Here is a 56,746-nt window from a genome sequence, read left to right as displayed (position 1 = left end):
CCATTTTATGGAGACGCTTTACGGGATCAGTACACTAAAGGTGCTGGGATTAACAGAAATACGTTCCAGATTCTGGCTTAACCTGAATATTGATACGACTAACGCCGGTATCCGGATGACGCGTCTTGATATGTTATTTGGCGGCGTTAACGCGCTGATCTCCACCCTTGATCAGGTGATCATCCTGTGGCTGGGTGCATCAATGGTCATTGACGGGCAGATGACGCTGGGGATGTTTGTGGCCTTTAATGCCTACCGCGGGCAGTTTTCTGAGCGCGCTTCGGCACTGATAGATATGGTGTTGCAGTTAAGAATGCTGGCATTACATAACGACAGGATTGCCGATATTGTCCTGCAGGAAACCGAGGTATACCAGCCTGCAAGAAGACTTTGCCCGCCAGACGAAGCGGCCAGCCTGCAGGTGCGGGACTTGGGGTATCAGTATGACAAACTGAGCCGGCCTGTTTTTTCAGGTGTCAGCTTCCTGGTCGCCGCCGGAGAAAGTGTCGCGATCACGGGGCCTTCGGGGTCGGGTAAAACCACACTCATGAAAGTGATGAGCGGATTACTGTCATCTGATACCGGGAATGTACTTTTTAACGGTATTGATATCAGCGGCGCCGGACTGAATAATTATCGTGACTGTATTGCCTGTGTGTTGCAGGAGGATAAGTTATTCGCCGGATCTATTGCCGAAAATATTTCCAGCTTTAGTGAGCAGAGAGACCCGGACCGGATAATTTCTTGTGCGCAAAGCAGTCATATCCATGATGAAATAATGCAAATGCCGATGGGATACGAAACCCTGGTCAGTGAACTGGGGGGTAGCCTGTCCGGAGGCCAGAAACAGCGTTTACTGATTGCCAGGGCTCTCTACCGCCGCCCGGCCATACTGTTCCTCGATGAAGCGACCAGCCATCTCGATCTCGACAATGAAGCCAGGGTCAACGCCTCTATTCGTGAATTAAAAATCACCCGTATCTTTATTGCTCATCGCCCTTCAACCATTGCCAGTGCAGACCGGGTGATTGAGTTGTCCCGTGTCGTCTCCTGAACCCACCGGTGGGGTCTCCCCGCCGGTTTTTCCTGTATCCCCCCGGGGCCTGTAAACGGCCTTATCTCTCATAATTGATCCTGAATTAGGAGTTTTGTGGTTTTTTCAGGCAAGATAGCGCCAGCAGTTACCGGCCCATTGCTGCCTTGAAACGTGAAGCGGACATCACGGGATCCGGTATTTTCAGCAGGGGGGAGTATGGAAATAACCACAATATTCTGGTTCTGGATAGCCATTGCTGCGCTTTTTGCGCTGGCAGAACTGATGACAGTCACATTTTTTGGCCTCTGGATGGCCATTGCTGCCATGGTACCGGCGCTGGTCGTGCTGATCGTTCCGGCATTATCCCTGGCGGGGCAGTTACTTATCTGGGTGGTGGCGTCATTGCTTTGTGCCTGGGTCTGGGTTCGCTGGATCCGTAGTCCGCCCGAAAAATATCTCGCGGAACCGCTGGTGGGGCAGCAAGGGATTCTGGCTTCGGCATTAGTGCCGGGGGAGACCGGAAAATTGTTACTGAGTAAACCGGTTCAGGGACGTCAGGAGTGGCCCTGTATCAGTGATGAGTCTTTACCCCGTCAGGCGCGTGTAACGGTAGTCGCGATGATTGGCGAAGGACAGGTAAAGGTTACAGCTATCTAATTTACTACATGAGAGAGGGAGTACTATGTCATCGGGGCTGTTTGCATCAGGTTTAATCATTATTTTACTGGCGATTACGTTCTTTAAATGCGTACGCATTGTGCCGCAGGCAGATCAGTGGATTGTGGAGCGTCTGGGAAAATATCACAGTACTCTTAATCCGGGGCTGAACATCCTGATCCCGTTTCTGGATGTCGTCGCCTATAAAATGTCGGCGAAAGATCAGATGTTTGAAGTGAAAGGTATCGAAGGGATCACCAAAGATAATGCGACGGTCGGGGTCAACGCCATCTGCTTTATCCGTATTGCAGACCCGAATAAAGCCGCCTACGGCATCGACAGTTATAGTGCTGCGGTGCAGAACCTGGTGATGACCACCATTCGTAATGCCGTCGGGGGAATGAATCTGGATGATACGTTATCCAATCGCGATCAACTGGCGATTAATTTGCGGGCGAATATGGAAGAACAGATGAATGACTGGGGGCTGATCCTGAGGACCGTTGATATTCAGGATATTACGCCATCAGATTCTATGCGCAAATCGATGGAACAACAGGCCGCCGCAGAGCGGGAGCGTAAAGCGACGGAAACCCGTGCCGAAGGGAACAAGAATGCAGCCATACGTGAAGCCGAGGGGAAAAAGCAGGCCATGATCCTGGATGCTGAAGCAAAGCTTGAAGCATCACGACGGGAAGCTGAGGCGATTGAAACACTGGCCGCCGGACAGAAAAAAGCGACGGAACAGCTGGCATACGCTCTGAACAGCGCCGGAGGGCATGAGGCGATGTCATTCCAGTTGGCGAACAATTATGTGGCGACGCTCGGGGATCTTTCCAAAAGTAATAATACGAAGGTTATCGCCATGCCGGCGGATCTGGCACAGGCAGTGGGGGGATTACTGAATGCCGGAGCCCTGATGTCCGTGGGTGCTGAAGCGGCGACAGATTCTCCGTCCGGAAACAAACGGTCTTCCTGAAAATATACCGGCCCTGAAGGGCCGGTATCCGGTTTATTTACCAATACAGAAGCTGGAGAAAATCCGTCCCAGCAGGTCATCCGCAGTGAACTCTCCGGTAATTTCACTCAGCGCCAGTTGTGCCAGGCGCAATTCTTCGGCCAGCAGCTCTCCGGCCCGGGCATCCAGTAACTGTCCTCTGCCCTGCAGAAGGTGTGTTCCTGCCAGCTCCAGAGCCTCGAGGTGACGGCGTCTGGCAATAAAGCCGCCTTCGATATTCCCGGAAAAGCCCATACTCTGTTTCAGATGCTCACGCAGCGTATCGATGCCCCCCCCGGTACGGGCCGATAAACGGATTAAGGTATGGCCGGCCTCTGATTCTGCTCCGGGAGACTCACCGGTGATATCGGCTTTGTTGCGGATGACGGTCACCGGCAATGCTTCCGGCAGACGAGAGATAAAGTCCGGCCAGATATGCCGGGGATCGGTATCGGTGGTGGTGGTGCCGTCAACCATAAACAGGACGTGATCGGCCTGTTCAATCTCCTGCCATGCGCGCTCAATACCGATGCGTTCGACCTCGTCGCTGGCTTCACGCAACCCGGCCGTATCAATGATATGCAGCGGCATACCATCAATATGAATATGTTCACGCAACACATCGCGGGTGGTGCCGGCAATATCGGTCACAATCGCCGCTTCGCGCCCCGCCAGTGCGTTGAGCAGGCTGGATTTACCGGCATTCGGACGTCCGGCGATCACCACCTTCATACCTTCGCGCAGCAGGCTTCCCTGGCGTGCTTCACTCCGCACCGCCTCCAGATCATTAATCACCTGTGCTAACTGTGCTTCAATTTTGCCGTCAGAGAGGAAGTCGATTTCTTCATCCGGGAAGTCGATAGCGGCTTCCACGTAAATACGCAGATGGGTCAGGGCTTCCACCAGCAGGTTCACCCGGGTAGAAAATACGCCCTGTAAGGAGTTCACCGCCGAACGGGCTGCCTGTTCCGAACTGGCATCGATTAAATCGGCGATAGCTTCTGCCTGGGCAAGGTCCAGTTTATCGTTCAGAAACGCACGTTCAGAGAACTCACCCGGTCTTGCAATACGTACACCCGGCAGTCCGGCAATGCGTTTCAGTAACAGATCCAGGATGACCGGTCCGCCGTGTCCCTGCAGTTCCAGCACATCTTCGCCTGTGAAGGAGTTTGGCCCGGGAAACCACAACGCAATGCCCTGATCCAGAACCGAGCCCTCTGCATCCAGGAAGGGGAGGTAATCTGCATAACGGGGTTTCGGGAGTTTCCCCAGGATCTGTTGTGCGATGCCGGCGGCATGCGGGCCGGAAATTCTTAATATACCGACTCCTCCGCGACCCGGGGGCGTTGCCTGGGCGACGATAGTATCGCTGTGGCTCATAACTGTTCTCTCTTTACCAATAAAAAAAGGCGGTCAGATGACCGCCTTATCATATCCTGAGTTATCGGGATTATCACGCAGCTAGGCTACGTGATAGCCGTCAGGCTTTTTTCTTACGGCTGTGCAGACCGCGTTTTTCCAGACCACGGTAAATCAGCTGCTGCTGAAGTATCGTCACCAGGTTACTCACGATGTAATACAGCACCAGACCTGATGGGAACCACAGGAAGAAGACCGTAAAGATGACCGGCATAAAGGTCATGATCTTCTGCTGCATCGGGTCAGTGACCGTCGTCGGCGACATCTTCTGAATGAAGAACATGGTCAGACCCATTAATACCGGCAGGATATAGTACGGGTCCTGAGCGGACAGGTCGTGGATCCACAGAATGAACGGCGCGTGACGCAGCTCAATTGAGCCCATCAGCATATAGTACAGCGCCAGGAAGATAGGCATCTGGATAACCAGAGGCAGACACCCTCCCAGAGGGTTCACTTTCTCTTCTTTGTACAGTGCCATCATTTCCTGACTGATACGCTGCTTATCATCACCCAGGCGCTCACGCATTGCCTGAATTTTGGGTTGCAGCATGCGCATTTTCGCCATTGAGGTGTATTGCGCACGCGTCAGCGGGTACATGATACCACGGACAATAAAGGTGATAACGATAATGGAGAAGCCCCAGTTACCGATAAAGCTGTGGATAAATTTCAGCAGTTTGAACAGCGGCTGAGAAATAAACCATAACCACCCGTAATCTACGGTTAAGTCCAGGTGAGGAGAGATGGCTGCCATCTGATCCTGCAGTTCCGGTCCGACCCACAGGGTCGCGTTCAGATCCTGCTGTGCACCTGCAGCGATAGTCACTGGCGCAGATTTGTACCCTACCGCAGCCAGGCCGGTGCCCGGAGCGCTGGTATACAGGGTGTTACTGCCGGCAGTACGCGGAACCCATGCTGTCGCGAAGTACTGTTGTAACATGGCTACCCAGCCGTTATCAGTACTGACGTTCAGGTTCTCGTTATCAGCAATGGTATCGAACTTATATTTCTCATACTTTTCATTGCTGGTGGAGTACGCTGCGCCACGGAAGGTATGCAACGCGAAGTTGTTGCTCCCGGTCTGGCGATCTTTTGGCAGCGCGATAGTTTGTTTCAGCTGGCCAAACATGGAAACTTCCAGAGGCTGTGCTGAAGCATTATCGATGTGGTAATCAACATCGACCGAGTAACCACCACGCTTGAAGACGAAGGTTTTGGTATAAACCACGCCATTTTCACCGGTCCAGGTCAGCGGAACGCGCAGTTCGGTCTGGCCATCGGCTAGCTGGTAGCTTTGCTGAGTCGCGGTGTATAAAGGACGGGCACCATTGGCAGGATTATCCGGACCATTACGGCCGGTTAAACCACTTTGTGCCTGATACAGGAAGTCAGGAGACGTTTCCAGCAACTGGAAAGGCTTGGAAGAGCCCAGTTTGTCAGAGTAGGCCAGTAATTGTGCCTGCTCTACATCACCGCCACGGGTATTAATCTCAACAGACAAGACGTCTGTCTTAACTGTAATCGTTTTGCCTTCACCACTGGCGGGGACGCCCTGGTTTGCAGCATCACCTGCGGTGCTGTTCGTATTCTGAGTGGTCTGAGTTTGCTGTGGCTGTGGATTGTGGTCCGTCTGCCAGGCTTGCCAGATCATAAAAGACACAAACAGAAAAGCGATGAAAAAAAGATTGCGTTGCGAATCCATCGTTAGTTTTCTCTGGTATCAGTGTTTTTTGGCGGCACAGGATCGTCACCACCCGCATGTAAAGGATGGCATTTTAATACGCGTTTCACCGTCAACCAACTGCCTTTTACCACCCCGAAACGACGTAAGGCTTCTATCCCGTAATGGGAACAGGTTGGATTGAAACGGCAATGAGGCCCCAGAAGAGGACTTATTGCCCGTTGGTAAACGCGGATAAGAACAATCAGGAGCCGCGCGCCAGGCGACAATGACGACGCCATAGTTTCTCCAACACTTCCGTCAGTGTGTGGTTATCCAGTTCAGCTATCCCTTTTTTGGCAACGATGACAAAATCCATAGCCGGAAGCTCGTGCTGGCGCAAACGAAAACTTTCCCGGGTTAAACGTTTAATCCGGTTACGTTCGTGTGCCCGTTTCACGTGTTTCTTGGCGACGGTGAGACCGATGCGGGGATGCCCCAGCGAATTCTGGCGGCCGAGAATAGTCAATTGCGGCGTGCCAGCTCGTTGTGGCTGCTGGAAGACGAAAGTGAAATGATTGGGAGTTAACAAACGTAACTCCCTGGGAAATGCGAGCTTACCCACCAGGGTTAGCTTTATTACTTAGAAACGGTCAGACGAGCACGGCCTTTAGCACGACGACGTGCCAGAACCTGACGACCATTTTTAGTAGCCATACGAGCACGGAAGCCGTGAGAACGGTTGCGCTTCAGTACAGACGGTTGAAAAGTGCGTTTCATGGCGATTTCTACCTAAACTTGAGAATGTTCACTTGGTGACGCGTAGCAGAGTCAGTAAACCGACCGACGCCTCAGTGTATTTTATTTAAAGAGGCGGGATTGTAATAACTGTACAGTCCTGAGTCAATTTACTTCCGCTAATAATGACACCTTTATGCCCCGATAAAAGTCTGTCTGCAACCATTTCAGTGACGCCGGGCGCTACTTCGGGATGCAAACAGGATGAGAATTATACGGGCTTCCTTATAAAGAGCAAGGATCCTTCAGGATCATCTGTCGATCACAGGCTCTGAAATGACCGTTATCTGACGGGGAAGCGGGAGAAATCTGCAATATGACCGGTTTTTTCTTTTATCGCAGAGCGTGACTTGCCCGGTGTCATTCTGAAATCCTGTGGATAAAATGGGAGAAATCGGTGTAGAAAAGGAAGATCTCTTGCCCGCTTTGCGTTATGATCCGTCGTTCCGTTGGCGATCCTTTCGGGACGCACGGCGGGAATGAATTGCAGATCGTTGCAGCAGGCGATTTCTCCGTCTGCATCAATAACCCGTTTTTTCAAAAGATTAGCACCATTTCTTGTCTTATTTTTGTACCAGTGGAGTCCGCCGTGTCACTAACGCTTTGGCAACAGTGCCTTACCCGTTTGCAGGATGAATTACCTGCCACTGAATTCAGTATGTGGATCCGTCCTTTACAGGCTGAATTGAACGACAACACTCTGGCTCTGTATGCACCAAACCGCTTTGTACTCGACTGGGTGCGGGATAAATACATTAATAGTATTAATGGCCTGCTGAATGAGTTTTGCGGCTCGGATATTCCGGTATTGCGTTTTGAAGTGGGTGCACGGCCCGCCGCGGCAGCGCCGGTGGCCCCTGCAGCGAATACGGTTGCCGTTCAGAATATTTCGCAACCGATCCCTCCGGTACGTCAGCCATCGGCACCCAGCCATGATGGCCGCCCCAGCTGGGATAACGTCCCTGCTCCTGTGCAAGCGGCTTATCGCTCAAATGTGAATAGCCGGCATAACTTTGATAACTTTGTCGAAGGTAAGTCGAACCAGTTGGCCCGTGCGGCCGCACGGCAGGTCGCTGAGAACCCGGGTGGCGCTTATAATCCGTTATTTCTGTATGGCGGTACAGGCCTGGGGAAAACTCACCTGTTACATGCCGTCGGTAACGGTATTATTGCCAGAAAACCGAATGCTAAAATTGTTTATATGCACTCGGAACGCTTTGTACAGGATATGGTAAAAGCGTTGCAGAACAATGCTATTGAAGAATTTAAACGCTATTACCGTTCTGTGGATGCGCTGCTTATCGATGATATTCAGTTTTTTGCGAATAAAGAGCGTTCGCAGGAAGAGTTTTTTCATACCTTCAATGCGTTGCTGGAAGGTAATCAGCAAATTATCCTGACCTCGGATCGGTATCCGAAAGAGATCAATGGGGTAGAAGATCGCCTGAAGTCACGCTTTGGCTGGGGTCTGACGGTGGCCATTGAACCGCCAGAGCTTGAGACCCGCGTCGCTATTCTTATGAAAAAAGCGGACGAAAATAAAATTCGTTTGCCTGGCGAAGTCGCCTTCTTTATTGCTAAACGTCTGCGCTCTAATGTCCGTGAGCTGGAAGGGGCACTGAACCGTGTCATTGCCAATGCAAACTTTACCGGCAGGGCGATAACGATCGACTTTGTTCGTGAAGCGCTGCGGGATTTGCTGGCATTGCAGGAAAAACTGGTCACTATCGATAATATTCAGAAAACCGTTGCAGAATACTATAAAATTAAGGTGGCGGACCTGTTATCAAAACGACGTTCGCGCTCGGTGGCCAGACCGCGTCAGATGGCGATGGCGATGGCAAAAGAACTGACGAACCATAGTCTGCCGGAAATCGGTGATGCTTTTGGCGGACGGGACCATACCACAGTCCTCCACGCCTGCCGGAAAATAGAGCAGTTACGTGAAGAAAGTCACGACATCAAAGAAGATTTCTCCAATTTAATCAGAACATTATCTTCCTGACGCTATGAAATTTATTGTTGAAAGAGAGCAATTGCTCAAACCCTTACAGCAAGTGAGCGGCCCCCTGGGGGGACGTCCGACACTTCCGATCCTCGGCAACCTGTTATTGCAGGTGAGCGAAGGTGCCTTATCGCTTACCGGGACTGATCTCGAAATGGAGATGGTCGCCCGGGTATCGCTCAGTCAGCCCCATGAACCCGGGGCGACGACCGTGCCTGCGCGTAAATTCCTGGATATCTGCCGGGGATTACCTGACGGTGCTGAAATTCATGTCATCCTGGAAGGTGACAGAATACTGGTGCGTTCAGGACGCAGTCGTTTCTCGTTATCTACTTTGCCGGCCAGTGACTTTCCGAATCTTGATGACTGGCAGAGTGAAGTTGAATTCACTCTGCCTCAGGCAACGCTGAAACGTCTGATTGAGGCCACGCAGTTTTCCATGGCCCATCAGGATGTCCGCTATTACCTGAACGGAATGTTGTTTGAAACCGAAGGGGAGGAACTCCGTACGGTCTCCACCGACGGACACCGCCTTGCGGTATGTTCGATGCCGGTTGGCCAGTCTTTACCTGACCATTCAGTCATCGTTCCGCGTAAAGGTGTGGTTGAACTGGTGCGGTTGCTGGACGGCGGAGATACGCCTCTGCGGGTGCAGATCGGCAGCAGTAATATTCGTGCACATGTGGGAGACTTTATCTTTACCTCCAAACTGGTGGACGGACGTTTCCCTGACTACCGCCGTGTTCTCCCTAAAAATCCGGATAAGACGCTGGAAGCCGGTTGTGACCTCCTGCGGCAGGCTTTTGCCCGTGCGGCGATCCTCTCTAATGAAAAATTCAGGGGAGTACGGCTGTTTATCACCGAAAATCAGTTACGTATCACCGCGAATAACCCGGAGCAGGAAGAAGCTGAAGAGATCCTGGACGTGGACTATCAGGGCAGTGATCTCGAAATCGGTTTCAACGTCAGCTATGTACTGGATGTTCTGAATGCTCTGAAATGTGAAAACGTTCGCTTACTGCTGACTGATTCCGTTTCCAGTGTGCAGATTGAAGACGTTGCCAGTCAGCATGCTGCCTATGTCGTGATGCCGATGCGTCTGTAGTTCTGTACCCGGCCCCCATTCCCTGCAGGATGTCTGCAGGGGATCGTTTCTATGTCATGCGTTTTTCTCGCCTCCGGACTGCTCTATGGCCCTGACCCGTCTTATCATTAAAGACTTTCGTAATATTCCCCAGGCAGACTTATCGCTGTCTGAAGGTGTGAATTTTCTTATTGGTCCAAACGGTAGTGGTAAAACGAGTGTACTGGAGGCGATTTATACCCTGGGACACGGGCGGGCATTCCGCAGTCTGCAAACCGGGCGGGTGATCAGACATGATCAACCCGCGTTTGTTCTGCATGGCAGGCTTACGGATACCAGTCAGCAACACAGTATCGGGCTGAGTAAAGATCGTGCCGGCGAAAGCAAAGTCCGTATTGACGGGAGCGACGGACATAAGATTGCCGCTCTGGCACAACTTCTGCCGATGCAACTGATCACCCCGGAAGGTTTTACTCTGCTGACCGGCGGGCCGAAATTCCGCAGAGCCTATATTGACTGGGGGTGTTTCCATAACTTTCCCGGGTTTTTTAGTGCCTGGAATGATCTTCGCCGCCTGATGAAACAGCGTAATGCGGCGTTGCGTCAGGTCAGCAGTTATCGACAGATACGACCCTGGGATCAGGAACTGGCACCGCTGGCTCATAAAATCAGTGAATGGCGGCAGGCTTACAGCGATGATATTACGCTGGAAATTAAGGCAACCTGCCAGCAATTCCTGCCGGAATATGACCTGACGTTTTCCTGTCAGCGCGGGTGGGATAAAGAAAGTGATTACGCGGAGTTACTGGAGCGTAATTTTGAACGAGATCGCGCCCTGACTTATACCGCCAGCGGACCGCACAAAGCCGATTTTCGTATTCGTGCTGACGGTACCCCGGTCGAGGATTTGTTATCGCGCGGACAACTGAAATTATTAATGTGTGCCCTGCGCCTGGCGCAGGGGGAATACCTGACACGTCAAAGCGGCAGACGTTGTATTTACCTGATCGATGATTTTGCCTCTGAACTGGATGACACGCGCCGGCAGATCCTGGCCAACCGCCTGAAAGCGACAAAAGCGCAGGTTTTTGTGAGTGCCATCAGTGTTGATCATGTTCTCGACATGAATGACGAAAAGGGCAAGATGTTCAGCGTAGAAAAAGGTAAAATAGCAGTTCAACCCGAAGATTAAATGAGCGAGAAACGTTGATGTCGAATTCTTATGACTCCTCCAGTATCAAAGTCCTGAAAGGACTTGATGCGGTACGCAAACGCCCCGGTATGTACATCGGTGACACGGATGACGGTACCGGTCTGCATCACATGGTATTCGAGGTAGTGGACAACGCCATCGACGAAGCACTCGCAGGCCACTGTAAAGAAATCACCGTCACTATCCACTCCGATAACTCCGTCTCAGTTCAGGATGATGGTCGTGGTATTCCGACCGGAATTCACCCGGAAGAGGGCGTATCGGCGGCAGAAGTGATTATGACTGTGCTGCATGCCGGGGGTAAGTTTGACGATAACTCTTATAAAGTGTCCGGTGGTTTACATGGCGTGGGTGTCTCTGTCGTCAACGCATTGTCTGAAAAGCTGGAACTGACTATCCGTCGTGACGGTAAAGTTCATCAGCAAATTTATCAGCACGGTGTACCGACAGCACCGCTGGCGGTGATCGGCGAAACAGATGTGAGCGGGACTGCGGTACGTTTCTGGGCCAGTCATCAGACATTTACGAATGTGACCGATTTCGAATACGACATTCTGGCAAAACGCCTGCGCGAACTCTCTTTCCTGAATTCCGGCGTGTCTATCCGCCTGATCGACAAGCGTACAGATAAGAGTGATCACTACCACTACGAAGGTGGTATCCGCGCGTTTGTGGAGTATCTGAATAAAAATAAAACGCCTATCCATCCGAACGTCTTCTATTTCAGTACGGAAAAAGACGGTATCGGCGTGGAAGTTGCGTTGCAGTGGAACGATAGCTTCCAGGAAAATATCTACTGCTTTACCAACAACATTCCGCAGAGGGATGGCGGGACGCACCTTGCCGGTTTCCGTGCCTCAATGACCCGTACACTGAATGCGTATATGGATAAAGAAGGCTACAGTAAAAAGGCGAAGGTCAGTGCCACCGGTGATGATGCCCGTGAAGGTCTGATCGCGGTTGTGTCGGTGAAAGTGCCGGACCCGAAATTCTCTTCCCAGACCAAGGATAAGCTGGTCTCTTCGGAAGTGAAATCGGCAGTGGAATCGCAGATGAATGAACTGCTCTCTGAATATCTGCTGGAAAATCCGTCCGATGCCAAGATTGTCGTCGGTAAAATTATCGATGCTGCCCGTGCGCGTGAAGCGGCGCGCCGTGCCCGTGAAATGACCCGTCGTAAAGGCGCGCTGGACCTGGCCGGATTACCGGGCAAACTGGCGGATTGCCAGGAACGCGACCCTGCGCTTTCAGAAGTTTATCTGGTGGAAGGGGACTCTGCGGGCGGCTCTGCGAAGCAGGGGCGTAACCGCAAGAATCAGGCCATTTTACCTCTGAAAGGTAAGATCCTGAACGTCGAAAAAGCCCGTTTTGACAAGATGCTCTCTTCCCAGGAAGTGGCAACACTGATCACCGCGCTGGGTTGTGGTATCGGCCGCGATGAGTACAATCCGGACAAATTGCGTTATCACAGTATCATTATTATGACGGATGCGGACGTCGATGGTTCGCATATCCGTACGCTGCTGCTGACTTTCTTCTATCGTCAGATGCCTGAAATCATTGAACGCGGCCATGTGTTTATCGCACAGCCACCGCTGTACAAAGTGAAAAAAGGTAAGCAGGAACAGTACATCAAAGATGATGATGCGATGGACCAGTACCAGATAGCGATTGCGCTGGACGGAGCTACCCTGCATACCAATGCCAGCGCACCTGCGCTGAGCGGAGCCTCGCTGGAAAATCTGGTATCAATGTACAACAGTACAGAGAAGATGATTAAGCGCATGACCCGTCGCTATCCGGCGGCATTACTGAGAGGGCTGGTGTATCACCCGACGCTGAGTGATTTATCTGACCAGGCGGCCGTACAGGCGTGGATGGATGCTCTGGTGGCCCAACTGGAAGAACGCGAACAGCACGGTAGCAGCTATACCGGTATTGTCCGTGAAGACCGTGAACATCAGCGTTTTGAGCCGGTACTTCGTATTCGTACACATGGTGTGGATACGGATTATCCTCTGGATTCAGAATTTATTTACGGACCGGAATACCAGAGAATTAATACACTGGGTGAGCAACTTCGTGGTCTTATCGAAGAAGATGCCTTCATTGAACGCGGGGAGCGTCGTCAGCCGGTGGCCAGCTTTGAGCAGGCCGTGGAGTGGCTGGTGAAAGAATCCAGACGTGGCCTGTCAGTACAGCGCTATAAAGGTCTGGGTGAGATGAACCCGGAACAGCTCTGGGAAACGACAATGGATCCGGAAAGCCGCCGCATGATGCGTGTGACTATAAAAGATGCCATTGCCGCCGATCAGCTGTTTACCACGCTGATGGGGGATGCGGTTGAACCTCGTCGCGCCTTTATCGAAGAAAATGCCCTGAAAGCCGCGAATATCGATATCTGATCGTTCGCTGCTGAGCTAAAAAATGGGTAATGAACTGTAGCCACAAAGCCGGACAGTTCATGTTAAGTGGTTATAAAGGCCCGGGTTCGGTATTCTGCCGACCCGGGCCTTTTAATCTCTGATCTGCACGTGATTTTCGTCATCCTGCCCGGTGATTATTCTATGCTGGCACCCTCGGGCATATTACTGATACTGTCTGTCCGCCAGTGTCGCCTTTAACAGACGTACACCCCCCCTGGTTTTTCACTGCGACCCGTTAACATAGATCTGTTCTCCGGGGAGGAGAGCCCTGCATATCTCAGTAAATTTTGGGGTCAAAAATCACCGTAATGGCACCCCGGTAGGTATCCGGGCGGGTTTCCAGCATGGTGTCCACGTCTTTCCGGCTGACCAGAAAATCAATACTTCCGGCCTGGTTCTCCCCGAATGACTTCGTCACAAAAACGTTTTTCGTTAAATCCCTGCCTGCGGCCAGCCGTCTTTTTGAAACCCCTGAGCCGGTTGATGAGTCCACGATCCCACGCGGCAATGTTAAAAGGCTCTGTACGGGCACCGTCTGTGAAGGGGTGTTATCGCTTTTCAGGGCACAGTCTGAACCGCTCTGCTGCTCACATTGCAGATATACCGTGAACGTACCCGAGCTGGAGAGGCTGAAATTACTTCTGCCGGTCAGCTCCGGGGTGGCGCGGGTGATCATCCAACGCTCCCAGTTAGCGGCACCTTCCTCCGCCGTGCACACTTTTCCGGAGGCGCAGGGCTGCAGGGCAACCTGCTGGTTGTCCGCTGTGGTGGAGAGTTTGAGTTCGTGGTTCACGGTTAGAGTGAAATTGATGGTAAGCGTAGTATCACTCACCTGAATGTTGTCGCCAAAATCAAAATCACCGCCCGGACCCACGCTATAAGTTATCGAGCCTTCGTATATCCCGGCTCCCATTTTCAGCGGGTCCGGCGCTGTCAGGATATAACCCATATTGTAATTGGTGAATTTGATGCCAGCAGCTCTCTCAAGTATACTTATCCGGTAGCAGCCGGCTGTAGCCGCTGTGGTAAAATTCCAGATAAATCTTGTCGCTGTTCCGCTTGTTCCAAACTGTCCACCCGCACCAGACGAGCATCCGTTAGAGCCACTATACTCCGGGTATCCCAGAGTACCCTGACCTTCGGCTCCCCAGCCATTGTTATCTCCGGCCGGTGTAAATTGAACACCAAACGCACTGGCTCTGAAGCTAACAGTATGTGACTCGCCATTTTCTCTGTTTGTCACAACCACGTTGTGTGGGGTAACCGGTATTTTAAAAAATAGTCCATCTCTTTTATCCGCATTCTGTCTGGCGGGAATAGCCCTGGAGCTTACTCCCATGATCCCCGGGAGCTCAACACTGACGCCGGAACAGTATTGGGGCCACGTAGAGCAGTATCCTCCCGTTGGTGTGGTGTTTGTAAAGGTATTATTTTCCGGATTACTTACCGACGGGGTGAAGGATGCGGTGATATTCATGGTCGCCGCCTTTGCCGACAGGCTCCCGGCCGCCAGCATGCTGCCTGCCAGCAGGCATATCAGTATCTTTTTCATTTATGTTCTCCTGTGCCGGCTGCCCGGCACGCGACGGTGCTGATAAACTGCACCTTCTTCGTTTTGTCCATTCCCGCCGGAAGTTCGCACTGCAGGGCCGGCTGGCCTTTTTCCGCTCTGATGCTCAGCATCCGGTTGGTCACCCCGGAGTCCAGTGTCAGTACCCCTTCGGCATTGATAATGCCGCCGGAGACATCACTGCTCACATAGCGGTTTTTCAGGACTTCTCCCTGCGTGTCCAGTAACATCCCGACCACGGTGAACGTTTTCACTGCTTTCACACTGATATATTTCACACTACCGCGTCTCATTTGCATGCTTTCCTGCGACGGGAAGACCTGCACGCTTTCCCCGCCGCTGGCCGAAAACTGCACCGTATCCTTTTTCCACAGCTCTGCCGGCACGATGTTACGACCCGGCTTCAGCCGCGTTTCGGCCGAGGTCCCGGAGGCGATGATACCGGTGGTGTCATCCTCGGTATCCACATCCACAATCAGTGCGGATTCCATGCTGCGGCTGGCATTACCGTTCGCGGAGGCCACTTTGCCTCCCCCCATCACCAGTACCTGGCTCAGGTTGCCGCCGGCGGTATTGGAACTTCCCTGCGTGTTATGCTGCACGTAGGCATCCCCGCTGACGAACGGGGTATCGACAGTGGCGTTACCGCTGAAGACGGTATTCTGCGGACTGTATGACACCCCGCCGCCCAGTGAGCGGAGGCTGCTGTTGTCCCCCGGCTGCCACTGATAGTTCAGGCTGGAATAGCCCTGGTTCCCGCTCATGCCGGTTTCCGCCGACACGGTATGACGGGCCGCAGGGGCCAGCGAGAGGCTGACACCGAATGACACACCGTGGTCGCGGCGCTGGCTGTTAAAGCCCGGCGTGTCGTAGGCGCTTACCCTGAAATTCATATCATGCCCGGCCACAGTGGCCAGGGTGGTCACAGAGACATCGGTCCCCACCCCGCGGCGCCAGGCGGTATTCATATACTGCCCGTTCACGATAAGGGAGGTTGACCAGGGCATCCGCAGCGACAGGCTGCTGCCCCAGGTATCGCCCTGCTGGCGTGACGCGGTTCTGTGACCATAAACATCTGTCGTGGTTGAACGCCAGAACAGGCTGGCCGAGCCGCCGCCGGGAATATTGCGGTAATAGCGGATATCGGTATTCCGGTTCGCCTGATATTCCAGATTACCCAGGGTGTACTGGGCGAACAGGGTGTCATCCGGCGAAAGGGTGATATTCGCCCGGGTTCTGACCTGCTGTTCTTTCTCTGTGACCGCCGTGCTGACGCCGAGGATCGCGCGGGGGTGTGCCAGTACGTCGATACCGCCGCCGGCGGCAAAGGGGGTCTCCCGGCCTGTGCCGGTATCGCCGGTCGCCAGCGTTCTGCGCTGGCCGCCCCACAACGTCATGCGCCAGCGGCGGTTCGGGTCACTCCATCCCTGGGGTTTGTAGATCTGGGCCTGCTGTGTGTCGGTCGTCTGACCGTTTTCGATAATTTTGATGGTGATATCATAGATACCGCCCGGCAGCTGGCGGGTGTCGAGCGCCTGCACGCCGGCCTGTAACTGCTGGGTGTGGATCAGCCGGCCGTCGCGCCAGACTTCCGCGACTGACTGGTTGCGTCCGGTGACATAGACCGGCCAGGCACTGACGCTGTCCGTACTGACCAGCAGGGTGTCAGAGGTTCCCCACATCGCTCCCGCCACGGTGTCATAGCCGAAACCGGAGGTCTGCACATTGCCGTTATCACTGTCCGGGGAAAACAGGCCCAGCCGGACAAAGCTGCCCTGAAGTTCTTTCTGGGTAAACAGCTCATACAGACCGGAACTGCTGTACCGGTAACTGCCGTCGGTGCCCGAAGACTGAAAAGAGGCTCTCTGGCTCCAGCCGGCAAAAGACGCGGTCAGGGAGGAGTTTATTCCCCAGCTGCGCAGCGATCCGGAACTGCTTAATGACATGTCGTTGTACATAATCATGCCGCCGGGGGTATCTTCCGGCATGCCGATATAGGCACTTCCTGCCCGGGAGGTTTCATAGTCTGCGGTGTAAAGTTTCAGGACCGAGTTATCCAGCCGGTACTGGACTTCCATCAGACCGGACGGGCAGTCTTTCCGGCATTTTCCCGTCGGGACGCCCTGTTTCAGTACGCCGGTCCAGAGTGCCCGGGTCTCCGGGTCAGTATCTTCGGCATCGTCAAACGTACGAAGCAGGCGGATGTCTCCGTTTTTTCTCAGCGAGACTGCAGCATCAAATAAGCGGGTATCGTTCAGGTAAACCTGCACAACCAGCTCGGCATCATAAAAATACTGCCTGAAGTCTTCGGGCAGGCCGCGCATATTGACGGCCAGCATCATATCTTCAGCCGGTGCCGTCAGGGGATACATCAGGGGCAACAGAGTCAGGACGAGAAAATGTTTTTTCATAAAAAAAGCTGCCACAATATGATGGCAGCCTCCGTCAGGTTAGGGCAGAGAGACAGCCTTATTCGGCAACAACCGGCTCAAAAATCATGGCAACACTGCCGGTGAAAGAACCGTTCACTGTCAGGGCTTTATCATCGTCCTGCGAGATATTCAGTGCTGTACGTCCGCCCGCTTTGGCCGCACTTTCGCTGACCACGGTGGTGGCCGTCTGGCTGAGCGCGACATTATTAAACTTCACCGCCAGAGGAATGACGTCAGTACCGTTAGACAGCTGCGGTTTACCGTCGGTATTCAGGTTACCGGTCAGTGAGGCCTGGATAGCGCCCGCGGTGTTTTTGTACTGGAACTGTTTTTCGAAAGACTGAAGTTTGCTGGTTGCAATGTCGTAGCCCATGGTCTGGGTCTGGTCAATCCAGCCTGAGTCGACCGGGATCACCTGGAAGCTGTCGGCCGGCACAGTGGCAGACAGGTTGATGGTGTAGCTCTGTGAGTCAGCGGCATGAGCCGCAGCGCCGCCCAGGATTGCGCAGGAAACCAGTGCGGTGGCCAGGGACTTATTCAGGGCAGAAAAGTTGAATTTCATAGTAATGATTCCTTAAGGTTAAAGTTAATACACGTAATATCTGAGATGTTAAGTAAAGGGAGACTTAACTTTTGCCGGGGGTTAATAACTTAACGCCCGTTTGTTATTTCCCTCGATAAGAGTGAAATTAGTTTTATAGCCGGTTTTCTTTTTCAGCGTCTTCGTCTTTCCGGGGAGAACAAATTCCCGGGTGACGGCACCGCAGTCTGTATTTGCGGATTTACACTGACGGATATTATCCAGCGATACGGTGGCATTCCCTTTATTGCTGACAATAATGTCACCGGAAGGTAAATTATTTATTTCGGAGTTAAACACCGGTTTGTCAGGCTGAACAATCACAATGGTCCCGTAACCGGTCAGGACATTCAGTCCGGCATGCAGTGTATTTTTACGGTACTCACTGGCTGCTTCCTTATTCAGTCCGAAACTGTCATCGGCTTCCGGCATTACCGGGGTAAACCTGACCCGGAAATAGCGTTCGGTATCACGGCTGCCGGGCCAGAGGATCCGTACTGCCTGGAATCCCCCGGGCGGGATAATCAGGCGCTGTGGCGTGACAATCAGCCGGTCCTGCTCAAGCGTTTTGCCGGACACTTCTTTCTGGGGTTTCTCATCCGGGTCCGTATTATTACCCGGGTGGATTTCCAGTATTCCGACACGGACAAAGGCTGTTGAGTCCCCGGTGTTATAAATGCGTTTGGTCATGCTTTGTGTGCCGGGCATCAGGACATCGTACATGCTGCCGATACCGATAACCGGTGTGGCGGAGGCAGAAGACACCATGCCGAGAGAAAGAAAACAAATGCCGGTAAAAGCTGAAAGGTAATTAAAAAGTTTCATAAAAAGTCACCCGCGTTTCCCGGGATATAAACCCGGCTAATGAGTCAGTTACTGATGATGAAAAATAATGAAACATTCATTCCCTCATCATCAGAGTATTTAAAGAAATAAAAAAGAAACCAGAGTCATAAACAGATGCCGCTGACAGAATTAAATATTTCTCAGGATCGGCATTCGTTTTTTTTAAATACAAAAAGTCAGATGTTTTACTTCTGAATATCCATATCCTGTACGGACCCCGGCCACTGTTAAAAATCCTTATAACTGACGTTATTAAGTGACTTTCTGACTTATTATGCGTTTAAAAATTACTAATAATTGGAAAGCGGTTTCTTTCCTGAAAACTGATGGGTGCTGATTATCGCTATATTCCTGCGTTCGTCAATACCGATCAATTGTGGCTATTTGATAGTCTATGACTATAGGATAATTACGTATTGATCGGTGCATTCGATTGTAAAGGTTGAGTAAGGCCAAAAAAAACATTACGAATCATGTGGAAACAATTGGTCACAAAATGAAGGGGCAGATAAAAGCAGGCTCGGAACACATTAGGAAAGATAATTTATCACGAAAAAAAACATTTCATTTGCTGTGGCTGTTTATTAAGCGTTTAAGTTAAATTCAGAAATTTAACCATGAATTAACGATACTTTAATATCTGGTGCGTCAGAAATGGGGGTATTCCCCGCGGAGTCATTCCCGTTAACACCGGGCACTGCACCGGTAGGCACTCCCTGCATACGGATCACCAGAGTGCTTCGGGTGGATCTTTATTAACGGTTACAGGGAGTACGCCAGCATCAGGAAACCCCTCATTGTAAAGGGGGATGGCTGTCTGTTGCCGTTTATCCGCCAGATAGGTAAGCAGAGAGCGACGAGCGATAACGGGTATCACCTGCAGCCATCGCCAATGACCAAAGATCACACCACGGACTCAATAAGCGTCGTCACTTACTCAGTGTGTTGGCTGTTTGCGGTAGCTCCTGACGAAGCAGGGCAGCCCGGTGTTTTTCATATCATGCGACGCTGCTTGTTTACGGCTGACAGTAAGAACACCTGATTCAGAAGGTCTCCTGCGCGTTTGGGGTGGTCAGAATTTATATCTGGCCTGTTATTTAGGTGGGCACAGTACGGTTAGCACAGAATACTTCAATAAACCCCGCACTTAAGGATAAGCAGGCAACACAAGCATCTCAGGCTACGGGGCCGTGTTCCCTTGTCCACTGAGAGAAATAAAAGACGAACCTTCCGCTCTGCACCGATACTGAATAAACGGCACAGATCACAGTTGATATAGAAACAGTAGTCAGTATTCAGTAAAAAAGGGTAGCATCAGCGGACTATTCATTATTTCCGGAGACGTTATGGCAATCAGACTGATAGCAATTGATATGGATGGCACTCTGCTGACTCCGGACCATCAGATAAGCCCCGCCGTAAAATCGGCTATCCACAAGGCTCAGGCCCGGGGGATCACTGTCGTACTGGCTTCGGGCAGGCCCTATATTGGTATTCAGCGGTATATTGCAGAGCTGGGACTGGATAAACCCGGGCAGTTTTGTATCAGTTACAACGGGGCACTGGTACAGCGCGCCGAAGATGGCAGCTGTGTTGCCGAGGTGACTCTGGAACATGACGATTATCTCCGGTTTGCGCAGCTTTCCGGAGAACTGGGAGTCCACTTCCAGGCGCTGGATAAAACACATCTTTATACTCCCGACAAAGATATCAGCAAATATACGGTACATGAGGTTTCTCTGACGGGAATACCGTTACGCTACCGTGCTGTGGAAGAGATGGATCCTGAATTACGTTTTCCGAAACTGATGATGGTGGATGAACCTGAAATCCTCGATGAAGCGATTGCCCGGTTACCGGCAGAGATCGTAGAAAACTATACCGTCCTGAAAAGCTCCCCGTTCTACCTCGAAATTCTCAACAAACAGGTCAATAAGGGAGAGGGGGTTCGTAAGCTGGCTGAGTTACTCGGGATTTCAGCGGATGAAGTGATGGCGATTGGTGATCACGAAAATGATCTGGCGATGGTGACTTACGCCGGCAGCGGGGTAGCCATGGGGAATGCGATTGATATCGTCAAAAAACATGCCCGTTACCAGACACTGTCTAATGCTGAAGACGGTGTTGCCCTGGCCATTGAAAAATGGGCCCTTTCTGAATAAATCCTGAGATCAGGCAGGCACCCTACGGGGTGCTTTTTTTTGCCCGCGATCGGCTGTTTTTCTCCGCTCTCCGTTTGCTTTATCCGGTACTCATCGGATATGTCGTTTTTTTTCGTTATTGTGACTTTCAGGAACCCTAATGTAATTAATACGTTGCAATTAATTAAAATAAAATCGCGACACAAAAGGTTTTTGCGTGATCAAGATCGCATTTTCTGTTAACCACCTAATAATAACTATAGGTATTATTACATCAACGCATTACATATCAGGTTTTACTTATTCAGGAGTTAACAATGAAAACGATCGCTACCTTATTCACCGTCGCTGCTTTATCCGCCTTATCTTTTGGGGCTTCAGCAGAAATGATTTCTGCCACCGGCAGTACCCTCGATAGTGCGCAGTCTCAGATTGCTGCTCAGGCGAAAGCTGATGGTGCATCGTCATACACCATCACCAGTGCACATACGCATAACGGTGTTTATATGACAGCAGAAATTAACAACAAGTAATGACCCCGGGACGGCTCTGTCTGTGAACAGAGGCTGTATGAACGGTATCAGGTGCACCGGCAGGAACGGGCATCATACATAACAGATAACCAGAGAAGGAATTTGATAATGAAAATATTAACCACTATAGCCACCGCCGCTGTTTTTTCCGCACTCTCTTTTGGCGCTTCAGCTGAGATGATCTCTGCTACCGGCAGCACCCTGGATAGTGCACAGGCTCACATTGCTGCTCAGGCGAAAGCTGATGGTGCATCGTCATACACCATCACCAGTGCCCGTACTGATAACGGCGTTTATATGACTGCGGAATTAAACAAATAAGTACTGTCGCAAAGCTCATGCAATCGTCGGAAAACTGCCATAGGCAGTTTTTCCGTTTTTAACGGCAGAAAGCGGGCATTATCACTGGTACAGGCTGGCAGAATATTGCATATTCCCTCCACTTACTGAATGCAGTGGACCCGGGTGAATGCAGGAAATACAACTTACCTTCGACAAACGTCATCATCAGTTAACTAATGCTCAGGTATGGACGCCGGACAGCCAGTGGCTGGTCTTTGACTTACGTCCCCCGGAAGCCACTTTCAATAGCCAGACAGTTGAACGGGTGAATATTCACACGGGTATCACCGAGATTATTTACCGGGCAACTGAAGGCGCTTGTGTGGGTGTCATCACCTGCAGTCCTCAGCTCCCGGAACGATACGTCTGCATTCATGGCCCTGAAAACCCCGATGAGAAGTGGCAGTACGACCTCCATCACCGACGAGGCGTTATTATTCAACAAGGCCAGGCGGTGACTCTGGATGCCTGCGATATTACGCCGCCCTTTACCCCGGGGGCATTACGTGGCGGCAGTCATGTCCATATGTATGATGCAGATGGGGATTACCTGAGCTTTACCTATAACGATCATGTGATGCATGAACGCTCCCTGGCCGAAGATTTGCGAAATGTTGGCGTGGCAGTGCCTCTCCATCCGGTAACTATTGCTAAGCAACATCCGCGGGAATATAACGGAAGCCATTTTTGCGTTCTCATCAGCACCACGACTTCCGAACCTGTGCCCGGCAGCGATGAAATCAGCCGCGCCTATGAAGAGAGTTGGGTAGGTCTACGGGGCTACCGTAAACAAAATGGTGAGTGGCAGCGCCGGGCGCTGGTGTTTATTGGTGATACCGTCCCGGCAGAAGGTGAAAAGGTTCCGGAAATCTTCATTGCGGATTTGCCGGAAACCGCCGCAGACTATGCGCTGCCCGGAGCTTATCCGCTGCAGGGAACCGCTGAGCGGATGCCCTCACCGCCGGCAGGCATTGTTCAGCGCAGACTGACGTTTTCCCGCGGCATTGCCCTGCAACCGAGGCACTGGTTACGTACATCCCCGGATGGCAGCAGGATCAGTTTTCTGATGGCAGATGATGAAGGGATCATTCAGTTATGGACTGTGTCACCGCAGGGTGGGGAACCGGTTCAAATAACGGCGCTTAAACACAGTATCACCTCCGTGGTTAACTGGCATCCGGCTGGCGATTACCTTGCGTTTATTTGTGACAATAGCGTTATGACCTGTGATGTACAGACCGGTAATTGCCGCCGGGTGACACCCCGTACCGATCGCTCTCCTGACGGAGAGGCTGTCGTCTGGTCACCTGATGGCTTGAATATCGCCTATTCACGTATCGTCGGTGGCTGGCGACAATTGTTTATTGTGACGGGGGAGTTGTTGCCAGTGTCGCCGTTTGCGGGGTAGTTGTTTTTGCCAGGTCGTCGTTCTGTTCGACTCTGGCACGTAATGAAAGCCCGCCACCATGATCACGGCGATAATAATCCCAGGGGAGCAACAGTGTATCCATGACGGCTGAAAAAGGATAATCCAGAGCCGCCAGGGTCTTCACCGGCCATCGGGTATGACTGTCGCTCAGGATCTCCGTATTGGCACGGGTCCCCGGATAATAGCCTTGTTCCGGACCGGTATGAGACATCACACTGGAACATCCTGTGGAAGAGAAAGCACACCAGACAATAACGCCGGCAGTCGGGATCCTGTTTTTCATTTTCATCATTATCGTTCCTTCCTTACCTTCTGTTTCATCTTTTTTCAGGTCGTCAGCGATTGGTAACCGAAAATATGACAGTCTGTTACTACAGTCATATGATAATCCCTCTTCCTGAGTGTATGTCAATTCGTCTGAATTCGCGCAAAAAATCTATTTTCTGCTTGAAAAAAGTGCAGTTCCCCGATCCTGTTTCATCGTACGACGGATATCGCCGGTACAGGGGACTGACCTGTCTGGCGTGCCCGGACGGGTTATCCCGGAAGAGACGTCAGGGCATGCCCTGGTGAAATTTGCGATCCTGCGGGATGATGTTTCGTTGCGGGTCGATGAATACAAAAATGCCGCGGGTGCGCGGCGTTTTTACATGAGGTAATCCGGTCAGCGACGCTGACGAAGTTTTTGTAACCTGCCTGCGAAGGTGGTGATCAGTAATCCTGCAATAATCACACTAATCCCGAGCATCTGGCAGGAACTGATGGTTTCATGCAGGAAAAAAGAGGCGCTGAGGATCCCGGCCACCGGTACCAGCAAAGCCATCGGTGCCACCCGTGACGTTTCATAACGGCCCAGTAACGCTCCCCAGAGTCCATAACCGACGATGGTCGAGAGCAGTGACAGGTAAACGACGGAGAATACGCCGGTAACTGAAAAATGCGTCAGGCTGTGATGAACGTTCCCGGCACCATCAAAGACGAGGCTGCACAGTATAAATGGCACAACAGGAATAAATGCACTCCAGACCACCAGTGACATTGCCGGTACCGGATGATCGCGCATGATGATTTTACTGGTGATGTTACCGAGCCCCCAGCAGAGCGCGGCTGCCAGCGTTAATAACAGGCTGGTCAGTGACATCGCATCGCTGACACCCGGTGTCAGACTCTGTTCTGCCAGGAAGACCATCCCGATAATGGCCACCAGTAAGCCGGTAACATTATACCAGCGCAGTTTTTCACGCAGAAAAAAGGCACCGAACAGTAAGGTAAAGAAGACTTGTGCCTGCAGTATGAGTGAAGCCAGCCCGGCAGGCATACCCAGCTTGATGGCCAGAAATAATAAGGCAAATTGCCCGAAACTGATGGTCATGCCATACGCCAGTAGCCACTTAAAGGGCACTGCGGGCCGCCTGATAAACAAACAAGCGGGAAAAGCGACCAGCAGGAAGCGCAGTGCTGCCAGTAAAAAAGGGGGAATACCTTCCAGCCCCACTTTGATGACGACGAAGTTTACACCCCAGATGATCACAACACACAATGCCAGAAGCAGGTCTTTAAGGCGCATAGTTGACTCTTAAATAGTCAGTTAGTCGATAAGAATCAACGACAGATCTGTTCCAGTTCATCGGCCAGAATAATCATTGCACGTTCAATTTCTTTATTTTCAGGAACATAGTTCATCCGCATGCACTGATTTCCATGAGGCCACTCTTCCTGTAACCCCGGGAAGAAGAAATGCCCGGGCACCATCAATACACCACGCGCTTTCAGACGGTGGTAAAGTTCTTCCGTGGTTACCGGAAGGTCACGGAACCATAGCCAAAGGAAAATCGCCCCTTCCGGTTTATGGATCAGGCAGCGGTCTTCCGGAAGATAGCGGCGAATAATCGCAATCGTTTCTGTCACTTTATGATGATAATAAGGCCTGATCACCTGTTCGGACAGGCGCAGGAGATCCTTACGACAGAGCATTTCGTTGGCGATAGCCGGCCCGATACTTCCGGGGGCCAGACTGATAATACCGTTCATATTTCCCAGCGCATTGATGGTGTCTTCGCCGGCAATAATAATACCGCAGCGTGCACCGGGCAGACCGAGCTTGGACAGACTCATACACAGAATAATGTTCGGATTCCACAGGGCGCTGGCTTCGGTGAATATGATCCCGGGGAAAGGTAAACCGTAGGCGTTATCGATCAGCAGCGGAATATCGTGCTGTCTGGCCAGCGTATCCAGGCTGGCTAATTCTTCGTCGGTAATCACATTCCCGGTCGGGTTCGTCGGCCGGGAAACACAAATCAGACCAATATCTTCCCCGATAGCCAGATTTTCCATATCAATATGGTATTTAAACTGTCCTTCGGGCAGCAGGGTCAGCGTAGGCCTGGCAGAAACAAACAGGTCTTCTTCAAGACCGGCATCCGCATATCCCAGGTATTCCGGTGTCAGAGGAAAGAGAACCTTACGTCTCTGACCGTCTTCTCGTTTGCCGGCAAACAGATTAAACAGGTAGAAAAAAGCGCTCTGGCTGCCATTTGTCAGGGCGATGTTTTTTGCTGTGATATCCCAGCCATGATGTTCTTTCAGTTCTGCTGCCAGGCTTTCCAGCAATACACTCTTACCCCTCGGACCATCGTAGTTGCATAAAGCTTCCGTCAGCTGGCCGCTTTGCTGCATATCAGCCAGCAAATCTTCAATATAGTGTTCCATTTCCGGGATTTTGGCAGGATTCCCGCCCCCCAGCATGACTGTACCGGGCGTACGTAACCCTGTCCCCATATCTTCCATTAAACGGGTGATGCCATTCTGACGGGTAAATTTGTGACCGAACTGAGAAAAATTCATCGCTGAAGTATAAAGTTAACCGAAGGTCTCTCCACCATAACGCCCGCTATCCGCAGGCGCAATGGTAATGTGTTGTACTCTTCCCGGCTTAACCCCTCACTTTTTAAGTGCGGAGGCATTAACGCAATTTTTATCCGTATGACCGGACAGGGCGGCAAGCAGGTTTTCCACGCCATCCTTTTTCATGGCATAACGTGTTTCATGGGTGGCTGAGCCCACATGCGGCAGCGTCACCACATTAGGCAGAGTCAGCAGCTCCGACCGGGCCGGGATAGGTTCCTGTTCAAATACATCCAGACCGGCACCGTAAATAGTTTTCTCTTTGAGTGCGCGCGTGAGGGCTTGTTCATCCACTACCGGGCCACGGCCAGCGTTGATCAGGATCGCGCTGGATTTCATTAACGCCAGTTGTCCGGCGCCAATCATATGCCGTGTCTGATCGGTGAGTGGCAGAATAATGCAGACAAAGTCACTCTTTTTCAGTAACTCATCAAGCTCGCAGCGGGTGGCCGCGAAGCGCTCTTCCGCATCCTTATGCGCCGAACGAGCGGTATAGAGTATTTCCATATCAAAGCCGAAACGGGCACGTTGTGCGACAGCTTTACCAATGCGGCCCATACCGACGATGCCGAGGGTTTTATGGTGTACATCGATACTGAACTCTTCCGGACCAATATTTTTGGTCCATTTTCCGGCTTTTACCCAACGGTCGAGTTCAGTAACGCGGCGCGCGCTGGCCAGTACCAGAGCCATAATCGTGTCTGCTACGGTGTCTGTCAGCACTGTCGGGGTGTGCATCAGCGCGATATTGCGTGCACTTAATGCATCAACATCAAACAGATCATAACCTACTGAAATAGTCGAACAGGCTTTCAGTGCGGGCATGCTGTCGAGCAGGGTTTGATCAACTTTTCCGCCGGAACCGAGCAGTCCGACCGCCTGACGAAATGCATCTGCGTGTTCTGCCACAGTCTCAGCATTCAGGCCGCTGATTTCAGTAACATCATACTGTTCGCTCAGGCGGGAGAGCAGGTCTGCGGGTAATGACTCATAAAGTATGACAGAGGGTTTCATTCCGGTTTATCTCCATGGTGAAGTTGTAGGGTATGACTGCATACTCCGGTTCCGGCATTCAGCCATGCCGGGCCGGTATCACACAACAGGTGATCTGTCTGACGGGACGAAATTCCAGTCAGACAAATAACCTTGAACAGGGTCAGACCTGACGAAACAGATCCACATACTGCCGGGTGACAGCTACCAGGTCTTCTCCGGTCAGCGGGAATTCAATACCCCGCGGGACGTTCCCGGGGAGTGCGGCCAGCAGCGTTTGCCAGTGTTCATCGTCCGGGGCCGGGGGGACAGCGCGGAAACCGTCTTTATCCTTCCTGACAGCTTTGAGATGGATATAGCTGACATAGGCTGAAAGTTCCCGGCAGGCCCGGAGTGGTGACTCTCCGGTCCAGTACCAGTTTCCGGTATCAAATGTCATTCCGGCTATCGCCGGAATCTGTCCGAAACGGGAAAAAAATTCAGCCATTACGGCAATTTTCCCGCCGTCTGTCTGATCATTCTCGACCGTGACGGGGACAGGGCTTGCCGCCAGTTGTTCAGCCAGCTTCTCCGCCGCGACATTGCTGACCGGGTAGCCGGACGAAAATTTCAGCAAGCGTGCATTCAGGGTGCCGGCCTCCGCAAAAAATGTCTGCAGATCCGGGTTAATTGTGCCGGAGGCAGTGAACAGAGGCTCAGGAACCGAGTAATAAGCCGTTAGTCCGTGCTGTTTTATCGCGGCCGACAATGCGGGTAATTGTGACAACTCCTGTGCTGAAAACAGTTCCCGGCGGATTTCAACACCGCTGGCACCTGCCCGTTCAATCACCGGTAGCAGTGCCTGTTGTCCACCCGCAGCCGCAACCTGTTGTCTGCCATAGGCTCCGGTTACTACGATGATCTCAGTACTCATCACTCCCTCCTGATATCGGGGTCGGGCAGTTTCAGCGCTTATCTGATTAGGATGGTACTGGTTCCATAACCGGCCGGTAAAGGGATAATTTTTTCATCTCCGTAACAAAAAATGATTATCCGGGCATCAGAGCAGCGGTATCACAAGGGATGACTGGAACCACGTACCACTAATTCACCGCTGAAAAACTGATCACTCGGTGTGGTATCGGTCTGTTTTATCATGCTGATAACACTCTGTAGTGCACTGTAGCCTATCTGATGGGTTGGCTGTCTCAGCGTCGTAATACCGGGACCCGCCAGTGCAGACCAGCTCATCTCATCAAACCCGGCCAGGCCGATATCTTTACCACACTCCAGTCCTTCGTCACGCAGGGCTTTCACGACCTGAAGCGTCATGGAACCGTTCGCAGCAATGATGGCACAGTGTTGAGATGCATGTCTGCGGGTAAAATCTCGCAGACATTCGCGTAATTTATCCGTCTGATTCAGGCAAATTTCAGCGTTTTCACCGGAAATGTCAGGATATTCCGCCACTGTCTGACGGAAGGCTTCCAGCCTCTCCCGGCGAGTATTGACACTGGCAACTGGCTCACTGAGGAACAGTAACGATTTAAAACCGTTGCCAGCCAGATGTCGGGTGACCTGCTGTGAAGCTTCATGATTTTTCAGACCAATGACATTACACCCGAAGTCATCAATTTTACGGTCTATCAATGTCATCGGCAGCCTGGATTGCAGCAACTGATTTAGCTCTTCCTCACGCATCCCTACTGCGTTGATAATCAGTCCTTCGACCTGATAGCTGCTCAGTAACTGAATATAATATTGCTCCAGTGCCACCTCATTATTGGTATTACACATTAACAATGTGAACCCGTAATCGCGGCATGCAGCTTCGATACCGCACATGACTTCCACTGAGTAGGCATTGGTAATATCAGCAATGATAAGCCCGATTAACCGTGTACGGCCGCGTTTCAGGCTGCGGGCCATCTGACTTGGCCGGTAATTCAGCTCTGAAATGGCCTGTTCTATCCGGGCTTTAAGGGCCGGTGATAACAGCTGTTGTTCGCCATTCAGGTAGCGGGAGACACTGGTTTTTCCGGTTCCCGCGGCTTTGGCGACATCGCTTATCGTGGCGCGTGGCGGCCTGCTAGTCATTACGTCTCCTGTTTATGCTGCCTCTCACAGGCATGAAGCGCTGATTATGCCTGTCTGTCGGTATATATTCGACCCTGCCGGTGGCTTATCCGTTATCTGAACCGGCGCCCTGTGGCTGTTTGTTACGGTTATCCGGGTGACAGAAGCAATCAGTCTGATGGTCAATAACCATGCCTGCTGCCTGCATAAAAGCATGGCAGGTAGTCGGGCCTGTAAATCTGAACCCTCTTCTTTTCAACTCCTTAGCGAGTTTTATTGATGCAGGAGTCAATGTTGGCGCATCCTCATTCCGGAGATAACGGGTGATGACAGGCTGGTGGTTAACAAAGCCCCATACAAAATCAGAAAAACACTCACCCTGTTGTTCCATGGCCAGCAAGGCATTGGCATTACTGACCAGCGCTTCTATTTTACCGCGGTGACGAATGATTGCCGGATTCTGTTGTAACAAATCGATATCGGCAGTGGTAAGGGCGGCCATGGCCGGGGCCGAGAACTGGCTAAAAAGCTGCCGATAGGCCTCCCGTTTCTTCAGTACCGTGATCCATGAAAGACCTGCCTGCTGGCCTTCGAGACAGAGCATTTCAAATAATATCTGCGGATCTTTTTGAGGGATCCCCCATTCATGATCATGATAGTTAATATAGAGCGGGTCGGCAGTGACCCAACGACAGCGTTGAATTTTCATAATAAGGATCCTGCGTTTCCTGACAGAGATGTCATCCTGACCGGCAGAAGTCACCGGGAGAAGAACAATGACATGATGTTTTTGCGATCCATGACGACAAACTTGGTACACTATAGGTATAGTCGCCCCGAGGCACCCGGGGGTTCGGGGCCGGATAATTCTACAGAGTCAGGTTTCATCATGCCGGTTAAACTTTTATCCTCAACGATCATCGGGTTGAATGAATTCAGCCAGGATCCGCTTTCTGCACTGCAAGGCGCCGAACGGGGAACGCTTGCGGTTTTCAATAATAATGCCCCGGTCATGTATGCACTCACGGCCGGGCGTCTGGCGGAGCTGTTGGCGGCTGAGGCTGCTTTAAAGCATCCCACAGATGTCGCACTGGATGACCAGTTCTTTGAGCCTTCTGCGGCGGCGATGCCGCCGGTATTTCGTGCACCGGCTGGAAAATTTCCTATGTATAACGGCTGGCAGCCCGATGCGGATTTTCTGCGTCAGGCGGCGGTCTGGGGTATCGCGCTGAACGAACCGGTCAGTGAGGAAGAGCTTGCTGCCTTTACTGCTTACTGGCAGGCCGAAGGCCGGGTTTTCCATCATATTCAGTGGCAGCAAAAGCTGGCGCGTTCCCTGCAGACCGGCAGAGTGAATAAATATGGTCAGACCCGCCGTGATTTGACGGAAGTGGCCGAACCTGATCGTCAGACGCCAAGTGGTTTCAGGGGTGAATAATGAAAACACCGGAAAATCTTTTTAGCCGATTACAACGTTTAATGCCTGAAGGGGTAAAACCCAAGTTCACCAGTGGTAAAGATTTACTGGCCTGGAACCAGGAGCAAGGTCGCCTGCGTTCAGAAGCCGTATTTCGTGAAAACCGGGCGATGAAAATGCAGCGTATCATGGGGCGTTCGGGGATCCGTGAATTGCATATGAACTGTTCCTTTGACAATTACCGTGTGGAAAGTGAAGGGCAGCGTAAAGCCCTGGCGATGGCACGTCAGTACGCCGCGGAATTTGAACACAGTATTGCCAGTTTTGTTTTTTCCGGCCGTCCCGGCACCGGGAAAAACCATCTGGCGGCAGCAATCGGTAATGATCTGATCCTGCGCGGCAAAAGTGTTCTTATTGTGACGGTCGCTGACCTGATGTCTAATATGAAAGGGACATTCAGCGGGGGCAGTACGCTGACGGAAGAACGCTTAATCCATGACCTGAGCAGTGTGGATCTGCTGGTGATTGATGAAATCGGTATGCAGACCGAATCCCGCTACGAAAAAGTCATCATTAACCAGATTGTTGACCGCCGCTCGTCATCCAAACGGCCGACAGGGATGCTATCTAACCTGAACCATGAAGGTATGAACGCGTTATTAGGCGACAGGGTGATGGACAGGATGCGACTGGGAAATAGTATGTGGGTACGTTTTGATTGGGACAGCTACCGTGACCGTGTTCGTGGTGATGAATATTAATTCCTCTCCCGCTTTCGCCTGCCCGCCGCGGCAGGCGTTGTAATTTCTCTTTCTTCTCAAAATTTCCGGTGTCATTATCAGAACAGCAATCCAGCAGGGGCTTTTCTGACAGAAGGATAACCGATGCCACATATTGAAATTAAATCATTTCCCCGTGAACTGACGCCGGAGCAGACAAAAGAATTCGCAGAGGCGATGACACAACTTATGCAACAGTATCTGGAATGCCGGGAAGGTGCTGTCAGTATTGCGCTGAAATATGTTCCCCGGGAGGAGTGGAAATCGTCGGTCTGGGAAACTCAAATTGCCCCCGAAATGGCAGAACTGATTAAAGCTCCGGACTACCAGCTCTGATATTGCCGGCAGGCTCCCGCCTTTCCGGATACCTTCGGTAATCCATAGGGTTAGCAAAAACCGGCAATAGCTTTGCCGGATATATTATTTTTCCTGCCCGTTTCTCTCTGCCATTATTCGCTTAAGTTTTCCTGCGGGTAATAGCATATTGAAAAGGGGAAAAAGATGCGGGTGATCACTCTGGCCGGGAGCCCCCGGTTCCCGTCACGTTCCACGTCCTTACTGACATACAGCCAGCATATTCTGGAATCACACGGTATTGAGGTCATCCCGTGGAATATTCAGCATTTCGAACCGGATGATCTGATTCAGGCCCGGTTTGATGCGCCGGCGATCTCTTTGTTTAAAGAAGATCTGGCCAGTGCCAGTGGTATTGTTATCGCAACGCCAGTGTATAAGGCGTCCTATTCCGGTGTTCTGAAGACCGTACTGGATTTGTTACCGGAACGAGCCCTGGAAAATAAAGTGGTCCTCCCTCTGGCTACCGCAGGCAGCCAGGCGCATATGCTGGCAATTGATTACGCCCTGAAACCGGTACTGAGTACACTGAAAGCACGGGATGTCTTACAGGGTGTCTTCGCCGATGACAGCCAGATTACCCAGGTCGGGGCTCAGGCCCGGATAGATGACATGATCACCGGACGACTGAATAAGGAACTTGATACTTTCCTGCAGGCTATCCGTCGGCTGAAGGTTCCGTTACCGGCCGCACTGACCGGCTGATCATTCTGCCGGACGATGATAAAATACCGTCCGGCATTCTGTTATTTCCGTTTCCCGCCCGGGTGTCGCCTGAAGTGATGGCCAGTTTTTTCATTCGTTTGTGTAAAAATTGAGATTCAGAAACAGCGGACTGGCGTATTGAACAGAATCCGATAACAATATGCTGTACACTTTGCATCCGGGCACGTCCCGGATGATGCATTTTCGCTGTTGCTACGTTTTGGAAATCTGAGTATGTCTGACGCTTTCGAAAGAAAACCACTACCGCTGCCGGGTGGTCATAATAAAGTTTTACTGCACTCCTGCTGCGCGCCATGTTCAGGAGAAGTGATGGAAGCCATGCTGGCTTCGGGAATTGAGTACACTATCTTTTTCTATAATCCGAATATTCATCCGCTGAAAGAGTATGAACTGCGTAAAGAAGAGAATATTCGTTTTGCAGAGAAGTTCGGCGTACCGTTTGTCGATGCTGACTATGATCGCGACAACTGGTTTGAGCGTGCAAAAGGCATGGAATGGTCTCCGGAACGCGGAGAACGTTGCACCATGTGCTTTGATATGCGCTTTGAACGTACGGCGCTTTATGCCCATGAAAATGGCTTTCCGGTGATCACCTCGTCACTGGGGATTTCCCGCTGGAAAGACATGAAACAGATTAATGATTGTGGCGTTCGTGCTGCCGCGAATTACCCGGAAATGATGTACTGGGAATTCAACTGGCGTAAAGGCGGCGGTTCCGCGCGAATGATTGAGATAAGCAAGCGTGAGCGCTTTTACCAGCAGGAATACTGCGGCTGTATCTATTCGTTACGTGATACCAACCGTCACCGCGTCGCGACAGGCCGTGAACGTATTACGATTGGTGTGCAGTATTACGAACCCGAAAATAATAAATAATCACGGGTTATCCCTGCAAAAAAGGCGTCCTTTGGACGCCTTTTTACCTATGGAGCGTAGCCAGCCTCCCCGGATATGTGACGTTAGCGGGTCAGAATTTTTTTCTCGGCCAAATCCAGCGCAAAATAGCTCAGGATAATATCTGCACCGGCACGTTTGATGGCCCCGAGACTCTCCAGTACCACATTCTGTTCATCAATGGCGCCCGCCTGAGCCGCGAATTTGATCATCGCATATTCACCACTGACCTGGTAAGCCGCCAGAGGCAGGTCTGTGCGTTCACGGATATCCCGGATGATGTCCAGATAAGGGCCTGCCGGTTTTACCATTAATGCGTCAGCACCTTCAGCCTCATCCAGTAAGGACTCACGGATAGCTTCGCGACGGTTCATCGGGTTCATCTGATAGGTTTTACGGTCCCCTTTCAGCGCGGTACCGGCGGCTTCACGGAACGGGCCATAGAAGGAGGACGCAAATTTTGTCGAGTAAGACATAATGGCGGTGTCCGTAAACCCGGCCGCATCCAGTGCCTGCCGAATGGCTTTAACCTGCCCGTCCATTGCCGCGGAGGGGGCAATAAAATCAGCCCCGGCACGTGCGGCGGCCACGGCTTGCTTGCCAAGATTATAAAGCGTCTGATCATTGTGAACCGCTCCGTCACAGATCACACCGCAGTGACCATGCGAAGTGTACTCACAGAAACAGGTATCTGACATCACGACCATTTCCGGCACCGTCTCTTTACAGATACGGGACATCCGTGAGACCAGCCCGTTTTCGGCCCAGCTATCGCTTCCGGTATCATCCAGATGGTGTGAGATACCGAAAGTCATCACTGAACGGATACCCGCGTTAGCGATACGTTCAATTTCGTAAGCCAGTCGTTTTTCAGGGATACGTACCACACCAGGCATTGCGTTGATTGCCTGATAGTCATCCAGCCCTTCTTCAACGAAGATAGGCAGGACAAGATCATTCAGGCTCAGGGAAGTTTCTTTGAATAGTTCACGGACGGAGGCGTTTTTACGCAGTCTTCTTGGACGCTGTACAATAGAAAAGTCGGACATTTTTCACTCTGCACTGATTAGAAATGTTGATTCAGTGTACTCCTTTTATCACGGCGGGACGATGCTCTGTGTGCCAATTGCCTGGCAAACCTCCCCTCAGCACACTGCCGGGGGGAGGAAACATACATTATTCGTTAATATCCGGATGCTGCTGAACCAGATTTTTACGTTTGGCCTCCAGACGTGCGATTTCTTCGTCGATATCTTCGATTTTATGCTCGATATTATCGTGGTGTTCCTGAAGAATTTCCCGGGCTTCTTCCAGGTCCGAAGCTGCCGGGGTGGCACCGCTTAAGGGCTTGTTAGCCGTTTCTTTCATAAAGACCCCGGTGAATAATCCGATCACGGCAATCACCATCAGATAGTAAGCAGGCATCATCAGGTTATTACTCGCCTCGACCAGCCAGGCGGCGAGGGTGGGCGTCAGACCGGCAATTAATATAGAAATATTAAAAGCGCTTGCCAGAGCACTGTAACGGATTTGGGTCGGGAACATCGCCGGCAGGGTGGAGGCCATTACCCCGGTAAAGGCGTTGAGGATCACCGCCAGTATCAGTAAACCCGCAAAAATCAGGCCCAGAACATTACTGGTGATCAGCATAAATGCTGGGATGGCGCAGATGAACAGCGCAATACTGCCAATAATCACGAACGGACGACGTCCGAAACGGTCACTGAGCATACCCATCACGGGCTGGACAAACAGCATACCGATCATAATCGCAATAATAATCAGCACACCGTGGTCTTCGGAATAGTGCAGATTATGTGACAGGTAGCTCGGCATGTAGGTCAGCAGCATGTAATAGGTCACATTTGTTGATATTACCAGCCCTACGCAGGCCAGCAGACTTTTCCAGTGCCGGACCGCAATAGACTTAAAGGAAACCTTAGGTCCATCACGCAGGCCTTCACGGTCTCCTTCCTCCAGTTTTTCCACATGCTGGCGGAATGCCGGCGTCTCTTCCAGGGCATGGCGCAGATATAACCCGATAACCCCCAGCGGTAGCGCCAGAAAGAAAGGCAAACGCCAGCCCCATTCTGTGAATCGCTCGTCACCGATAATGGCAGAAATTAATACCACGACACCGGCCCCGAGGATAAACCCGATGATAGAACCGAAATCCAGCCAGCTCCCCATAAAGCCACGCTTACGATCCGGGGAGTATTCTGCAACAAAGATAGAGGCACCTGTGTATTCACCCCCGACAGAGAAGCCCTGCGCCATTTTTGCCAGCAGCAGCAGGATGGGTGCCCAGATCCCTATCGAGGCATAAGAGGGGATCAGACCGATACAGAAGGTACTGACAGACATGATAACAATGGTCACTGACAGAATTTTTTGCCTGCCAAACTTATCACCAAGCATGCCGAAAAATAATCCCCCTAACGGGCGGATAAGGAATGGTACGGAGAACGTGGCGAGGGCCGCAATCATCTGAATGCCGGGTGATGCGGAAGGGAAAAAGACTTTCCCTAAGGCATAGGCGACGAATCCGTAAACCCCGAAATCGAACCACTCCATAGCATTCCCCAGCGATGCAGCCGTAATTGCTTTACGTAGCCGGGTGTCATCAATAATGGTGACGTCATCAATCTCAATAGGTTTTATACGCTTCCTACGTAATTTCATATGCATACCTGTATTTTGTTCATAAATTGTCAGGAGGAACGTCCGGGTCTAAATGTAATAAAATGTTACACCAGACAATAAGCATAGATGCTAATCGGCGTTTCAGCACATCCTGACTGGACAATAAATTGACAGCTCTTTTATTGTCATGAAGGCGTAAGTATAACTTTAATTTATGGCTAAAGTCATAGGGGGCCTGAAAGCAGGTCATTGTGGCAGAGGGTGTTCCGGCATTTCGTAAACACGCTGTTTTTATATATTTAATTGATTATTTGGGTTTTATTTATTGGCAGGGGGCAGGCTGAAACGGGGGGATACCGCCCGGAGAGGAGAGGCAGAGCATGTTTATCACGCTTCATCATAAGAAAGCGTGATAAACACGGTAAGGGTTAGTTAAGGGTGATGGTCTTAACAATATCCTCAGCAATAGTTTGTGACTGTGCCTGATTATCGGCCGGTAATGAAATCTGCAGGGTCACCAGCTTACCATCCACTTTGGTCATAACGACGGTTGACCAGTTAGTTTGATTTTTCGCAGAAATCACGGTGTCGAGCTGTTGTGCCGGCTGACCGCTCAGAGTAATCGCTTTATCAGAAACAACCTGTAACTGTGGGTCGCGGTTACGTTGCTGATCTTCAAGGCGCTGTGTCAGCACGTCCAGTCCGTCATTGGTCGCGGAGCCGACAATAACGATGACCGCCTGCTGACCATTACTGTTGGCATATACGTGCATATTGTTGGTTGTTGTCCCCAGTTTGCCTGTTTGATCAGACATACCTGACGGCAGGGTAAAGCTAAGTTTACCTCCGGGCAGAGTAATGGTTTGCGCTGCCTGCTGAGAAGCCGCTGCACTATGAGTGTCAGAGGTATTGTCTTTCTTCTGGTCACAGGCGGCCAGGCCGATGACCAGCAATCCGACACTGAGATATCTGATAAATTTACGCATCTGAATTCCTTTTAATAGTTCACATAAGTGATCACAACGAAAACAGAAAAGAAAATCAATCTGTTGTTTGTCACCAAATCTTAGCTGCTCTGACGGGCAGAGGCATTCAGCATTGGCTGAATCCTGCCGTCTGGTCTTGTATTTTTCCGGAAAGCTTTTTTAGCAAGGCATTCAGTAAGATACCATAAGCAGGAAGGAAAAAAACAAGGCAAATCAATATCTTGTAGCTATAGTCCGCCAGTGCTATTTCGACCCAGTGTTGTGCCATGAACAGATCGCTGCTGTGATAAAACGCGATGGAGAAAAACGCAAAGGTATCGCTGATATTGCCGAAAAACATGGCTGCCGCCGGGGCGAGCCACCAGCGAGACAGACGGCGCAGACGGTCGAACACATGAATATCCAGCAACTGACCCAGGACATAGGCCATAAAACTGGCCAGGGCTATCCGTGCAACGACGACATTCAGATGTTGTAGTGAATCCCACCCTTGCCAGCTTCCCTGATAAAACAGGCACGAGATCAGGTAGGAAATCAGCAAGGAGGGCAGCATTGCCAGAAAAATAATGCGTCTGGCCAGTGGTGCGCCGAAGATCCTTACCGTCAGATCGGTGGCAAGAAAGATAAACGGAAAGCTGAAAGCTCCCCAGGTGGTATGCAGTCCGAAGATATTAATAGGCAGCTGCACCAGATAATTACTGGAAGTGATAATAAGTAAATGAAAAACCGATAATACAATACGCGCACGCAGACGCTGGCGGGAGTTAAACGTAATCATTTCAGGCCTTTTTAGGTGGGGGTGAGGGAACCCATTAATACAAAGATGAGTGTACCGATGAACGGACGCTCATGGAATAGTGGCGGAGCCACAAGGCGGCGCATATTACCTGCTTAACCGGGTAATGCAAGGGGTCGGGGCTGCGGGAATTGTCTGTCCCCGTGACCGGAGGTAGAATAACCCTTCATGACATTAAACAGAGAACCCCATGAGTGAGCTTTTCAGTCAGGCCAACCATACCCTGGATACGCTGGGTTTACGCTGCCCCGAGCCGGTGATGATGGTACGCAAAACTATCCGTCATATGCAGGAAGGTGAAACCCTGCTCATCGTTGCTGACGATCCGGCGACCACACGCGACATTCCGGGATTCTGCCGGTTTATGGAACATACTTTACTGGCGCAGGATACCGCACAGTCACCGTTTCGCTATCTGCTCCGCAAGGGCGTGTCATCCTCTGCCTGAGGGCTCTCTTTGCTGGCCGGGAGTTAAAAGACCCACAGTGAGCGGACTATCATAAAATGTCCGATAATAAATAATGCCTCGCAGATAGCTCTGTCTCCGGCAAAACGGCGACGGAAAAGGCTTACCAGCCCGCAAATATGTGCCAGTAACAGTAAATCCGTTCCCGCCATCAGAGATAACGTTTCGTCGGTCTGATGGCTGAAATATTGCAATGACGCAGCCCAGCACATCACCAGTGTCATTGTCAGCATGGTACATACCGGCCAGCGCAATTCTTCCAGCCGGCTCCGGATAATCCCTAATACGACGAGGCCGATAACCAGCAACGTCAGCGGTACCGGCCAGCAGACACCAAAAGAAATCCCGCGGGTCAGGTTAAGGGTATACAGCAAAGAAGAAAGGAACATCGCGCCGAAGGCATATAACAGTTGCCGGCGGGAAAGCATCGCCAGCAGGCTCCCGGCCATCGCTGCGATCAACCCTGCGGGAATAAAATAATCGACAACTGAACGGGTCGGTGCCTGCCAGGCCCAGGCCAGCATCAGTAAGAATGTCACAGGCTTAAATAACCAGCGTTGCCAGCGGGGCCCCCGGTAGGATGCATCTATATAGAGCCAGCCGGAAAACAGCACTGCAAGAAATGACCAAAGCATATTTTCTTCCTTAATCTTCTTTAAATCTGGCCAGGAGCGAGGAATACTGTGATGACTACGGCCCCGTTTCGCCACTGACATTGCTCAACGATTATTACTGTGATCGGCAAAAAATGCAGGCAAATGATGCGGATTTTTCAGAAAACGATTTTGTGAGGATCACCGGATGACCAGACCGCCGCTGATTTTTATTATTGTCATTGTCGCCATTGTGCTACTGGCCGGCCATCAGTTCTTCAAACAACGGGATGACACCGCTAACAATGATGCTTCCCCGATCGTCACTCAGCAGGCGGTGATCGTCAGTAAGCGCGAATATCCCTATCCGGACCGTCATTCCCGGCAACGTGAGGTGATCGCCGGAGAAACTCTTCGTTATGAGATTACCTTCCGTCGCGAACCGGTCGGCGAAACGTTTACCGTGCCGGTGAGCGAAGGGCAATATAACGACTGCATTCCCGGCACAACCGGCGCTTTACGTATGCAGGGAACGCGCTTTATCAGCTTTACGCCGGGGACGCATTAACCCCCGACGGGCCCCGGGTGAACTTACTTGCCGGGGTAGTTTTTCTTCTGCCAGGAAAGCAGTTCGAAGACCCCGAAAAAGAAGATCTTTAACTGGGTATATCCGCTGAGGGCCGGGGCATCTTTAGACTGCGTGGCTCGCAGCAGTACCAGTTGCAGGCCATGCATGACCACCATAAAAAATAATGCCACATCAATAAAATATTTCAGCGGCTTAGGTGCCGGATGAACAATATTCATCAGCAAAAAAAGCCACACGAAAACCATCAGGATACGTCCGCCAATAACCCACATATTTATTCTCCTTGCCTGTCTGGGACGCTACGGTGATACAGCCGGTAAGCTACCTGACCGGCGACTTTTTCACGATAAAGTCGCCAGCTGGCAGGCACCTCAGGGGGCGCATGTTCGGTCTCACATTCGATATAAATCAGGGCCTCTCCGGACAGCCAGCCTTTGTTTTCCAGCAGCGTGAGCGTTTCACTCAGTAACCCCTTACGGAAAGGCGGGTCCACAAAGACGATATCGTAAGGTTCTCCGGGGGTGTTCAGCCACTGTAATGTATTGCCCTGAACCACATGACCTTGTGTCGTTTTAAGGGTCTGCAGATTTGCGGAAAGCTGCCGGGCGACGGCAGGATCCAGTTCCAGCAATGTGACGTGGCCAGCATAGCGGGAAAGGGCTTCAATACCCAGAGCACCACTACCTGCAAAACAATCCAGACAACGAGCCTGTGCCATCTCCGGGGCCAGCCAGTTAAACAGCGTTTCCCGCACCCGATCGGTCGTCGGGCGAAGCCCGGCACTCACCGGTACAGGCAGTTTTCTGCCGCGCCATTGCCCGCCAATAATGCGTACTTGTCCGGCGCCTGCCGGCCCCCGGGAATGTTTATTCATATTCATCATAACTCTTCATAATTTGTTGCTTAGCACTATCATCATGTTGTATTACCACACCGATGTTCCAATCATTCAGAACCGGATTACACCAAACTTTAGAATCATGCGAACTCATTGACGCTACTGAGTGAAAATTTCTTTCAATGATTATCTTACAGTACATCGGAGCACTATTTCACTATCTAACGGTTCCCTCATGTTAGTCACTTTGTCTGTAGGCAGGAAGGCACTTTACCTCCGGGAGTACCAGTATATACACCCCTGACGGGGGGCTATGGTTCCTGCTAAATCGGGTTATTAAAGGTGATTAAATTTTATAATATAGGCTTGCCTGGCCCAGGTGTTAATTATTTTGAATTGACAGGATGATATTTATCTCTGCCTGTTACCTGAGGTCCGGACAAAAATTTCTTTGCGAAAAATGAGCCTGGGATTGGTGTTAAATATTGCGTAATTTAAATTATTTGGTCATAAGTGTCGATAATATGGATTTTGAAATAAATAAAGTGGGTGGTTATATCAGGCTTTGACTATAATTTAACATTAAAGGTGCCATGGATTTTATCCATTTAAGGGGAAGTAATACGATAAATTTAACTGCCTTAGATAACAAAGACGTATTATAAGAGTAATGATTTTACTTATTGGAATGTGTTTTTATTAGGGTGAAATAATAAGATGTCAGAATTCACGGTCTTTAAACGAGAGTTATCAGAAAGGCATAGTCAAGCCCGGCCTGGCAGAATACGTTAATGAATTACCGGGCCGTGCGATTAACTTTATTACATTTAACGGGCTGCTGAAGAGTTAAACCAGCGCCACCACCATGTCATTTTCCAGTAAGGGCGTATCGGAGGAAGCACCGAAGGTTTGCGAGTTCCTTTGCCGAGAGTAACCCAGTCAAAATTCAGGAAAATTCTGCTGTGGCCATATTCACCACCAAAAGTTTCACATTCTGCTTTTTTACGGAGATCAACAGGTGTGTTAGCAGTTAAATCCCGCACCAGGCTATGGTAGCTTTCACTGCGATTGACTTCGCGTTCATAACACCATATTTTTTTTGGCAGGTACCCTTGTCGCGACCCATGGTATTTATGGTATTTAACAAAGCGATAATCTTCAGCTCCGTAATTGCCACAGTATTCCTCATCATATCCATGAAAACGAAGGAAACGTGAACGGCTCATAAAAAACAGGTTAGAGTGGCCTTTGTAATATTCACCATTAGAGCGCTTACGATATAACTTATAAAAATTCCGCCCTGGGTTACGCCGATTAGCGAGATACTCGAGTGTTTCTGCCGGGAAAGCATGGTCGAGGTCAGAAAGTAAAATCTTATCTGACTTGGCGAAAGTGACACCCAGATTCCTTGCGCCTCCCTGATTCCATTGTATATCTGTTGTTATTCTTAACCATCTGAAATTAAGATTTATGTCGGGGATTTCATATTCGATTGGCGAGCAATCATCGATAATAACGAACTCTATTCTGTCAAGCAATTCACTGGGATATTGTTCATATTGCTTTAGCAGTTCTGTTACAGCGTCAATTTTTTTTTGATTGCAATAGAAGTGGGTTACATATGTTAAATCAATGTGTGATTTATCATATGGGTGCCTTTTGTTAACCAGTTCTGTATGAAAATTGTTCATTTTTAAGTTTTACATTAAGGATGCTTCTTCTTTAGCATGACTTTATGCATCAGAGGAATGGTGGGAGGAGAGTTTTAGCATTTGATTGCATTTTAACTCATTGGTTTAATTTATTTTTATTTTACTGGTTTTGCAGATTGATATCATAATAGCGATGACAAATTTACATGTCATTTAACATAATTTAAATCACATAGTAGCTCGATGCTATTATCTTCAATAAATGATTTTTCTTCAATTATTTTCAATCCATAGATTTAAAATACCCACCGTTTTTCGGACGATTTCCTGTGATCGCGCATGGCAGCAATGGAGGAACGCTCTATCCGGGCAGCTACTGACGTAATCAGCAACGGTAAAAAAGGGTGCTGTAATGCAATGCCTGGAAAATGGTAGACTATCTGACCATGCATTCGCGATACCTGGCGGCCGTATAAGACCGGCAGGTATCTGATAAATTAAACAGAAGTCCCGAATATCTCTGTACGGAAGGGATTATCTTCCTGGTTCGGGCCGAAAGGAGCGTTGCTGCATAATGGCAAAAGAAAAAAAACGGGGCTTTTTCTCCTGGCTGGGCTTTGGCCGTGATGAAGAGAAAAATGCAGAGCCTGAAGAACAACAAAAGGAAACAGCGGACGTTACCGCTGAACCAGGCGTCCCCGCAGAACCTGAACATGTAACGGATCTCCCGACAAAGGAAGAGACTGCGGGGGAAGATGAAAGCGCACTGAAGACGGCAGCCGGGTCAGAAACGCCTGTGGAGGAGACATCCGGACTCACTGAGACCGGTGGCGAGCACCGGGTGCACGACGCGGCGCCAGTGCCTGATGTGGCTGAGACGGTTCACAAGACCGAACCTGAAAAAGCAGAGGTGCCGGAAAGCAAACCGTTGGTCTCTGACGCCGATAAAGCAGCACTGTCTGAGCCGGTAGAACCGGAGTTACCAGGGACCATTATTGAACAACCGCAGTCGGTAGCCCCGGTCACTCAGAGTATTACCGCGCCGGCGATTGAACGCGTGGAAGCTGAACAGCCGACCCCGGAGCCAGCCCCGGAAATTCCTCCTGCGACTGAAACTGAAGCAGAGCAACTGGCGGAACAGCCGGAACTGATCGAAGACGTGCCGGAAACCCCGGCGGAAACGTCTAAGATTAGTCCGGAAGAGAGCGAAGAAACGGTTGCAGAAACGGGGATTATTACCGAGCAGGAACGACCTGTCCGCGAAGGATTCTTCGCCCGTTTAAAACGCAGTCTGGTCAAAACACGACAGAACCTCGGTACCGGTTTTATCGGGTTATTCCGCGGAAAAAAAATCGACGATGAACTGTTCGAAGAGCTTGAAGAACAACTACTTATCGCAGATGTTGGCGTCGATACCACCCGTAAAATCATCAGTAACCTCACTGCTCAGGCAAGCCGCAAACAGCTGCGTGATGCTGAAGCGCTGTATGGCATTCTGAAGCAGGAAATGTCTGCTATTCTGGATAAGGTTGAGCAACCGCTGGATATTGAAGGAAAAACACCGTTTGTTATCCTGATGGTCGGTGTTAATGGTGTGGGTAAAACAACCACTATCGGTAAGCTGGCGCGTCAGTATCAGTCGGAAGGAAAATCGGTAATGCTGGCCGCCGGGGATACTTTCCGTGCAGCCGCGGTAGAGCAACTGGAAGTCTGGGGACAGCGCAATAATATCCCGGTCGTTTCCCAGCATACCGGTGCGGATTCAGCCTCGGTGATTTTTGATGCGATTCAGGCCGCTAAATCCCGTGGAGTTGATGTGTTGATTGCGGACACCGCAGGCCGGTTGCAGAATAAATCGCACCTGATGGAAGAGCTGAAAAAAATCACCCGCGTGATGGGTAAACTGGATGACAGTGCGCCGCATGAAGTGATGCTGACCATTGATGCCAGCACAGGGCAGAATGCCGTCAGCCAGACAAAGTTGTTCCATGAAGCGGTTGGTCTGACCGGTATTACACTGACTAAGCTGGACGGTACGGCGAAAGGGGGAGTGATTTTCTCTGTGGCAGACCAGTTCGGTATTCCTATCCGATACATCGGTGTCGGAGAAAGCATCGATGATTTACGGCCATTTAAGGCCGGCGATTTTATAGAGGCATTGTTTGCCCGAGAGGACTAATTTGGATGATTCGCTTTGAAGAGGTCAGTAAAGCATATCTGGGAGGACGCCAGGCGCTTCAGGGCGTAGATTTTCATCTGCGTCAGGGAGAAATGGCGTTTTTGACCGGTCATTCCGGGGCAGGTAAGAGTACCTTACTCAAACTTATCTGCGGGATCGAACGCCCCAGTGCCGGACAAATCTGGTTTAGCGGACATAATATTACGCGTTTACGCAATAGCGAGGTGCCGTTCCTGCGCCGTCAGATTGGTATGATCTTCCAGGATCACCATCTGCTGATGGACAGAACCGTGTATGACAACATTGCTATCCCGTTAATTATCTCCGGCGCCAGCGGTGAAGATATTCGCCGCAGGGTTTCCGCTGCCCTGGATAAAGTGGGTCTGCTCGATAAAGCGAAGAGTTTCCCGATTCAGCTCTCCGGCGGTGAACAACAACGTGTCGGTATTGCCAGAGCCGTTGTTAATAAACCAGCATTATTGCTGGCCGATGAACCGACCGGTAACCTCGATCACGCATTATCAGAAGATATACTGCGTTTATTTGAAGAATTTAATCGCGTTGGTGTCACTGTCCTGATGGCAACTCATGATATGTCTCTTATTTCCCGTAGGAATTATCGTGTTATGACCCTCAGTCAGGGACGATTACATGGGGGAGTGGCATGAAGTTTGGCAAGGGTAATCAGGTAAACCGCCGGGTTAAAAAGGCACCGGCCGCGGCCGCCAGGCCCCGGACGAAGCCAAAACCAAAGCGGGTTTCGAAAGAGAAAGCACTGCGCGGTGGCTGGCAGGAGCAATGGCACTATGCCTGGCGCGGGATGTTGTCTGATATGTTACGTCAGCCACTGGCTACACTACTGACGGTCACGGTCATCGCTATCTCACTGACGCTGCCAAGTGTGTGTTATATCGTCTGGAAGAACGTCGACCAGGCGGCGAACGAATGGTATCCGGCGCCTCAGCTGACGGTCTATTTGTCGAAGACACTCGATGATGATGCTGCGCAAAATGTGATTAATCAGCTGAAACAGACCGAGGGTGTGGAACATGTCGATTATCTGAGTCGCGAAGAAGCCTTGAACGAGTTCCGCAACTGGTCCGGTTTCGGTGGCGCGATGGATATGCTTGAGCAGAACCCATTACCTGCGGTGGCGATTATTACACCGAAACTTAACTTCCAGAACTCAGACACCATGAATACATTGCGTGATCGGGTGGCGAAGGTCAGTGGTATTGACCAGGTACGTATGGATGACAGTTGGTTTGCCCGCTTGTCTGCCTTAACGGGGCTGGTCGGCCAGGTGGCTCTGATGATTGGGTTGCTGATGGTGGTGGCGGTGTTCCTCGTTATCGGCAACAGCGTAAGGCTTAGTATCTTTGCCCGCAGAGATACCATCAATGTACAGAAACTTCTTGGTGCAACGGATGGGTTTATCTTACGGCCATTTGTCTATGGCGGTGCCATGCTGGGCTTATCAGGGGCTTTTGTTTCGCTGATCCTCTCCGAGTTTTTGGTGTTTCGCCTTGAGTCGGTTGTGTCACATGTGGCAAGTGTCTTCAGTACCTCCTTTGATTTAAAAGGATTTTCGTTCGACGAAGCCCTGCTGCTGCTGCTGGTCTCTGCCATTGTTGGCTGGGTTGCCGCCTGGCTTGCGACTGCACAACATTTACGCCGTTTTACACCCCAGTAATCCGGAGTAATGTTTTTTTGCTATAATTATCCTCTGTTGCCATGTGTCGGGGAGCAGAGGATAATTTCCCCGCAGTACCTCCGGTATCTCCGTCGGAATTATTCACAACAAAGAATGAACCTGTGGATAACTTTAGTGTCTTACTGATTAATAGCACGCATTGCTTTCGATCTTTGGGCACGGCTGACATAATGTAGGTGCCGGTTGTGGTAAGGATCAGGCAATATTTTTTAATAATTCTGAGAGGGTTTGAATGACCAAAGAAATGCATGCTTTAGCTATTGCTCCTCTGGGTAATCTGGATGCATATATCCGGGCCGCTAATGGCTGCCCGATGCTGACAGCCGACGAGGAAAAAGCGCTGGCTGAACGGCTGCATTACCAGGGCGATCTGGATGCAGCTAAAAAGCTGATCCTGTCACATCTGCGCTTTGTGGTTCATATTGCTCGTAATTATGCAGGTTATGGCCTGCCCCAGGCGGATCTTATTCAGGAAGGTAATATCGGCCTGATGAAAGCGGTACGTCGTTTTAATCCGGAAGTGGGTGTGCGCCTGGTCTCCTTTGCTGTCCACTGGATCAAAGCAGAAATCCACGAATATGTACTGCGTAACTGGCGCATCGTGAAAGTGGCCACGACGAAAGCTCAGCGTAAGCTGTTCTTTAACCTGCGTAAAACTAAACAACGCCTCGGCTGGTTTAATCAGGATGAAGTCGAAATGGTTGCCCGCGAACTGGGCGTCAGCAGCAAAGATGTGCGTGAAATGGAATCACGGATGGCTGCTCAGGATATGACATTTGACCCGACGCCGGAAGATGAAAGCAGCGAAGGGAAATCGATGGCTCCTATGCTGTACCTGCAGGATAAAGCGTCTGACTTCGCTGATGGTATCGAAGAAGATAACTGGGAAGCCCATGCGGCGGATAAGTTAAGTGATGCTATGCAGGGGCTGGATGAACGCAGTCAGAACATTATCCGTGCCCGCTGGCTGGATGAAGACAGTAAAACAACGCTGCAGGAACTGGCCGATCAGTACGGTGTTTCTGCAGAACGTGTTCGCCAGCTGGAAAAAAATGCCATGAAAAAACTCCGGGTGGCTATCGAAGCCTGATCCGGATATTTTTCAGAAGGGTGGCCTTGGTAGCCGCCCTTTTTTATGGGCTGAAAGCCGCGCCAGCGCCATTTATCATGCCTGATGTTTAACTTCTTCCCCGGCCAACCGGTCCCCCTGTCATTCTTTGGTCATATAACTGACATCTTCAATTAATTTTTCTGTCATTTTTCCGTGTCATTTTAGCTCGCGAATCTCTTAGCGGACAGTTAATGCCACAGGATAAAACTATGTCAGCAATAAAAATACGTCACTATGCAGCAGGGTTGTTACTGGCCTCCGGCCTGAGTAGTAATGCGTTTGCAGTTACTGAAATACCTTTCTGGCACTCCATGGATGGTGCGTTGGGGACAGAAGTTAACTCTCTGGCTCAGCGTTTTAACCAGCAACATCCTGACTATAAAATTGTCCCTGTCTATAAAGGGAATTATGAACAAAGTCTTGCTGCGGGCATCGCTGCTGTTCGTGGCGGAAATGCGCCGGCAATATTACAGGTCTATGAAGTCGGCACAGCAACCATGATGGCATCCCACGCCATTAAACCTGTTTATCAGGTATTCAAAGATGCCGGTATCCCGTTTGATGAAAAACAGTTTGTTCCGACCATTGCCAGTTATTATTCCGATGCGAAAACCGGACAGCTCCTCTCTGAGCCTTTCAACAGTTCGACCCCGGTGCTTTATTACAACAAAGATGCCTTCAAAAAAGCAGGGCTGGATCCTGAAAAGCCGCCGGTGACCTGGCAGGAACTGGCAACAGATGCGGCTGCATTACGTAAGTCCGGAATGAATTGTGGCTATGCGAGTGGCTGGCAGGGTTGGATCCAGCTCGAAGAGTTCAGCGCCTGGCACGGTCTGCCTTTCGCGACAGAGAATAATGGTTTTGATGGCACTGACGCGAAACTGGTGTTTAACGGGCCGGAACAGATCCGTCATATCGAAATGCTGGAACAGATGAATAAAGCCGGGACGTTCACCTATTACGGTCGTAAGGATGAATCTACCGCGAAATTCTATAGTGGTGAATGCGGTATGACGACCGCTTCGTCTGCCTCTCTGGCCGATATTCGCCAGTATGCCAAATTTAACTTTGGTGTCGGCATGCTGCCTTACGATGCAACGGACAAAAAAGCACCGCAGAATGCCATGATCGGCGGAGCCAGCCTGTGGGTGATGCGCGGTCAGAACGCTCAGACGTATAAAGGCGTGGCCGAATTTATGAAGTTCCTGGCCGGGCCTGCGATTGCGGCTGAGTGGCATCAGAAAACCGGCTATCTGCCTGCCACAGTGGCGGCTTATGACCTGACCCGCCAGCAGGGATTCTATAAAAAGCACCCCGGCGAAGATATTGCGATGAAACAGATGCTGAACAAGCCGCCACTGCCATTCACCAAAGGTTTACGCCTTGGCAATATGCCGCAAATCCGTACGGTTATTGATGAAGAACTGGAAAGCGTCTGGACGGGTAAAGAAACCCCGAAAGTCGCGCTGGATAACGCGGTTCAACGTGGAAATCTGTTGCTGGAACGTTTCCAACAGCAGGTTCAGTAACCCCGGCATCCGCAATACCCTCTCAGGCCTTACCGTCAGGCAGGTCCGGGAGGGTAGCTTTTATCGTATTACCGCCTGAGGTCTTCGAACAATGTCATCTTCCCGCCCCGTATTTCATCAGCGTGTTTTGCCTTACCTGCTGCTGTTGCCACAGCTGGCGGTCACGCTTATTTTTTTCATCTGGCCGGCCAGTGAAGCGCTATGGTATTCACTCGAGAATCTGGACCCGTTCGGATTCTCTTCCCGCTTTGTCGGACTTGAAAACTTTTATGAACTGTTCCGGGACCCGTATTACCTGGACTCATTCCGTACGACAATAATTTTCAGTGGCCTGGTGACCGGGATAGGCCTGGTAATTTCACTGCTATTTGCGGCACTGGTGGATCATGTTCTGCGCCTGAAGAAGTTTTATCAGACATTACTGTTGCTGCCCTATGCCGTATCCCCGGCGATAGCCGCCGTACTCTGGATGTTCCTGTTTAACCCGGGGATGGGGGTGTTAAGCCATGCGCTGCAATTAATGGGCTATAACTGGAATCATGCACAAAATAGTGGTCAGGCCATGGTCCTGGTTGTCCTGGCATCCGTCTGGCAGCAGTTAAGTTATAACTTCCTGTTTTTCTTCGCAGCATTACAGGCAATCCCCCGTTCTCTGGTCGAAGCCGCCGCACTGGACGGTGCCGGGCCCGTGCGCCGGTTTATCCATCTTTCTTTGCCATTGATCACCCCGGTGAGTTTCTTCCTGCTGGTCGTCAATCTGGTGTATGCCTTCTTTGATACCTTCCCTGTCATTGATGCGGCGACCCAGGGCGGTCCGGTACAGTCCACGACGACCCTGATTTATAAAATTTATCGTGAAGGGTTCACGGGGCTGGACCTGAGTGCCTCGGCAGCTCAGTCAGTGGTGTTAATGGTGATTGTCATTCTGCTGACGGTCGTTCAGTTCCGGTATATCGAACGTAAGGTGCGCTACCAATGATAGAAAATCGTCGTGGCCTGGATATCTTCAGTCACATCATGCTATGGCTGGGTATCCTGACCATTTTGTTCCCTATTTATGTCGCGGTGGTTGCGGCGAGCATGGATAACCATGAAGTGTTCCAATCCCCGATATCGTTGTTGCCCGGGAGCCATCTCTGGCAAAACATTCATACTATCTGGACGCAAGGCGTCAGCCCCGGGAGCCCGCCTATCGGACATATGTTACTGAACAGTACGATTATGGCATTAGGTATCACGGTAGGTAAGATTTCCATTTCAATCATCTCTGCATTTGCGCTGGTCTGGTTTCGTTTTCCGCTGCGTCAGTTCTTTTTCTGGATGATCTTCATCACGCTGATGTTACCTGTCGAAGTCCGTATCTTTCCGACCGTGGAAGTAGTGTCACAGTTGCATATGCTCAACAGTTATAACGGATTGATATTGCCGATGATGGCATCGGCCACGGCCACCTTTTTGTTCCGGCAGTTCTTCCTGTCGTTACCGAATGAGCTGATTGAAGCTGCCCGTATTGATGGTGCCAGCCCGATGCGGTTCTTCTTTGACATTGTATTGCCGTTATCTAAAACCAATCTGGCAGCCCTGTTTGTGATCACCTTTATCTATGGCTGGAACCAGTATCTCTGGCCCCTGCTCATCACCAGTGATTCACGGATGAGCACCGCAGTGGCGGGCATACGTGGAATGATATCGCTGGGGGATGGCGTGACACAGTGGAACCTGGTAATGGCAGCGATGCTTCTTACCCTGATCCCACCGTTACTCGTCGTGATTATTATGCAGCGTGCCTTTGTGAAAGGCCTGGTAGAAAGTGAGAAATAAGTTATGGCAAGTGTACATTTTCAGGCAGTAACAAAATCGTATGATGGTAAAAACCGGATTATCCAGCCGCTGAATATTACGATTGAAGAAGGCGAATTTATGGTGATGGTCGGTCCTTCCGGTTGCGGAAAGTCGACCTTACTGAGAATGGTGGCAGGTCTGGAGACGGTGAGCTCCGGTGATATTTATATTGATAATCAGTGTGTCACCACGCTTGAACCGAAAGATCGCGGTATTGCGATGGTGTTCCAGAATTATGCGTTATACCCGCATATGACGGTTGAGCAGAATATGGGGTACGGACTCCGCATCCGGGGGATGGGTAAAGAGCAGATCCGCCAGAAGGTCCTGCAAGCGGCTCGCAGCCTGGAACTGGATGCCTTACTGACCCGTCATCCGCGTGAATTATCGGGAGGACAACGTCAGCGCGTTGCGATGGGACGGGCCATTGTACGGGAGCCATCGGTGTTCCTGTTTGATGAACCCCTCTCTAACCTGGATGCACGATTGCGGGTGCAGATGCGTCTGGAGCTGCAGCAACTTCATCAGCGGCTCAAAACCACCAGTCTCTATGTGACCCACGACCAGGTCGAAGCTATGACGCTGGCTCAGCGCGTTATGGTGATGAATAAAGGCATTGTTGAGCAGGTCGGAACACCGGTGGAAGTGTATGAGAAACCGGCAACCACTTTTGTTGCGGCATTTATCGGCTCGCCGGCCATGAATCTGTTGCCGGGGAAAGTCAGTGCTGATGGACGGGATATTATCCTTGACCCGCAGTGTCACCTTCCTCTAAGTCAGCAGCAACCCGGCCTGGCCAACCGGCAGATAACGTTAGGGGTCCGCCCGGAACATATTAAGGTTTGTTCCCGGGAAGCAGGCGGAGTACCGATGCAGGTTGATACACTGGAAATCCTCGGCGCAGATAACTTAGTCCATGGTAAAATCGGGGAACATCGTCTGGTGGTCCGTTTGCCTCATGAGCAACGTCCGCAGCCCGGGTCATTACTGTGGCTGGAGTTTCCGCTGACCGCACGACATTATTTTGACACCACTACAGGACAACGCCTGGTATGAAAACTCAGCCCTGGCCTTACCCGCACATTGTGGCTCATCGCGGCGGCGGAAAACTGGCACCGGAAAATACCCTGGCGGCTATCGACGTCGGGCACCATTACGGGCACACCATGATCGAGTTTGATGCAAAGCTCTCAAAAGATCATCAGATCTTTTTGTTGCACGATGACACCCTGGAACGAACAACCAATGGCCAGGGCATTGCCGGACAACAGAACTGGCAAGCCTTATCGACACTGGATGCCGGTCGCTGGTTCAGCGATACCTTCATCAATGAACCCCCGGCGCTGCTGACACAGGTGGCTGAACGTTGCCGGCAGTACGGGATGAAAGCCAATATTGAAATTAAGCCCACCACCGGGCAGGACGAACTGACCGGTCGTGAAGTTGCCCTGGCAGCCAGAACGTTATGGCTGGGGCAGGTTGCTCCCTTGCTGTCGTCATTTTCACCTCAGGCGCTGGCGGCCGCCCGTGATGCGGTGCCGGAACTGCCCCGTGGCCTGTTACTGGATGAATGGCAGGATGACTGGCAGGCTCTGACGGATGAGCTCGGCTGCGTTGCCCTCCATCTTAATCACCGGTTGCTGGATGCAGCGCGCACCCGGCAGATCAAAGCCGCCGGATTACGTATTCTGGTGTATACAGTAAATGACCCGCAGCGAGCCCGGGAGCTTCTGGAGTGGGGTGTCGATATGATCTGTACCGACTGTATTGATGTTATTGGTCCCGGTTTCACTGCATAAGACGCCAACGGGCGGGCATCTGCAGCACTCAGGGTTGGGTACTGCTGAGTCGTTGTCTCGCCTGCTCCTGCTGCCGGGTGATCGTTTGCTGGATCTTTTGTGATTGTTGTTGCTGTTCGTTATGCAGCTTCATCTGCTCCGTTTGTTGCTGCATTTCCATCTGGTCCTGCATCCGTTTTTGTGACGGATTATATACCGCCCCGGGTTGTGTCGGGTTTAACGGGTTACTACTGACGTCAGCGAAGCAAAGCAGCGGCAGAGCCAGGACCAGGGCCGTGATTACTGGCAGCGGTTTGAGCATGATGTTCTCCCTTCAGATATCACATCAGTAAAGTATAGGTCTGCCTCCGCTATCGGGCAACGAACCGGAAGGGCGGGAGTGTGACGTCGGTGGTTTTCAGCATAGTCTGATGAGGCATAAAGATAAAAAAGCAGAGATCCTGCTTTACAAATAGTAATGATAATGATTATTATTACCACATCTTCACCGGTCATCCTTTGCGGACATCCGGTGGAGAGACGACATTGCTCACATTGCTTCCGGTATTAATTTGCCAGCCTTCGGGGCTGGCTTTTTTTTTACCGCGACCCGGGCCCCCGCCGTGGAATATCATTCATTTTTTTTGAACAGAGGCGTGAACTTTTTCAGCTATTTTTTCTGCGTGATCAGCGTCAGACTGTAAAAAATTAAGGAGTCTGAGATGATTTATTTACGCAAAGCAGAAGATCGTGGTCACGCACAGCATGGCTGGCTGAAGAGCTGGCATACCTTTTCTTTCGCCAACTATTATGACCCTGACTTTATGGGTTTTTCGGCCTTACGGGTTATTAACGAAGATATTATCGCCCCGGGTCAGGGGTTCGGGACACATCCCCATAAGGATATGGAAATCCTGACTTATGTGCTGTCCGGTACGGTAGAGCACCAGGACAGCATGGGGAACAAAGAACAGATCCCGGCAGGAGAATTCCAGATCATGAGCGCAGGCACCGGTGTCCGCCATTCGGAATATAATCCGAGCGCGACGGAGCCGTTGCATCTGTATCAGATCTGGATTATTCCTCAGCGGGCCGGTGTTGAGCCCCGTTATGAGCAGAAACGCTTTGACGACCCCCGGGGCCGGCAATGGGTTTTAACTCCTGATGGCCGGGAAGACTCATTAAAAGTCTGGCAGGATATGACACTGTCCCGGCAGGTCGTGCCGGCCGGCGAGACACAGCATATTTCGCTGGATAGCGGGCGGAATTACTGGGTTCAGGTGGTGAAAGGTAAGCTTGCCATCAATGACCAGTTGATGAAAGCCAGTGATGCACTTGCGCTGACAGAAGAGTCTTCTCTGACACTGCAGGCGGAAGAGGACGCTGAAGTCCTTATCTTCGATTTACCGCCGGTCTGATCAATCACGATAAAAAGTTATGCCCTGTGAGCTGGATCGCTCACAGGGCATTTTTGTACCGGTGTTTAATGGTAAACTCAGGCGACTCCAGACGGGAATGAGTTCCTATGACCATGAAGAAAAAAAGACCGGTACTTCAGGATGTTGCAGACAAACTGGGTGTCACTAAAATGACGGTCAGCCGTTTTCTGCGTAATCCGGAACAAGTCTCCGACGCATTAGGCCAGCGCATTGCTGTTGTGCTGGATGAGTTAGGGTATATCCCTAACCGGGTCCCGGAGATGCTGTCGAATGCGACCAGCAAGGCCATTGGTGTATTACTTCCTTCACTGACCAATCATGTATTTGCGGATGTCCTGAAGGGCATAGAAACCGTCAACGATGCCGCCGGTTATCAGACATTGGTGGCTCATTTCGGCTATCAGGCCGAAAAAGAAGAGCGACAGTTGCGCTCCCTGCTGGGCTGGAATGTCGATGGGGTGATCCTGACAGAGAGAACCCATACACCAGCCACTTTACGAATGCTGGAAACGGCGGGGATTCCGGTGGTAGAAATTATGGACTCTGTCTCGCCCTGTCTGGATATGGCGGTGGGTTTTGATAACACTGAAGCCGCACGGCAAATGGCAGAGACACTTATCCGCCGCGGATACCGCTCAACGGTTTATCTGGGGGCTCGCCTCGATGAACGAACCCTCCGGAAACAGCAGGGATATCAGCGGGCGATGGAAGAGGCCGGGCTTGAACCCCTTTCAGTCATGAGTGCAACTGCCTCCTCGTTTACCACCGGGGCGATATTACTGAAAGAAGCGTTACGGCGATTTCCGCAGATGGACAGCCTGTGCTGTACCAATGATGATCTGGCGGTCGGGGCGATGTTTGAATGCCAGCGTCTGGGGCTGCGTGTACCGGAACAGATTGCGATTAGCGGTTTTCATGGACATGACATTACCCGTGTTGTCTCCCCCGCACTGGCAACAGTAGTCACTCCACGTAAGCAGATCGGTGAAGAAGCTGCAGCCATGTTATTGCAGCGACTCAGAGGAGAAGAGGTCACAGAGCCTGTCCGTGATCTTGGTTTTAAGATTGATACCGGGAGCAGTATTTAACCTGTTTTTATGATTCAGTTCACAGTTTGATATTTTTCACACTTAATGTGTTGCCAGAAAATGAACGACTCATGACAATGTTTTGATTAATTGTTATCGGTAACATTTGTCGGAGCGAACAATGTCTACACCCTCTTCAAAACATTATGTCTTTATTCTGATGGGCGTCTCAGGTAGCGGGAAATCAGTTGTTGCCAACAGGGTTGCACAGCAGTTGCAGACAGCCTTCCTGGATGGTGATTTCCTGCATCCCCGTGCAAATATTCTGAAAATGGCTGACGGGCATCCGCTGGATGACAAGGATCGTCAGCCCTGGTTGCAGGCCATTAATGATGCAGCTTTTGCCATGCAAAGGACTCAGGCTGTATCGTTAATTGTATGTTCCTCGCTGAAAAAAAGTTATCGGGACATCCTTCGTAAAGGTAACAGCAATCTGAAATTCATTTACCTGAAAGGGGACTTCGATACTATCGAATCGCGCCTCAAAGCCCGTAAGGGACATTTCTTTAAACCCTCGATGCTGGTGACCCAGTTCTCGACGCTGGAAGAGCCTGATGCGGAAGAGACCGATGTCGTGGCGGTGGATATCCGGCAGTCCATTGACGAGGTGGTTTCGGCGACTGTCGGAGCGATTAAAGACGCAATTCACTAAGGACTGACAATGATGAGTACCGCAACACTTGTTCTTACGGCGGTGGGGTCAGTTCTTCTGTTGTTACTGCTGGTGATGAAGGCCCGTTTACATGCGTTTGTTGCCCTGATGCTGGTATCGGTCGGTGCCGGGATCCTGTCCGGGATGCCTCTGGAAAAAATTACCGAAACTATGCAGCAGGGAATGGGCGGCACGCTAGGCTTTCTGGCCATTGTCGTGGCGCTGGGATCCATGTTCGGCAAAATACTGCATGAAACCGGTGCGGTCGATCAGATAGCCATGCGTATGCTGAAAACCTTTGGTGAACAGCGCGCACACTATGCTATGGGCATTGCCGGATTCATTTGTGCACTGCCACTGTTCTTCGAAGTTGCCGTCGTACTGCTGATAAGCATTGCCTTCGCCGTGGCAAAACGTACCGGCGGAAACCTGGTCAGACTGGTGATACCGTTGTTTGCGGGCGTTGCGGCGGCTGCGGCTTTTGTTCTTCCCGGTCCCGCCCCGATGCTACTGGCAGCGCAGATGCATGCCGATTTCGGCTGGATGATCTTGTTAGGTCTCTGCGCTGCGATCCCGGGTATGCTGATTGCAGGGCCATTATTTGGCAGTTTTATTGCCCGTCATGTGCATTTCACTTTGCCGGAAGAGAGCTTCCGGCCACCGACTGATCAGCAGACGCTGCCGTCATTTGGTTTCAGCCTGTCCCTGATCCTCTTCCCTTTGGTGCTGGTTGGCCTGAAAACTATCGGAGCCCATTTTGTGGAACAGGGTTCCCGTCTCTATAACATCCTGGAGTTCGTAGGCCATCCCTTTATTGCGATTTTACTGGCGTGTCTGATCACTATTTATGGTCTGGCGCGGCGTCAGGGAATGGATAAGTCCCGTGTGATGCAGATTTGCGGGGAAGCTCTGCAACCGGCGGGCATTATTCTGTTGGTGATCGGTGCCGGGGGGGTCTTTAAGCAGGTGCTGGTGGATTCGGGTGTAGGCCCTGCACTGGGTCATGCCATTGCCGGGGCTGGCATGCCGGTAGCTTTGGCCTGTTTTATTCTTGCGGGGGCGGTACGGATTATTCAGGGGTCAGCAACGGTGGCCTGTCTGACCGCAGTGGGGTTGATTATGCCGGTCATCGGCCCCTTACATTACAACGGTGCACAACTGGCTGCACTGTCCATCTGTATTGGTGGCGGTTCAATTATCTGTAGTCATGTGAATGATGCAGGATTCTGGCTGTTTGGTCGCTTTACCGGAGCAACTGAGGCAGAAACACTGAAGACCTGGACGCTGATGGAAACTATCCTGGGTACCACCGGGGGAATTATCGGCATGATAGCCTTTACGTTGTTAAGCTAATCAGGCGTCTGACAGACTTACTGAGGCGCAGCAGCACAGAACTGCTGCGCCCGGTTTCTAGAGTTTAAGGTAGGCCCGCACACCATCAAGAAACATCTGTGTGGCCAGCATAATCAGGATCAACCCCATCAGCCGTTCCAGCGCATTAACTCCTTTGTCACCCAGCAACCTCAGGAACACCCCGGAAAGTAATAAAATGGTC

At 51.0% G+C, this 56,746-nt stretch carries 58 protein-coding genes (2 of these 58 cut by a window edge); 31 read left to right on the top strand and 27 right to left on the bottom strand.

What is annotated here, in order from left to right; genetic code table 11:
- The 3 genes from GTPT_RS02445 to GTPT_RS02435 all read left to right on the top strand — a co-directional run.
- On the top strand, positions 1-1,054 hold the final stretch of the coding sequence (locus tag GTPT_RS02445; RefSeq protein ID WP_029991274.1) for a peptidase domain-containing ABC transporter. 1,058 nt of this gene lie to the left of the window's left edge; only the last 1,054 of its 2,112 coding nucleotides appear in the window; the start codon falls outside the window, past its left edge; the stop codon is at positions 1,052-1,054.
- 198 nt (positions 1,055-1,252) lie between these two features.
- A complete protein-coding gene (locus GTPT_RS02440; protein WP_029991273.1) occupies positions 1,253-1,693 on the top strand; it encodes an NfeD family protein in 441 nt (146 codons plus the stop codon).
- Between the two features lie 25 nt (positions 1,694-1,718).
- Positions 1,719-2,672, top strand: coding sequence for an SPFH domain-containing protein (locus GTPT_RS02435; RefSeq protein WP_051170893.1), 954 nt, complete (start codon positions 1,719-1,721; stop codon positions 2,670-2,672).
- Between the two features lie 33 nt (positions 2,673-2,705).
- Here GTPT_RS02435 and mnmE read toward each other — a convergent pair whose 3' ends face one another.
- From mnmE to GTPT_RS17400, 6 genes are all read right to left on the bottom strand, one after another.
- Entirely contained in the window at positions 2,706-4,070 is a 1,365-nt protein-coding gene (gene mnmE, locus GTPT_RS02430; protein ID WP_029991271.1) for a tRNA uridine-5-carboxymethylaminomethyl(34) synthesis GTPase MnmE, read from the bottom strand.
- Between the two features lie 100 nt (positions 4,071-4,170).
- Positions 4,171-5,814, bottom strand: coding sequence for a membrane protein insertase YidC (gene yidC, locus GTPT_RS02425; protein ID WP_025901563.1), 1,644 nt, complete (start codon positions 5,812-5,814; stop codon positions 4,171-4,173).
- A gap of 2 nt (positions 5,815-5,816) precedes the next feature.
- On the bottom strand, positions 5,817-6,074 hold the full coding sequence (yidD, locus tag GTPT_RS16895) for a membrane protein insertion efficiency factor YidD (RefSeq protein ID WP_071780144.1): 258 nt from the start codon (positions 6,072-6,074) through the stop codon (positions 5,817-5,819).
- Entirely contained in the window at positions 6,038-6,397 is a 360-nt protein-coding gene (gene rnpA / locus GTPT_RS02420; RefSeq protein WP_038010759.1) for a ribonuclease P protein component, read from the bottom strand. The genes yidD and rnpA overlap by 37 nt, the downstream gene beginning before the upstream one ends.
- 14 nt (positions 6,398-6,411) lie before the next feature.
- The gene (gene rpmH / locus GTPT_RS02415; RefSeq protein ID WP_000831330.1) at positions 6,412-6,552 is read right to left on the bottom strand and encodes a 50S ribosomal protein L34; all 141 of its coding nucleotides are present in this window, start codon (positions 6,550-6,552) and stop codon (positions 6,412-6,414) included.
- 301 nt (positions 6,553-6,853) lie between these two features.
- The gene (locus tag GTPT_RS17400; RefSeq protein ID WP_156022698.1) at positions 6,854-7,111 is read right to left on the bottom strand and encodes a hypothetical protein; all 258 of its coding nucleotides are present in this window, start codon (positions 7,109-7,111) and stop codon (positions 6,854-6,856) included.
- Positions 7,112-7,159: 48 nt separating this feature from the next.
- Between GTPT_RS17400 and dnaA the strand changes: the two genes are divergently transcribed.
- The 4 genes from dnaA (at position 7,160) to gyrB (ending at position 13,277) form a co-directional block, all read left to right on the top strand.
- A complete protein-coding gene (gene dnaA / locus GTPT_RS02410) occupies positions 7,160-8,575 on the top strand; it encodes a chromosomal replication initiator protein DnaA (protein ID WP_029991074.1) in 1,416 nt (471 codons plus the stop codon).
- A gap of 4 nt (positions 8,576-8,579) precedes the next feature.
- Positions 8,580-9,680 carry a DNA polymerase III subunit beta gene (dnaN, locus tag GTPT_RS02405; protein WP_025901560.1) on the top strand — a complete coding sequence of 367 codons (1,101 nt, stop codon included), beginning with the start codon at positions 8,580-8,582 and terminating at the stop codon, positions 9,678-9,680.
- A gap of 85 nt (positions 9,681-9,765) precedes the next feature.
- A complete protein-coding gene (gene recF, locus GTPT_RS02400) occupies positions 9,766-10,851 on the top strand; it encodes a DNA replication/repair protein RecF (RefSeq protein ID WP_029991072.1) in 1,086 nt (361 codons plus the stop codon).
- A gap of 17 nt (positions 10,852-10,868) precedes the next feature.
- Positions 10,869-13,277, top strand: coding sequence for a DNA topoisomerase (ATP-hydrolyzing) subunit B (gyrB, locus tag GTPT_RS02395; protein ID WP_029991070.1), 2,409 nt, complete (start codon positions 10,869-10,871; stop codon positions 13,275-13,277).
- Positions 13,278-13,575: 298 nt separating this feature from the next.
- Here the strand turns inward: gyrB and GTPT_RS02390 are convergent, their stop codons facing one another.
- From GTPT_RS02390 to GTPT_RS02375, 4 genes are all read right to left on the bottom strand, one after another.
- Positions 13,576-14,850: a hypothetical protein gene (locus GTPT_RS02390; protein WP_029991068.1), complete on the bottom strand. Its 1,275-nt coding sequence runs from the start codon at positions 14,848-14,850 to the stop codon at positions 13,576-13,578.
- Entirely contained in the window at positions 14,847-17,279 is a 2,433-nt protein-coding gene (locus tag GTPT_RS02385) for a TcfC E-set like domain-containing protein (protein ID WP_029991066.1), read from the bottom strand. The genes GTPT_RS02390 and GTPT_RS02385 overlap by 4 nt, the downstream gene beginning before the upstream one ends.
- A gap of 58 nt (positions 17,280-17,337) precedes the next feature.
- Positions 17,338-17,862, bottom strand: a complete 525-nt coding sequence (locus GTPT_RS02380; RefSeq protein ID WP_029991064.1) for a CS1 type fimbrial major subunit — start codon at positions 17,860-17,862, stop codon at positions 17,338-17,340.
- Between the two features lie 81 nt (positions 17,863-17,943).
- Positions 17,944-18,705, bottom strand: a complete 762-nt coding sequence (locus GTPT_RS02375; protein WP_029991063.1) for a hypothetical protein — start codon at positions 18,703-18,705, stop codon at positions 17,944-17,946.
- A 1,367-nt stretch (positions 18,706-20,072) separates the two neighbouring features.
- On the opposite strand from GTPT_RS02375, the gene yidA reads away from it, so the two are divergent.
- From yidA to GTPT_RS02355, 4 genes are all read left to right on the top strand, one after another.
- Positions 20,073-20,888, top strand: coding sequence for a sugar-phosphatase (yidA, locus tag GTPT_RS02370; RefSeq protein ID WP_029991062.1), 816 nt, complete (start codon positions 20,073-20,075; stop codon positions 20,886-20,888).
- A 296-nt stretch (positions 20,889-21,184) separates the two neighbouring features.
- Positions 21,185-21,400, top strand: a complete 216-nt coding sequence (locus tag GTPT_RS02365; RefSeq protein ID WP_029991061.1) for a YdgH/BhsA/McbA family protein — start codon at positions 21,185-21,187, stop codon at positions 21,398-21,400.
- Between the two features lie 108 nt (positions 21,401-21,508).
- Positions 21,509-21,721, top strand: coding sequence for a YdgH/BhsA/McbA-like domain containing protein (locus GTPT_RS02360; RefSeq protein ID WP_025901551.1), 213 nt, complete (start codon positions 21,509-21,511; stop codon positions 21,719-21,721).
- 148 nt (positions 21,722-21,869) lie between these two features.
- Complete coding sequence (locus tag GTPT_RS02355) at positions 21,870-23,150, top strand: YidR family protein (RefSeq protein WP_029991059.1); 1,281 nt, start codon at positions 21,870-21,872, stop codon at positions 23,148-23,150.
- On the opposite strand, the gene GTPT_RS02350 is transcribed toward GTPT_RS02355, so the two are convergent.
- The 7 genes from GTPT_RS02350 to GTPT_RS02320 all read right to left on the bottom strand — a co-directional run bounded on the left by GTPT_RS02350 (position 23,104) and on the right by GTPT_RS02320 (position 29,829).
- Positions 23,104-23,460: a YceK/YidQ family lipoprotein gene (locus GTPT_RS02350; protein ID WP_029991057.1), complete on the bottom strand. Its 357-nt coding sequence runs from the start codon at positions 23,458-23,460 to the stop codon at positions 23,104-23,106. The two genes, GTPT_RS02355 and GTPT_RS02350, sit on opposite strands and share 47 nt — an antisense overlap.
- Before the next feature lie 375 nt (positions 23,461-23,835).
- On the bottom strand, positions 23,836-24,738 hold the full coding sequence (locus GTPT_RS02345; RefSeq protein WP_029991056.1) for an EamA family transporter: 903 nt from the start codon (positions 24,736-24,738) through the stop codon (positions 23,836-23,838).
- Between the two features lie 35 nt (positions 24,739-24,773).
- Entirely contained in the window at positions 24,774-26,018 is a 1,245-nt protein-coding gene (locus GTPT_RS02340; protein WP_025901547.1) for a valine--pyruvate transaminase, read from the bottom strand.
- A gap of 96 nt (positions 26,019-26,114) precedes the next feature.
- The gene (gene ghrB, locus GTPT_RS02335) at positions 26,115-27,092 is read right to left on the bottom strand and encodes a glyoxylate/hydroxypyruvate reductase GhrB (protein ID WP_025901546.1); all 978 of its coding nucleotides are present in this window, start codon (positions 27,090-27,092) and stop codon (positions 26,115-26,117) included.
- A gap of 142 nt (positions 27,093-27,234) precedes the next feature.
- Positions 27,235-27,984, bottom strand: a complete 750-nt coding sequence (locus tag GTPT_RS02330) for a sugar phosphate isomerase/epimerase family protein (protein ID WP_025901545.1) — start codon at positions 27,982-27,984, stop codon at positions 27,235-27,237.
- Between the two features lie 140 nt (positions 27,985-28,124).
- Positions 28,125-29,147 carry a LacI family DNA-binding transcriptional regulator gene (locus GTPT_RS02325; protein WP_025901544.1) on the bottom strand — a complete coding sequence of 341 codons (1,023 nt, stop codon included), beginning with the start codon at positions 29,145-29,147 and terminating at the stop codon, positions 28,125-28,127.
- 85 nt (positions 29,148-29,232) lie between these two features.
- Positions 29,233-29,829 carry a DNA-3-methyladenine glycosylase I gene (locus GTPT_RS02320; RefSeq protein ID WP_025901543.1) on the bottom strand — a complete coding sequence of 199 codons (597 nt, stop codon included), beginning with the start codon at positions 29,827-29,829 and terminating at the stop codon, positions 29,233-29,235.
- A 186-nt stretch (positions 29,830-30,015) separates the two neighbouring features.
- On the opposite strand from GTPT_RS02320, the gene dnaT reads away from it, so the two are divergent.
- The 5 genes from dnaT (at position 30,016) to GTPT_RS02295 (ending at position 33,278) form a co-directional block, all read left to right on the top strand.
- A complete protein-coding gene (gene dnaT, locus GTPT_RS02315; protein ID WP_025901542.1) occupies positions 30,016-30,564 on the top strand; it encodes a primosomal protein DnaT in 549 nt (182 codons plus the stop codon).
- Positions 30,564-31,304, top strand: a complete 741-nt coding sequence (dnaC, locus tag GTPT_RS02310; RefSeq protein ID WP_025901541.1) for a replicative helicase loader DnaC — start codon at positions 30,564-30,566, stop codon at positions 31,302-31,304. The genes dnaT and dnaC overlap by 1 nt, the downstream gene beginning before the upstream one ends.
- A 123-nt stretch (positions 31,305-31,427) precedes the next feature.
- Positions 31,428-31,658 carry a tautomerase PptA gene (gene pptA, locus GTPT_RS02305; RefSeq protein WP_025901540.1) on the top strand — a complete coding sequence of 77 codons (231 nt, stop codon included), beginning with the start codon at positions 31,428-31,430 and terminating at the stop codon, positions 31,656-31,658.
- 165 nt (positions 31,659-31,823) lie between these two features.
- Positions 31,824-32,381, top strand: a complete 558-nt coding sequence (gene ssuE, locus GTPT_RS02300; RefSeq protein WP_025901539.1) for an NADPH-dependent FMN reductase — start codon at positions 31,824-31,826, stop codon at positions 32,379-32,381.
- Positions 32,382-32,615: 234 nt separating this feature from the next.
- Positions 32,616-33,278 (top strand): epoxyqueuosine reductase QueH, encoded by a 663-nt coding sequence (locus tag GTPT_RS02295; protein WP_025901538.1) that lies wholly within the window; start codon positions 32,616-32,618, stop codon positions 33,276-33,278.
- A gap of 83 nt (positions 33,279-33,361) precedes the next feature.
- Here the strand turns inward: GTPT_RS02295 and hemB are convergent, their stop codons facing one another.
- The 4 genes from hemB to GTPT_RS02270 form a co-directional block, all read right to left on the bottom strand.
- Positions 33,362-34,345, bottom strand: coding sequence for a porphobilinogen synthase (gene hemB, locus GTPT_RS02290; RefSeq protein WP_025901537.1), 984 nt, complete (start codon positions 34,343-34,345; stop codon positions 33,362-33,364).
- 127 nt (positions 34,346-34,472) lie between these two features.
- Complete coding sequence (gene proP / locus GTPT_RS02285; RefSeq protein ID WP_025901536.1) at positions 34,473-35,978, bottom strand: glycine betaine/L-proline transporter ProP; 1,506 nt, start codon at positions 35,976-35,978, stop codon at positions 34,473-34,475.
- A gap of 389 nt (positions 35,979-36,367) precedes the next feature.
- Positions 36,368-36,925, bottom strand: coding sequence for a DcrB family lipoprotein (locus GTPT_RS02275; RefSeq protein ID WP_025901535.1), 558 nt, complete (start codon positions 36,923-36,925; stop codon positions 36,368-36,370).
- Between the two features lie 106 nt (positions 36,926-37,031).
- Complete coding sequence (locus GTPT_RS02270) at positions 37,032-37,703, bottom strand: 7-cyano-7-deazaguanine/7-aminomethyl-7-deazaguanine transporter (protein ID WP_025901534.1); 672 nt, start codon at positions 37,701-37,703, stop codon at positions 37,032-37,034.
- A gap of 208 nt (positions 37,704-37,911) precedes the next feature.
- Between GTPT_RS02270 and tusA the strand changes: the two genes are divergently transcribed.
- Positions 37,912-38,169 (top strand): sulfurtransferase TusA, encoded by a 258-nt coding sequence (gene tusA / locus GTPT_RS02265; protein ID WP_025901533.1) that lies wholly within the window; start codon positions 37,912-37,914, stop codon positions 38,167-38,169.
- Between the two features lie 23 nt (positions 38,170-38,192).
- Here the strand turns inward: tusA and GTPT_RS02260 are convergent, their stop codons facing one another.
- Complete coding sequence (locus GTPT_RS02260) at positions 38,193-38,822, bottom strand: lysoplasmalogenase (protein ID WP_029991049.1); 630 nt, start codon at positions 38,820-38,822, stop codon at positions 38,193-38,195.
- Between the two features lie 166 nt (positions 38,823-38,988).
- Here GTPT_RS02260 and GTPT_RS02255 point away from each other — a divergent pair, with 166 nt between their 5' ends.
- Positions 38,989-39,348, top strand: a complete 360-nt coding sequence (locus tag GTPT_RS02255; protein WP_025901531.1) for a DUF2500 domain-containing protein — start codon at positions 38,989-38,991, stop codon at positions 39,346-39,348.
- A 23-nt stretch (positions 39,349-39,371) separates the two neighbouring features.
- On the opposite strand, the gene GTPT_RS02250 is transcribed toward GTPT_RS02255, so the two are convergent.
- From GTPT_RS02250 to GTPT_RS02240, 3 genes are all read right to left on the bottom strand, one after another.
- Positions 39,372-39,641, bottom strand: a complete 270-nt coding sequence (locus tag GTPT_RS02250; protein ID WP_025901530.1) for a DUF1145 family protein — start codon at positions 39,639-39,641, stop codon at positions 39,372-39,374.
- A gap of 2 nt (positions 39,642-39,643) precedes the next feature.
- The gene (rsmD, locus tag GTPT_RS02245) at positions 39,644-40,243 is read right to left on the bottom strand and encodes a 16S rRNA (guanine(966)-N(2))-methyltransferase (protein WP_029991048.1); all 600 of its coding nucleotides are present in this window, start codon (positions 40,241-40,243) and stop codon (positions 39,644-39,646) included.
- Positions 40,244-41,034: 791 nt separating this feature from the next.
- Positions 41,035-41,898, bottom strand: coding sequence for a glycosyltransferase family A protein (locus tag GTPT_RS02240; RefSeq protein WP_029991047.1), 864 nt, complete (start codon positions 41,896-41,898; stop codon positions 41,035-41,037).
- Between the two features lie 535 nt (positions 41,899-42,433).
- Here GTPT_RS02240 and ftsY point away from each other — a divergent pair.
- The 9 genes from ftsY (at position 42,434) to ugpQ (ending at position 52,033) form a co-directional block, all read left to right on the top strand.
- The gene (ftsY, locus tag GTPT_RS02235) at positions 42,434-44,038 is read left to right on the top strand and encodes a signal recognition particle-docking protein FtsY (protein ID WP_029991046.1); all 1,605 of its coding nucleotides are present in this window, start codon (positions 42,434-42,436) and stop codon (positions 44,036-44,038) included.
- 5 nt (positions 44,039-44,043) lie between these two features.
- Positions 44,044-44,706 carry a cell division ATP-binding protein FtsE gene (gene ftsE, locus GTPT_RS02230; protein WP_025901527.1) on the top strand — a complete coding sequence of 221 codons (663 nt, stop codon included), beginning with the start codon at positions 44,044-44,046 and terminating at the stop codon, positions 44,704-44,706.
- Positions 44,703-45,731: a permease-like cell division protein FtsX gene (gene ftsX, locus GTPT_RS02225; RefSeq protein ID WP_029991045.1), complete on the top strand. Its 1,029-nt coding sequence runs from the start codon at positions 44,703-44,705 to the stop codon at positions 45,729-45,731. The genes ftsE and ftsX overlap by 4 nt, the downstream gene beginning before the upstream one ends.
- Positions 45,732-45,984: 253 nt before the next feature.
- Positions 45,985-46,842 carry an RNA polymerase sigma factor RpoH gene (gene rpoH, locus GTPT_RS02220; RefSeq protein WP_025901525.1) on the top strand — a complete coding sequence of 286 codons (858 nt, stop codon included), beginning with the start codon at positions 45,985-45,987 and terminating at the stop codon, positions 46,840-46,842.
- Between the two features lie 230 nt (positions 46,843-47,072).
- Entirely contained in the window at positions 47,073-48,392 is a 1,320-nt protein-coding gene (gene ugpB, locus GTPT_RS02215; RefSeq protein WP_025901524.1) for a sn-glycerol-3-phosphate ABC transporter substrate-binding protein UgpB, read from the top strand.
- A 91-nt stretch (positions 48,393-48,483) separates the two neighbouring features.
- Positions 48,484-49,371 (top strand): sn-glycerol-3-phosphate ABC transporter permease UgpA, encoded by an 888-nt coding sequence (ugpA, locus tag GTPT_RS02210; RefSeq protein WP_025901523.1) that lies wholly within the window; start codon positions 48,484-48,486, stop codon positions 49,369-49,371.
- On the top strand, positions 49,368-50,213 hold the full coding sequence (gene ugpE, locus GTPT_RS02205; RefSeq protein WP_025901522.1) for a sn-glycerol-3-phosphate ABC transporter permease UgpE: 846 nt from the start codon (positions 49,368-49,370) through the stop codon (positions 50,211-50,213). Before ugpA ends, ugpE begins: the two co-directional genes overlap by 4 nt.
- A gap of 3 nt (positions 50,214-50,216) precedes the next feature.
- Positions 50,217-51,290: a sn-glycerol-3-phosphate import ATP-binding protein UgpC gene (locus GTPT_RS02200; RefSeq protein WP_025901521.1), complete on the top strand. Its 1,074-nt coding sequence runs from the start codon at positions 50,217-50,219 to the stop codon at positions 51,288-51,290.
- Positions 51,287-52,033, top strand: coding sequence for a glycerophosphodiester phosphodiesterase (ugpQ, locus tag GTPT_RS02195; protein ID WP_025901520.1), 747 nt, complete (start codon positions 51,287-51,289; stop codon positions 52,031-52,033). The genes GTPT_RS02200 and ugpQ overlap by 4 nt, the downstream gene beginning before the upstream one ends.
- 28 nt (positions 52,034-52,061) lie before the next feature.
- Here the strand turns inward: ugpQ and GTPT_RS02190 are convergent, their stop codons facing one another.
- Entirely contained in the window at positions 52,062-52,334 is a 273-nt protein-coding gene (locus tag GTPT_RS02190) for a DUF2756 domain-containing protein (RefSeq protein WP_025901519.1), read from the bottom strand.
- A 400-nt stretch (positions 52,335-52,734) separates the two neighbouring features.
- Between GTPT_RS02190 and GTPT_RS02185 the strand changes: the two genes are divergently transcribed.
- From GTPT_RS02185 to gntU, 4 genes are all read left to right on the top strand, one after another.
- Positions 52,735-53,430: a pirin family protein gene (locus GTPT_RS02185; protein ID WP_025901518.1), complete on the top strand. Its 696-nt coding sequence runs from the start codon at positions 52,735-52,737 to the stop codon at positions 53,428-53,430.
- 113 nt (positions 53,431-53,543) lie between these two features.
- Positions 53,544-54,539 carry a gluconate operon transcriptional repressor GntR gene (gene gntR, locus GTPT_RS02180; RefSeq protein WP_025901517.1) on the top strand — a complete coding sequence of 332 codons (996 nt, stop codon included), beginning with the start codon at positions 53,544-53,546 and terminating at the stop codon, positions 54,537-54,539.
- A gap of 121 nt (positions 54,540-54,660) precedes the next feature.
- Complete coding sequence (gene gntK, locus GTPT_RS02175) at positions 54,661-55,191, top strand: gluconokinase (RefSeq protein ID WP_025901516.1); 531 nt, start codon at positions 54,661-54,663, stop codon at positions 55,189-55,191.
- A gap of 12 nt (positions 55,192-55,203) precedes the next feature.
- Positions 55,204-56,544: a gluconate transporter gene (gene gntU / locus GTPT_RS02170; protein ID WP_029991044.1), complete on the top strand. Its 1,341-nt coding sequence runs from the start codon at positions 55,204-55,206 to the stop codon at positions 56,542-56,544.
- A gap of 57 nt (positions 56,545-56,601) precedes the next feature.
- On the opposite strand, the gene GTPT_RS02165 is transcribed toward gntU, so the two are convergent.
- Positions 56,602-56,746, bottom strand: partial view of a YhgN family NAAT transporter gene (locus tag GTPT_RS02165; protein ID WP_025901514.1) — the end only. It continues 455 nt past the right edge of the window; 145 of the gene's 600 nt are visible here — the last part of the coding sequence; its start codon lies beyond the right edge, outside the window; its stop codon occupies positions 56,602-56,604.

It is taken from the genome of Tatumella ptyseos ATCC 33301, assembly GCF_000735525.1.
Lineage (GTDB): Bacteria > Pseudomonadota > Gammaproteobacteria > Enterobacterales > Enterobacteriaceae > Tatumella > Tatumella ptyseos.
The sequence above is the reverse complement of the archived record's forward strand: the minus strand, read 5'-3'. Positions and strand labels throughout refer to the sequence as shown.

What these genes read in the sequence shown, in the direction of transcription:
- GTPT_RS02440 (WP_029991273.1), top strand. Translation starts at nt 1,253, where the DNA reads ATGGAAATAACCACAATATTCTGGTTCTGGATAGCCATTGCTGCGCTT.
- GTPT_RS02435 (WP_051170893.1), top strand. Translation starts at nt 1,719, where the DNA reads ATGTCATCGGGGCTGTTTGCATCAGGTTTAATCATTATTTTACTGGCG.
- mnmE (WP_029991271.1), bottom strand. Translation starts at nt 4,070, where the DNA reads ATGAGCCACAGCGATACTATCGTCGCCCAGGCAACGCCCCCGGGTCGC.
- yidC (WP_025901563.1), bottom strand. Translation starts at nt 5,814, where the DNA reads ATGGATTCGCAACGCAATCTTTTTTTCATCGCTTTTCTGTTTGTGTCT.
- yidD (WP_071780144.1), bottom strand. Translation starts at nt 6,074, where the DNA reads ATGGCGTCGTCATTGTCGCCTGGCGCGCGGCTCCTGATTGTTCTTATC.
- rpmH (WP_000831330.1), bottom strand. Translation starts at nt 6,552, where the DNA reads ATGAAACGCACTTTTCAACCGTCTGTACTGAAGCGCAACCGTTCTCAC.
- dnaN (WP_025901560.1), top strand. Translation starts at nt 8,580, where the DNA reads ATGAAATTTATTGTTGAAAGAGAGCAATTGCTCAAACCCTTACAGCAA.
- recF (WP_029991072.1), top strand. Translation starts at nt 9,766, where the DNA reads ATGGCCCTGACCCGTCTTATCATTAAAGACTTTCGTAATATTCCCCAG.
- gyrB (WP_029991070.1), top strand. Translation starts at nt 10,869, where the DNA reads ATGTCGAATTCTTATGACTCCTCCAGTATCAAAGTCCTGAAAGGACTT.
- GTPT_RS02390 (WP_029991068.1), bottom strand. Translation starts at nt 14,850, where the DNA reads ATGAAAAAGATACTGATATGCCTGCTGGCAGGCAGCATGCTGGCGGCC.
- GTPT_RS02385 (WP_029991066.1), bottom strand. Translation starts at nt 17,279, where the DNA reads ATGAAAAAACATTTTCTCGTCCTGACTCTGTTGCCCCTGATGTATCCC.
- GTPT_RS02380 (WP_029991064.1), bottom strand. Translation starts at nt 17,862, where the DNA reads ATGAAATTCAACTTTTCTGCCCTGAATAAGTCCCTGGCCACCGCACTG.
- GTPT_RS02375 (WP_029991063.1), bottom strand. Translation starts at nt 18,705, where the DNA reads ATGAAACTTTTTAATTACCTTTCAGCTTTTACCGGCATTTGTTTTCTT.
- yidA (WP_029991062.1), top strand. Translation starts at nt 20,073, where the DNA reads ATGGCAATCAGACTGATAGCAATTGATATGGATGGCACTCTGCTGACT.
- GTPT_RS02365 (WP_029991061.1), top strand. Translation starts at nt 21,185, where the DNA reads ATGAAAACGATCGCTACCTTATTCACCGTCGCTGCTTTATCCGCCTTA.
- GTPT_RS02360 (WP_025901551.1), top strand. Translation starts at nt 21,509, where the DNA reads ATGAAAATATTAACCACTATAGCCACCGCCGCTGTTTTTTCCGCACTC.
- GTPT_RS02355 (WP_029991059.1), top strand. Translation starts at nt 21,870, where the DNA reads ATGCAGGAAATACAACTTACCTTCGACAAACGTCATCATCAGTTAACT.
- GTPT_RS02350 (WP_029991057.1), bottom strand. Translation starts at nt 23,460, where the DNA reads ATGAAAATGAAAAACAGGATCCCGACTGCCGGCGTTATTGTCTGGTGT.
- GTPT_RS02345 (WP_029991056.1), bottom strand. Translation starts at nt 24,738, where the DNA reads ATGCGCCTTAAAGACCTGCTTCTGGCATTGTGTGTTGTGATCATCTGG.
- GTPT_RS02340 (WP_025901547.1), bottom strand. Translation starts at nt 26,018, where the DNA reads ATGAATTTTTCTCAGTTCGGTCACAAATTTACCCGTCAGAATGGCATC.
- ghrB (WP_025901546.1), bottom strand. Translation starts at nt 27,092, where the DNA reads ATGAAACCCTCTGTCATACTTTATGAGTCATTACCCGCAGACCTGCTC.
- GTPT_RS02330 (WP_025901545.1), bottom strand. Translation starts at nt 27,984, where the DNA reads ATGAGTACTGAGATCATCGTAGTAACCGGAGCCTATGGCAGACAACAG.
- GTPT_RS02325 (WP_025901544.1), bottom strand. Translation starts at nt 29,147, where the DNA reads ATGACTAGCAGGCCGCCACGCGCCACGATAAGCGATGTCGCCAAAGCC.
- dnaT (WP_025901542.1), top strand. Translation starts at nt 30,016, where the DNA reads ATGCCGGTTAAACTTTTATCCTCAACGATCATCGGGTTGAATGAATTC.
- dnaC (WP_025901541.1), top strand. Translation starts at nt 30,564, where the DNA reads ATGAAAACACCGGAAAATCTTTTTAGCCGATTACAACGTTTAATGCCT.
- pptA (WP_025901540.1), top strand. Translation starts at nt 31,428, where the DNA reads ATGCCACATATTGAAATTAAATCATTTCCCCGTGAACTGACGCCGGAG.
- ssuE (WP_025901539.1), top strand. Translation starts at nt 31,824, where the DNA reads ATGCGGGTGATCACTCTGGCCGGGAGCCCCCGGTTCCCGTCACGTTCC.
- GTPT_RS02295 (WP_025901538.1), top strand. Translation starts at nt 32,616, where the DNA reads ATGTCTGACGCTTTCGAAAGAAAACCACTACCGCTGCCGGGTGGTCAT.
- hemB (WP_025901537.1), bottom strand. Translation starts at nt 34,345, where the DNA reads ATGTCCGACTTTTCTATTGTACAGCGTCCAAGAAGACTGCGTAAAAAC.
- proP (WP_025901536.1), bottom strand. Translation starts at nt 35,978, where the DNA reads ATGAAATTACGTAGGAAGCGTATAAAACCTATTGAGATTGATGACGTC.
- GTPT_RS02275 (WP_025901535.1), bottom strand. Translation starts at nt 36,925, where the DNA reads ATGCGTAAATTTATCAGATATCTCAGTGTCGGATTGCTGGTCATCGGC.
- GTPT_RS02270 (WP_025901534.1), bottom strand. Translation starts at nt 37,703, where the DNA reads ATGATTACGTTTAACTCCCGCCAGCGTCTGCGTGCGCGTATTGTATTA.
- tusA (WP_025901533.1), top strand. Translation starts at nt 37,912, where the DNA reads ATGAGTGAGCTTTTCAGTCAGGCCAACCATACCCTGGATACGCTGGGT.
- GTPT_RS02260 (WP_029991049.1), bottom strand. Translation starts at nt 38,822, where the DNA reads ATGCTTTGGTCATTTCTTGCAGTGCTGTTTTCCGGCTGGCTCTATATA.
- GTPT_RS02255 (WP_025901531.1), top strand. Translation starts at nt 38,989, where the DNA reads ATGACCAGACCGCCGCTGATTTTTATTATTGTCATTGTCGCCATTGTG.
- GTPT_RS02250 (WP_025901530.1), bottom strand. Translation starts at nt 39,641, where the DNA reads ATGTGGGTTATTGGCGGACGTATCCTGATGGTTTTCGTGTGGCTTTTT.
- rsmD (WP_029991048.1), bottom strand. Translation starts at nt 40,243, where the DNA reads ATGAATAAACATTCCCGGGGGCCGGCAGGCGCCGGACAAGTACGCATT.
- GTPT_RS02240 (WP_029991047.1), bottom strand. Translation starts at nt 41,898, where the DNA reads ATGAACAATTTTCATACAGAACTGGTTAACAAAAGGCACCCATATGAT.
- ftsY (WP_029991046.1), top strand. Translation starts at nt 42,434, where the DNA reads ATGGCAAAAGAAAAAAAACGGGGCTTTTTCTCCTGGCTGGGCTTTGGC.
- ftsE (WP_025901527.1), top strand. Translation starts at nt 44,044, where the DNA reads ATGATTCGCTTTGAAGAGGTCAGTAAAGCATATCTGGGAGGACGCCAG.
- ftsX (WP_029991045.1), top strand. Translation starts at nt 44,703, where the DNA reads ATGAAGTTTGGCAAGGGTAATCAGGTAAACCGCCGGGTTAAAAAGGCA.
- rpoH (WP_025901525.1), top strand. Translation starts at nt 45,985, where the DNA reads ATGACCAAAGAAATGCATGCTTTAGCTATTGCTCCTCTGGGTAATCTG.
- ugpB (WP_025901524.1), top strand. Translation starts at nt 47,073, where the DNA reads ATGTCAGCAATAAAAATACGTCACTATGCAGCAGGGTTGTTACTGGCC.
- ugpA (WP_025901523.1), top strand. Translation starts at nt 48,484, where the DNA reads ATGTCATCTTCCCGCCCCGTATTTCATCAGCGTGTTTTGCCTTACCTG.
- ugpE (WP_025901522.1), top strand. Translation starts at nt 49,368, where the DNA reads ATGATAGAAAATCGTCGTGGCCTGGATATCTTCAGTCACATCATGCTA.
- GTPT_RS02200 (WP_025901521.1), top strand. Translation starts at nt 50,217, where the DNA reads ATGGCAAGTGTACATTTTCAGGCAGTAACAAAATCGTATGATGGTAAA.
- ugpQ (WP_025901520.1), top strand. Translation starts at nt 51,287, where the DNA reads ATGAAAACTCAGCCCTGGCCTTACCCGCACATTGTGGCTCATCGCGGC.
- GTPT_RS02190 (WP_025901519.1), bottom strand. Translation starts at nt 52,334, where the DNA reads ATGCTCAAACCGCTGCCAGTAATCACGGCCCTGGTCCTGGCTCTGCCG.
- GTPT_RS02185 (WP_025901518.1), top strand. Translation starts at nt 52,735, where the DNA reads ATGATTTATTTACGCAAAGCAGAAGATCGTGGTCACGCACAGCATGGC.
- gntR (WP_025901517.1), top strand. Translation starts at nt 53,544, where the DNA reads ATGAAGAAAAAAAGACCGGTACTTCAGGATGTTGCAGACAAACTGGGT.
- gntK (WP_025901516.1), top strand. Translation starts at nt 54,661, where the DNA reads ATGTCTACACCCTCTTCAAAACATTATGTCTTTATTCTGATGGGCGTC.
- gntU (WP_029991044.1), top strand. Translation starts at nt 55,204, where the DNA reads ATGAGTACCGCAACACTTGTTCTTACGGCGGTGGGGTCAGTTCTTCTG.